Genomic DNA, 57671 nt, shown 5'->3' on the forward strand with positions numbered 1-57671 from the left:
CATCGCTAGATGGGACAACTGGTTTTTTCGCTGTCAGTGATAAAGCGAATATTGCCACCTAAAGAAACTTTTACACCTTCAATATAGTGATTGTTATCAGAGCAAAAATAGAGGCTTGCTGAGCTACCATGGCCGAGGACTAAACCGTCACTACCAAAATGTATAGCATTTACAGAACCATAAAAGTTTATTTTGCCAGCTTGGTTATAGGGGGCCGCTGCTTGTAGTATTTGTTCGTTAGCATCGAGTTTTCCATTGTTGTTATTGTCAGCAAAAATCGTTAAACCGTTATTGACGGTGCCTCCGCAGTCACTGTCGTTGGACTGTAATGCACAAATTACCACCCGTTGATTTAAGTTGATTGCCTGCGCTCTGGCAAAGCGGACTTCGCGCATTAAGCGATTAATCGTGGCATCAGCAGACATCGATTGGAATAAATTCGATAAGTTAGGGACTCCGACCCCCAAAAGAATGACCGCAATAGCGACAGTGACCATTAGTTCTAAGAGAGTAAAACCTAGCTGTTTCATTGTGATACTCAATATTGGACTCTATTTAAGCTTATACCTTTTTCTTGAACTTACCGTTTTAATCATTCAATCAAGTGCTGATATGCTTGACACAATGATAAGCAGCAAGTCATTTTGTTAAACTTTTCAAGGTGAAGGTGGTGATAGAAACATTGTTAGTTGCTTAAGCTTGGCTTAAAGTAAAGAGCATAGTTAATAAAATGATGAACATAAGGAAGTACAAATGAAGCAAGTAACAGCCATTATCAAACCATTTAAGATGGATGATGTACGCGAAGCCTTAGCTGAAATTGGTATTACTGGTATGACGGTGACAGAAGTGAAGGGCTTTGGTCGTCAAAAAGGTCACACTGAACTATACCGTGGTGCAGAATACAAAGTGGACTTTTTACCCAAAATGAAGCTAGAGCTAGTGGTGCAAAAAGATGATTTAGAGCGTTGTATTGAAGCGATTGTTCAGACTGCTCAAACGGGAAAAATTGGCGACGGCAAAATTTTTGTGCGTGATGTAGACCGTGTGATCCGTATTCGTACTGGTGAAGAAAACGAAGACGCTATTTGATTTCATAAAAAAGCGAGCTCCATGAGCTCGCTTTTTTAAATGTGTTATTGATTAGTTCGCTTGAATTATTTTTTGAGTCTGCTCGGCCATTTCTTCTACGCCCAAAGCTTTGTAACCTTTTTCCATGACGACCAAAGCTTCTCTAGCGGAGGGGGTATCTGGAAAGTTTTCTACAACATAGCGAGCGCGATTTATCGCCCCAATATAGGCTTCTCGTTTAATATAGTAATTTGCCACAGAAATCTCATTCCGAGCGAGGTTATCTTTTAGGTAAACCATTCGCTGCTGAGCATCTGTGGCATAACCGCTGTGAGGATAACGAGTGATTAGAGTATTAAAATCACTGAAGGCTTGACGAGAAAAACTTGGATCGCGGTCGTAGCGATCAATTCCGACCAAACTTTGAAATAAATTATGGTCAGCCGCCATATTAATTAAGCCACGCATATAGTAGACGTAATCTAGAGAGCTATGAGTGGGGTGATTGCGAATGAAGCGATCAGTGCTTGCTAAGGCCATGGCCGTATCGTTGCGTTTATAATATACATAGATTAAATCGAGTTGAACCTGACTAGAATATGGCCCAAATGGATAACGGGTATCTAGTGCTTCAAGGCTATCCGTGGCATCACTAAAAGAACCATTATTAATCGCAGTCTGCGCATCGGCATACAGCTCTGATGCTGGCTTATCAGGGATTTTAGGTTTCTCTTTGGTGTTCGAAGAGCAAGCGCCTAATATAAGGCCAAGTAGTATGATTGAAATTGTTTGCTGATAAATGCGCATAATTTGGCTAAAAGTCATCTTGGTAATAAATGTGATAGTAGAAAAGTAACACGGGCCACAATGGACACGGTAAGTGTTAAACCAATCACCTCAAATAATGGGCAAACAGTATCCTCTATGCTACTTAAACCGTCAATCATCGAGTGAGATATATGATAGGAAGATGATCCGGTAAACAATTTTCTTCTATGCTTTAGCCTGAGAATGATTACAATAGCCGGTTTTGGCCTTCCTGTCAGAGGTAATACCTAAGATGAGTCAACAATTAGAGTTGCGTGCAATCGTCGACCAAGAACTTGCTGGGGCCCGCCTAGACCAAGCTTTAGCGGCCTTATTTCCCGATTATTCTCGTTCTCGGATAAAAGAATGGATATTGGGGGAGTGTGTTCGTTTGGATGGCGAACTTAAGGTGAAACCGAGGGAAAAGGTTGTTGGTGGAGAAGAGATTATCTTAAACACCGTATTAGAAGATGTAGTTGAAGCGCAAGCAGAAGACATCGAACTGGACATCGTTTACGAAGATGATGACATCTTGGTAATCAATAAACCTATTAATATGGTGGTTCATCCAGGTGCTGGTAATCCTAGTGGCACGATCCTGAATGCCTTATTATATCGCTATCCAGCGATTGCCGAAGTGGCTCGAGCAGGGATTGTTCACCGTCTTGATAAGGATACTTCCGGCTTAATGGTGGTGGCTAAGACGGTTCCCGCTCAAACGCATTTGGTGGAAGCTTTACAAGAGCGCCGTGTGACCCGTGAATATGAAGCGATTGTTACCGGCACCATGACTGCTGGTGGTCTAGTGGATGAACCTATTGGTCGCCATCCAAATAAGCGAACTCATATGGCAGTGGTTCAATCGGGAAAGCCCGCGGTGACTCATTATCGTGTTGCCGAAAAGTTTCGTCAGCATACCCGTATTCGTTTGCGTTTAGAAACTGGGAGAACCCACCAAATTCGGGTTCACATGGCGCATATTGGTCACGCCTTGTTGGGCGATCAAACCTATGGCCGTTTACGTTTACCAAAAGGGGCGAGTGAGGAATTAGTCACCGTAATGCGTGCATTTAAACGCCAAGCTCTACACGCAGTGATGTTACGTCTAGAACATCCCATCACCGGTGAAATGATGGAATGGCATGCACCGGTCCCTCAGGATATTTTAGATATCGCAGAGGCTTTACGTGACGACCACAAACTTAATCCAGATTTAGGTTAGGTTTTGCCAAGTCACCTTGTTGAATGGCCTTGTCCGCCAAATGTTCGAGCCATATTTAGTGACCGTCTTGGTGGCGTGAGTCAAGCGCCCTTTGACTCCTTTAATTTAGGGGATCATGTTGGCGATGCTCGGAGAGCGGTTCAGCAAAATCGTGTCGCTTTTCAGGCTGAGATGCCAGACCAGGTCTGCTGGCTAAAGCAGATCCATAGTACTCAAGTGGTTGATGCGAGTTTGAGTGGCAGTCAAATGGCAGAGGCTGACGCCAGTGTTAGCGACCAACCGGGGGCAGTTTGTGTGGTGATGACCGCAGATTGCTTGCCGATCCTATTATGTGACAAACAAGGTCGAGTGGTGGCTGCGGTTCATGCTGGTTGGCGTGGTTTAGCCAATGGGATCATTGAAAATACCATCGCTAAGATGAAAGTTGCCCCGAAGCAAGTGATGGCATGGATGGGCCCAGCGATTGGCCCAAGTGCCTTTGAAGTGGGTGAAGAGGTCAAACAAGCGTTTGTCGATAGTCACTCAGAGGCATATTTAGCTTTTACTCCAAGCAATAAAGCCAATAAGTATTTTGCTGATATCTTTATGTTGGCCGAGCAACGTCTTACCCAAGCGGGGCTTACCGCAGTCTATTCTGAGCGGTGCTGCACTTATCGTTCAGCACAGCAGTTTTACTCATATCGTCGTGAGGGATTAACTGGCAGAATGGCCGCTGCGATCTGGTTGGAAGAATAACTGGAAACAGTTCACAAAGTTTACCTTTAGCTTGAAAATTAAACATTATTGAGCTTGAAAATTGGCCGTTCAACACCAACATAATAGGTAATAAACTATTTCATGTGGAGGTGTTAGATGCGCCTAGATCGATTCACAAGTAAGTTTCAATTAGCCATCTCTGATGCGCAGTCACTGGCATTGGGTAGAGATCATCAATTCATTGAACCTGTGCATTTAATGTCTGCGATGTTAAATCAAGATGCAGCTTCATTACGTCCATTGTTGGCGGAAGCTGGTATTGAAGGCAGCGCATTACGCTCTCAATTATCGCAGGCCTTAGAGCAACTCCCTCGAGTAGAAGGTACTGGCGGAGATGTTCAACTTTCTAACCAACTGGTGGTTTTGCTTAATCTTTGTGACAAGTTAGCGCAAAAGCGCAAAGATAAGTTTATTTCTTCAGAAATCTTCTTCCTAGCCGTCACCGAGGATAAAGGCAAACTCGGCGATATTATGCGTGGCTTAGGTGCTAATAAAGACAATATTAATAAAGCAATCGAAAAGCTACGTGGGGGTCAGAAAGTCGATGATCCGAATGCTGAAGATCAGCGTCAAGCATTAGAGAAATATACGATTGATCTAACCGAGCGCGCCGAGCAAGGTAAGCTTGATCCAGTGATTGGTCGTGATGATGAAATTCGTCGAACGATTCAAGTGCTGCAACGCCGGACTAAAAATAACCCGGTGTTAATTGGCGAACCTGGTGTTGGTAAAACAGCTATCGCAGAAGGTCTCGCGCAACGCATTATTAACCATGAAGTGCCTGAGGGCTTAAAAAATAAGCGGGTTTTATCCTTAGATATGGGCTCATTGGTGGCGGGGGCCAAATATCGAGGCGAGTTTGAAGAGCGCTTAAAAGCGGTACTCAATGAGTTGTCGCAAGAAGAAGGTCAGGTGATCTTATTTATCGACGAGCTACACACCATGGTCGGAGCGGGTAAAGGCGATGGCGCAATGGATGCAGGCAATATGCTTAAACCAGCTCTTGCTCGGGGAGAGTTACACTGTGTTGGCGCCACAACTTTAAATGAATACCGACAATATATTGAAAAAGATGCTGCTTTAGAACGGCGTTTTCAAAAAGTATTGGTGGAAGAACCTAGCGTAGAAGACACCATTGCGATACTACGCGGGCTAAAAGAGCGTTATGAATTGCACCACTCTGTAGAAATTACCGATCCGGCGATTGTGGCGGCGGCAAATTTGTCAAATCGCTATATTTCCGATCGACAATTACCGGATAAGGCTATTGATCTGATCGATGAGGCAGCATCAAGTATCCGTTTGCAAATTGACTCCAAGCCTGAAGCGCTCGATAAATTGGAACGAAAAATTATTCAGCTGAAACTAGAAAGCCAGGCTTTGCAGAAAGAATCAGATAGCGCCAGTCAAAAACGCTTAATGTTGTTAGATGAAGAGCTGACCGATAAAGAACTGCAATTTAAAGAGCTTGATGAAGTATGGAAAGCCGAAAAAGCCGCGTTATCTGGCACTCAACACATTAAGTCTGATTTGGAGCAAGCTCGTTTAGATATGGACGTAGCACGCCGAGCTGGTGATCTGAATCGGATGTCTGAATTGCAATATGGACGAATTCCTGAGTTGGAGCGACAGCTAGATTTGGCGTCTCAGGCGGAAATGCAAGACATGAGTTTACTGCGCAATAAAGTAACCGATGCCGAAATTGCCGATGTGCTCTCGCGTTGGACGGGAATACCAGTAAACCGGATGCTCGAAGGCGAGCGTGAGAAACTGTTGCGCATGGAGCAAGGGTTACATACCCGAGTGATCGGCCAAAGCGAAGCTGTGGTGGCAGTATCAAACGCTATTCGGCGCAGCCGAGCAGGTTTGTCTGATCCAAACCGCCCCATTGGATCGTTTCTATTTTTAGGGCCCACAGGGGTTGGTAAAACTGAGTTATGTAAAGCGCTTGCTGAATTTATGTTTAATACCGAAGACTCAATGGTCCGCATAGACATGTCTGAGTTTATGGAAAAACATTCGGTTGCGCGTTTAGTCGGTGCACCTCCCGGTTATGTGGGTTATGAAGAAGGTGGTTATTTAACCGAGGCGGTGAGGCGACGTCCGTACTCGGTGATATTACTAGATGAAGTTGAAAAGGCCCATCCAGATGTATTCAATATCTTACTGCAAGTGCTTGATGATGGGCGGCTAACCGATGGACAAGGGCGTACCGTCGATTTTCGTAATTCAGTCATCATCATGACCTCTAATCTTGGTTCCGATATTATTCAAGAGCGTCATGGCCAAATGACTCATGAGGAAATTAAAGTGGCACTCATGGAGGTTTTATCGCAGCAATTTAGACCTGAATTTATTAACCGTATTGATGAAACCGTCGTGTTTCATCCTTTAGAAGCTGCTCAGATCCGGGAAATCGCGCGAATTCAAGTCCAGCGGCTGGTGCCTCGTTTGGAAGAGCAGGGCTATAAGTTTGAGTTTAGTGATGCGGTGTTGGATAATCTTTGTCAAGCTGGCTTTGATCCGGTTTATGGTGCTCGCCCGCTAAAACGAGCGATTCAACAACGCTTAGAGAACCCGTTAGCCCAAGCGCTTCTCGCAGGTCAGCTTGAACCGGGGAAAACCATTGTGATTGAGTTTGTCGATGGACAACTTCGTTTTGGCTAACCGAAGTTCGCAATCAGCAAGCATCTAACTTTTTGGGTGAAGTGCTTGCTTTAATTGCTGCTTCTCTTTTTGTTTAAGTGTGAAATAGTTTTGAGTTTGTTTGGCATCGAGTAACTTTTGAATCTCGATGTCTTTTTGTTTTACTAAGTTTCGCATGGCTTTCCACATTTGTTTACGGTCACCGTCGAAACTAAAAAGTTCTTCCATTAAACGGTCATAAAGTTGTTCTAAGTGAGCAAACTGTTCAACCTGTTCATTATCCAATTGTAATTGCTCGGTCAATCTACCTATATTCATTGCGATACTACCAAGTTTATGCGCTCGCGATATTTAACGAAACGTAATACAGCGGTCAGAGTGTATTAGTCTTAATATATAGCTCATCGCTGCTTATTTGTCAGTGCAACGCTATTAACAACTAGGGTGATATGCTATTTTTAGCCCACGTTTTTTAGGCAGTTTTATAGAGTAACTAAATGACAGAGCATAAAGTGGGAGAGGGAGCGAGACAAAAAGGTATCTTTTTACTCCCGAATTTATTTACTACCGCGGGTCTTTTTTCTGGATTTTATGCGGTTGTTGCGTCCATGAATGGTCAATTTGAAGCCGCTGCGATTGCTATTTTTGTGGCGATGATCTTTGACGGTGTTGATGGTCGTGTCGCTCGGTTAACCAATACCGAAAGTGCTTTTGGTGCCGAATATGATTCCATGGCGGATATGGTGTCTTTTGGTATCGCACCTGCGTTGGTTGCCTACAATTGGGCATTACATGACTTAGGTAAAATTGGCTGGTTAGCTGCATTCGTTTACACCGTTGGTGCAGCTTTACGTTTGGCGCGCTTTAATACTCAGGTTGGAATTGCCGATAAACGGTTTTTTCAAGGTTTAGCTAGTCCCGCTGCTGCGGCGGTTGTAGCCGGAATGGTGTGGTTTGCCCAAGATATAGATCTCTCCAGAAATAGTGCCGATATTGTGGCTTGTGTTGTGACGGTTATCAGCGGTTTGTTGATGGTCACTAATTTTAAATATCATAGTTTTAAGGGGATTGACCTTAAGGGGCGTGTGCCATTTTTTGCTGTGTTACTGGTGGTATTAGTATTTATTATTGTCGCGGTTAAACCTGCACTCGTATTGTTTACCTTGTTTGCGGCTTATGCCATTTCGGGCCCGATTTACACGATTCGTACAGTGAATAAGCTTAAGATTGAACATGTCGTCGGTGATGAGGAAGATCTTGACTCTAATCATAGCCACACAGAATCAGATTTGAACTCCGTTGAAAAAACATCTACTGAGACTAAAGATGTAAAGTGAGTAATCGTAAGGTATATTCATCAAAAGGCGCTTAATTAAGCGCCTTTTTGTGTGTTTGTTGTACGTTTTTAGATGTATCTACGGAAAAGTCGATAAAGTTTGAAATAATGGTTGCTTTCCTACATTGCTTCCCTATAATGCGACTCCACTGACACGGCGGGCAGCACGCAATAGCGCAGCAGCAAGCGGTCAGGGTTGGTAAGGCCTGAGGCTTTATCAGCGACGGTTAAACGCTTCAAACTTTCCTTAGAAAAGTTCTTCGGAAAAGATTGAAAAAAGCGGTTGACAGTCACCGAGGATGGCGTAGAATGCGCACCTCGCTTCGCAAGAAGCAACGCTCTTTAACAATTTATCAAGCAATCTGTGTGAGCACTCACAGAGCACTAAGCGAAAAAAATTAGCTTAAGTGGACTGGAGTGACACACTGTTTTAACAGTAATAATTTCAGTATTTACTTTGAGCGAAAAAACTTTGATTGAAGAGTTTGATCATGGCTCAGATTGAACGCTGGCGGCAGGCTTAACACATGCAAGTCGAGCGGTAACATTTCTAGCTTGCTAGAAGATGACGAGCGGCGGACGGGTGAGTAATGCTTGGGAATATGCCTTTACGTGGGGGACAACAGTTGGAAACGACTGCTAATACCGCATAATGTCTTCGGACCAAAGGAGGGGACTCTTCGGAGCCTTTCGCGTAGAGATTAGCCCAAGTGGGATTAGCTAGTTGGTGGGGTAATGGCTCACCAAGGCGACGATCCCTAGCTGGTTTGAGAGGATGATCAGCCACACTGGGACTGAGACACGGCCCAGACTCCTACGGGAGGCAGCAGTGGGGAATATTGCACAATGGGCGAAAGCCTGATGCAGCCATGCCGCGTGTGTGAAGAAGGCCTTCGGGTTGTAAAGCACTTTCAGTTGTGAGGAAGGCAATATGCTTAATACGTATATTGTTTGACGTTAGCGACAGAAGAAGGACCGGCTAACTCCGTGCCAGCAGCCGCGGTAATACGGAGGGTCCGAGCGTTAATCGGAATTACTGGGCGTAAAGCGTACGCAGGCGGCTTTTTAAGCCAGATGTGAAATCCCCGGGCTCAACCTGGGAATGGCATTTGGAACTGGGAAGCTAGAGTTTTGTAGAGGGTGGTAGAATTTCAGGTGTAGCGGTGAAATGCGTAGAGATCTGAAGGAATACCAGTGGCGAAGGCGGCCACCTGGACAAAAACTGACGCTCATGTACGAAAGCGTGGGGAGCAAACAGGATTAGATACCCTGGTAGTCCACGCCGTAAACGATGTCTACTAGTTGTCTGTGGGTTTAACCCGTGGGTAACGCAGCTAACGCATTAAGTAGACCGCCTGGGGAGTACGGCCGCAAGGTTAAAACTCAAATGAATTGACGGGGGCCCGCACAAGCGGTGGAGCATGTGGTTTAATTCGATGCAACGCGAAGAACCTTACCTGCCCTTGACATACTAAGAACTTTCCAGAGATGGATTGGTGCCTTCGGGAGCTTAGATACAGGTGCTGCATGGCTGTCGTCAGCTCGTGTCGTGAGATGTTGGGTTAAGTCCCGCAACGAGCGCAACCCTTATCCTTATTTGCCAGCACGTGATGGTGGGAACTCTAGGGAGACTGCCGGTGATAAACCGGAGGAAGGTGGGGACGACGTCAAGTCATCATGGCCCTTACGGGCAGGGCTACACACGTGCTACAATGGCATGTACAGAGGGATGCGAACTCGCGAGAGCAAGCGGACCCCAGAAAGCATGTCGTAGTCCGGATCGGAGTCTGCAACTCGACTCCGTGAAGTCGGAATCGCTAGTAATCGTGGATCAGAATGCCACGGTGAATACGTTCCCGGGCCTTGTACACACCGCCCGTCACACCATGGGAGTGGGCTGCAAAAGAAGTGGGTAGTTTAACCTTCGGGAGGACGCTCACCACTTTGTGGTTCATGACTGGGGTGAAGTCGTAACAAGGTAGCCCTAGGGGAACCTGGGGCTGGATCACCTCCTTATTATGAACGTTTATGTTTTGTGACGTGTTCACACAGATTGCTTGATAGAAGATAAAGAGAGAAGTTCTAGTGTGGTTTAGAACCAACGAGAACAGCTAACGCAGTGTCCCGTTCGTCTAGAGGCCTAGGACACCGCCCTTTCACGGCGGTAACACGAGTTCAAATCTCGTACGGGATACCATTTCTCTCTTGGTTTAAGAAAATAAAGCTAAGCATTATGTTGATACAGTGCTTAGCTTTGGTTTCTAAGAAGCCGAATGCTCTTTAACAATTTGGAAAAGCTGATAAAAAATATCTCAAAAATACGAGTTAAATAACAAGTGTTTTTGGTATTCAAAAAAATAAGGTGATCGTACTCGAGTGGCAGGATTTATACAGCCTGACCATTCAAGTGATTTAAGCGACAACATTTAGGTGTTGTATGGTTAAGTGACTAAGCGTATACGGTGGATGCCTTGGCAGTCAGAGGCGATGAAGGACGTGTTAATCTGCGATAAGCCATGTTGAGTCGATAAAAGACGCAATAGACATGGATTTCCGAATGGGGAAACCCACTGCATTTTATGCAGTATCGTAACGTGAATACATAGCGTTACGAGGCGAACCCGGGGAACTGAAACATCTAAGTACCCGGAGGAAAAGAAATCAACCGAGATTCTGGTAGTAGCGGCGAGCGAACCCGGATTAGCCCTTAAGCTTCTTATAATTTAGTGGAACAAGCTGGAAAGTTTGGCCGTAGCGGGTGATAGCCCCGTACACGAAAGGTGATTTGAAGTGAAAACGAGTAGGACGGCACACGTGATATGTTGTCTGAATATGGGGGGACCATCCTCCAAGGCTAAATACTCCTGACTGACCGATAGTGAACCAGTACCGTGAGGGAAAGGCGAAAAGAACCCCTGTGAGGGGAGTGAAATAGAACCTGAAACCGTATACGTACAAGCAGTGGGAGCCTCTTTGTGGGGTGACTGCGTACCTTTTGTATAATGGGTCAACGACTTAATTTCAGTAGCAAGGTTAAGCGAATAGCGGAGCCGTAGGGAAACCGAGTGTTAACTGCGCGCATAGTTGCTGGGATTAGACCCGAAACCCGGTGATCTAGCCATGGGCAGGTTGAAGATTGGGTAACACCAATTGGAGGACCGAACCGACTAATGTTGAAAAATTAGCGGATGACTTGTGGCTGGGGGTGAAAGGCCAATCAAACCGGGAGATAGCTGGTTCTCCTCGAAAGCTATTTAGGTAGCGCCTCGGACGAATACTAGTGGGGGTAGAGCACTGTTAAGGCTAGGGGGTCATCCCGACTTACCAACCCTTTGCAAACTCCGAATACCACTAAGTACTATCCGGGAGACACACGGCGGGTGCTAACGTCCGTCGTGAAAAGGGAAACAACCCAGACCGTCAGCTAAGGTCCCAAAGTCATAGCTAAGTGGGAAACGATGTGGGAAGGCTTAGACAGCCAGGATGTTGGCTTAGAAGCAGCCATCATTTAAAGAAAGCGTAATAGCTCACTGGTCGAGTCGGCCTGCGCGGAAGATGTAACGGGGCTAAGCTATGCACCGAAGCTACGGGTACTTGCTTTGCAAGTGCGGTAGAGGAGCGTTCTGTAAGCCGTTGAAGGTGATTCGTAAGGATTGCTGGAGGTATCAGAAGTGCGAATGTTGACATGAGTAACGATAAAGGGGGTGAAAAGCCCCCTCGCCGAAAGACCAAGGTTTCCTGTTCAATGTTAATCAGAGCAGGGTGAGTCGGCCCCTAAGGCGAGACTGAAAAGTGTAGTCGATGGGAAACAGGTTAATATTCCTGTACTTCGTATAATTGCGATGGGAGGACGGAGAAGGCTAGGCCAGCGCGGCGTTTGGTTGTCCGCGTTTAAGGTTGTAGGCTGGACACTTAGGAAAATCCGGGTGTCTAAGGCTGAGGATTGATGACGAGTCACTAAGGTGATGAAGTGGTTGATGCCCTGCTTCCAGGAAAAGTCTCTAAGCTTCAGATTATACGAAACCGTACCCCAAACCGACACAGGTGGTTGGGTAGAGAATACCAAGGCGCTTGAGAGAACTCGGGTGAAGGAACTAGGCAAAATGGTACCGTAACTTCGGGAGAAGGTACGCTGCTGTTGGTGATGGGACTTGCTCCCTGAGCTGACGGCAGTCGCAGATACCAGTTGGCTGCAACTGTTTATTAAAAACACAGCACTGTGCTAAATCGAAAGATGACGTATACGGTGTGACGCCTGCCCGGTGCCGGAAGGTTAATTGATGTGGTTAGCGCAAGCGAAGCTATTGATCGAAGCCCCGGTAAACGGCGGCCGTAACTATAACGGTCCTAAGGTAGCGAAATTCCTTGTCGGGTAAGTTCCGACCTGCACGAATGGCGTAATGATGGCCAAGCTGTCTCCACCCGAGACTCAGTGAAATTGAAATTGCCGTGAAGATGCGGTGTACCCGCGGCTAGACGGAAAGACCCCGTGAACCTTTACTACAGCTTGACACTGAACATTGACCCTACATGTGTAGGATAGGTGGGAGGCTTTGAAGCGTTGTCGCTAGATGATGTGGAGCCGACCTTGAAATACCACCCTTGTAGTGTTGATGTTCTAACGTTGTCCCGTTATCCGGGATGCGGACAGTGTCTGGTGGGTAGTTTGACTGGGGCGGTCTCCTCCCAAAGAGTAACGGAGGAGCACGAAGGTTGGCTAAGTACGGTCGGACATCGTACGGTTAGTGCAATGGCATAAGCCAGCTTAACTGCGAGACAGACACGTCGAGCAGGTACGAAAGTAGGTCATAGTGATCCGGTGGTTCTGTATGGAAGGGCCATCGCTCAACGGATAAAAGGTACTCCGGGGATAACAGGCTGATACCGCCCAAGAGTTCATATCGACGGCGGTGTTTGGCACCTCGATGTCGGCTCATCACATCCTGGGGCTGAAGTCGGTCCCAAGGGTATGGCTGTTCGCCATTTAAAGTGGTACGCGAGCTGGGTTTAGAACGTCGTGAGACAGTTCGGTCCCTATCTGCCGTGGGCGTTTGAGAATTGAAGGGAGCTGCTCCTAGTACGAGAGGACCGGAGTGGACGAACCGCTGGTGTTTGGGTTGTTATGCCAATAGCATTGCCCAGTAGCTACGTTCGGAACTGATAACCGCTGAAAGCATCTAAGCGGGAAGCAGGCCTTGAGATTAATTCTCACTAGGACTTTAAGTCCTCTGAAGGGCCGTTGGAGACTACAACGTTGATAGGCAAGGTGTGTAAGTGCTGTGAGGCATTGAGCTAACTTGTACTAATTACCCGTGAGGCTTAACCATACAACACCTAAAGGGTGTTGCTTATAGATACTTTATTTTAGAACCAAGAGTGCTTGTTATGCTCGTGGGATATATCAGTTTTTTCGAATGTTAAAGACAACAAGTTTTTGCCTGGTGGCAATAGCGTTGTGGAACCACCTGAACCCATGCCGAACTCAGAAGTGAAACGCAACTGCGCCGATGATAGTGTGGGGTCTCCCCATGTGAAAGTAGGTCACTGCCAGGCACCTATTTTAAAAACCCAGCTATGTGCTGGGTTTTTTACTCTGAATTAACGCTATTTGGCTTAGACCTTTTTGTTCAGAGTTAAGTTTTGCCTAGTGGCAATAGCGTTGTGGCACCACCTGAACCCATGCCGAACTCAGAAGTGAAACGCAACTGCGCCGATGATAGTGTGGGGTCTCCCCATGTGAAAGTAGGTCACTGCTAGGCACCAAATAACCAAGCCCTGCTCTTAAGAGTAGGGCTTTTTTATTGCCTATAATAAGGTTGTTAGTTTTCTGCTTAACCGCGTATAGTTTGCTCTAGAATGCCTTTAGGCTTTAGCCGTAATTACTTGTTAAACTTACCGCTTGATCGATATATAGGCTGGACCTGTTATTTTGTTTGGCCGCTTTTTTCGCGCGACTCGCGGCTTCGCTGAGTGCTTCTATGCTTAGTTTATATTCAGCTAACCAACTTGTCACTCCAACGGCTAAGCCGATTAACGGAAAGAAACATTCATGGCCTTCACGGTTTTTTGAAATGATCCCTTGTGCGTCAAGATCTTTTTGGCGATAGAGTGTTTTGCTGCGTTGTTCGAAAGTTGCCAAGAGTTGCCTTACTGCTGTCTGCCAGTTATTTTCTATGAAAATGACAATGAAATCATCTCCGCCTAGGTGGCCAATAAAATGAGCTTTGCTACTTAGATGAGTCCTTAGCAATTCAGCGACTAGTTTTATCATTTGGTCGCCACGTTCATAACCACAACAGTCATTGAAAGGCTTAAAATTATTCAGATCAAAGTAGGCTAAATCGAAGGGCTTGCCGATCTGAATTAAGTTTTTTAGGCTGCGCTGTAAGGGCACATTCCCAGGTAGCAAGGTGAGTGGATTTGCATATCTGGCAAGTTGCAATTTGTATTCAGATAATTTGCGCATCACATCAACCGCGAGACCAAGTCCAAGGTACTTATCTTGTTGAGTAATAATAAAAGCGGCATCTAAGCCATTTGCAGTATGTTGGGTTAATCTTCTACCGATTTCGCTAAGGCTGGTATCGCTCTCAATGATAAGGGGTTTGGCATCCATTAAGTCGGCTACTGATTTACGGTAATTCAGCGAATGTCCATAGGGGCTGGAATAACGGGATAAAAGCTCTTCTTTTTTGATTAAGCCTAATACCCGTAACTGCTGATCGACCACCGGTAAGCTGGTCATTTGTTTATCCTCGAGCATGGTGTTGAGTAGCTCTTTTGCCGACATATCTGGAGAGACAACGGTGACCGTTTTTGCCAATGAGAAGGCTGTTAAGAGTTCATTGTGGTTGGGTCGCTCTGGGGCGGTTTGTTGCTCCTTAGGGCGACCACTTGGTCGCGAAATATGGAAGCCCTGCATATAACCGAGTCCCAAGTTGCTTAGTTGTTGGTATTGTTCTGCATTTTCGATATTCTCGGCAATGACCTCGCTACCTATTTGTTTGGCTATTTCTAATATGCTGGATATAGCGAGTGGGATATTATTGTCATGTAATAATTCATTACAGAAAAATTGGTCGAGTTTTAAGTACTCAGGTGCTATTTGTAGCCAAGTTTTGAGGCCAGCGTAACCCGCTCCAAAGTCATCAAGGGCAAACTTGATACCGAGGTTCCTTAATTCGGTGATGCAGGCTAATAAGGTTTGGTCTACATTAATGGGGTGATGTTCGGTTAATTCGATAACTAGCTTTAAGTCGTCACTGCGCAGGGCTTCAAATGCTGAAGTTCCCTGTCGATGGTAGATAGCCAATAAGGTATCAGGAGAAAAGTTAATGAATAAGGCGCCTTTTAACCGCATCCTACTGAATTGTTGTTTGGCTAAAATTGCACAATCTAGCTCCAGTTCTTGTAAGCGATCAAATTGTCGAGCATATTCAAAAAGAATCACTGGATGTCGGAAATAGCTATGTTTTGGACCGCGAGTGAGTGCTTCATAACCTAGGATTCGATTATTATTCTGGTCCCAAATCACTTGGAAAACGGTTGTTATTTCTCCTTCATCAACAATCCGATTAAATTCTAGCTGTAAGTCCTGTTGCATAAGCTGATTTACTCCCATTTCCTTATCCGCTAAGCAGCTATAACATGGTTTTTTTACTAAAAGATGACAGCCCTTAGTTTTTCTTGTCTCAAGTGTCAAGATTAGTGGTAAGAAAATTTTTTCTTTTTTCAGGAGCCTGTATCTAAATGTAGTCACTGAACAGACTGTTATAGAGCGAGTGATCGGGCTTGTTTATAAGGTCCTCATGTTTGATTAGGCTAGTTGCCTGATGATTGGCTGTGATAAAAAGATTTACAGACTTACTGTTGCTTGAGCGTAAAAAGTATTACAGCTGAGCCTCGCGGTGAATTAGTCACTGCGAAGCTGATTTGCTTGTGCGCTACTTTGCGGAGTCTGTTTCGGTTAACGGTTTCCGCGTACCCAAGGACTCACTTCAGTCTTATAGAATGTTGCGAGATCTTGGTGTAACTCGTTTGGCAATGGTGCCCGATTTGCATAACTTACATTTTGCGCGATTTGCTGTGGTTTACTTGCACCGGTAATCACGCTGGTGATTTGGGGCTGATCGAGCAGCCAGCGGATTGCGGCTTCGGCTAAGCTAATATTGATCGGTAGCAACTGTTGTAGTTGGGCGACCAGCGTTAAGGCTTTATCCAGTGGTAAGCCTGCAAAGGTTTCTCCTACATGAAAAGCCTCTCCATTTCGGTTGTAATTTCGATGGTCACTCTCGGCAAATTGTCGTTGCGCAGTGACGGCTCCGCTGAGCAGCCCGCTGGCATAGGGGAGTCGAGCGATAATACCGACTTGTTGCTGTTCTGCTTGCTCAAGTAGCTCATCTAGCGCCTCTTGGCGAAACAGGTTAATAATCACCTGAAGGCTGGTAAGCTGAGGATCGGCAAGACATAGTTTAGCTTCAGTCATAGACTCGATACTGGCTCCATAATGGCGAATTAAACCTTGCTGTTTAAAGTCTTGTAACCAACTAAAGACTTCACCATCTTGTAGTACTGGCAGCGGAATACAGTGTAGTTGGACCAGATCAAGCTGGTCGACTGTCAAACGCTTGAGGCTTGCTTCAATGCCTTTTTGTAGGCCTTGCTTATGATATTTATCGGGAAATAGAGCGGCGTCCCTGCCAATTTTAGTGGCGATGATGACGTCTTGGTGTTGCTTTGCAAACTGGCCGAGTAATCGCTCACTTCGCCCCGAGCCATAAACGTCGGCGGTGTCATAAAAGCGCACCCCACTGGCGTATGCTTGATCCAGAATTTGCTGGGCCTGCGATTCACTCACTGGGCCAAAATCGCCACCTAATTGCCAACATCCCAAGCCTAACTCAGTTAATGTTAAGCTACTTTTTCCAAGAATTCTGCTATGCATGTCGTTGCTCTCATAATGGGGTTGCGTGGCTTGAGTTTACCGTGCTTTTGTTATTATATATTTTACTAATATTCAGAAACATTGTTCATTAAATGGGGGTAATATGTTTGCTGGCGTGCTTGATTTTGTGGCCGTAGTGGACGCGGGCAGTTTTACCGCCGCGGCTGAAAAGCTAAGTCGCTCTAAAGCGAGTGTAAGCCAGCGAATCAGTGATCTCGAAGCGCGTTTAGGCGTGCAATTACTGTTTCGTTCAACCCGTAAACTGCGTCTTACAGAAGCCGGACAAAGCTATTATCATAGTTGTCGGCTAGCCCTTGAACAGCTGGAACAAGGGGCGTTGGTCGCGCAGCAATCTCAGGAGCAGTTGCAGGGAAAGGTGGTGATTAACTCCGTCGGTGGCATTTTTGCCGAACAGTGGTTAGCGGGCGCTTTGTTAGCTTTTGGTCAGCGATATCCCAATATTGAGCTGGAGTTGGATTTATCTTCGCAACGCGAAGATTTGCTGGCCGCGCCTTTTGATATTGTTATTCGGATGGGGGCATTGCCAGACTCGGGGTTACCGGTTCGAGTGTTAGCGCATTTAGCGAGCCATGTTGTGGCGAGTCCAGCCTATTTGCGTCGACATGGACGCCCTCAGCATCCTGAGCAGTTAAAGTCGCATCAATGCTTGTGTGGAAGTCTCACGCATTGGCCTTTTGTTCAGGGCCAACAGCGGATCTCGGTGAGTGTAAATGGGGCCTTTGCGTGTGCCAATGGGCATGTATTAAAGCAAGCTGCTTTACAGGGCTTCGGTTTAATCCGCAGCCATGAGATGTACTTGCGTGATGCGATACAGAGCGGACGTTTAGAAGCGGTATTAGAAGATTGGCAAGCCGATAGTCAGCCTCTTTGGATGGTCTTTCCCCCGGCCCGTTTTCGAGCTAAACGAGTACTCATGTTGGCCGACTGGTTAGTTGACTACGCCAAATCTCACCCTATTTAATTTTTTAATTTAGCTGTATTTGGCTTTTTTAGAGTTGTAACAAGGGTGATTTAGATATAACTTCATGCGTGCTTATTTGCCAAGATTAAGGAAACGGCATGTCAGGTTCTACGATTAGCGGCGGTTCGCAACTCGTGTCAGCGATACAGCAGCAGACGCATCAATGGTTGCAATCTTTTGTGGTGAAATACAATATTTGCCCCTTTGCGAAGCGTGAAGTTGAACGTGGTTCTATTCGTTACAAAATTGTCGATAGCGACGATATTGAGGCGCAATTAGCGACATTGTTGGAGGAGTGTCAAATCCTGGATACTCAGCCTGAAATAGAGACCACTTTATTTATTATCCCTCAGTTAAGTGATTTTTATGATTATTTGGACTTCGTTGATTGGTCCGAAGGTTTGTTGGGTGAGCAAGGTTATAACGGTGTATACCAGGTGGCGAGCTTTCACCCTGATTATTGTTTTGCGAATGCGTCCAAAGACGATCCCAGTAACTATACTAATCGTTCTCCTTATCCGATGCTGCATTTAATCCGAGAGCAAACCATTACCCGTTTAAGCCGTTTACATCCTGATCCTGAAGGGATCCCCGAGACCAATATTAAATTGACTCAGCAACTTGGTCTTGAAGCGCTGAAGCAGATTTTATATAACTGTAAATGAACTAAGTTTGTTTAGATCTTTTATAGAAAACCCACAGCAACGAGACCCATCGTATAAGTCCGGAGACGGTATGTCATTAACCATTACAGCCGCTGAGAAAGCGATTTTAGCCGATTTAACTATTCCGCCTCGCCCCCAGGTATTGTTAACGATTACTCAAGAAACAAAAAAATCAGAACCTCATGTTGCAACTATCGCCGACGCCATTGCGAGTGATGTTGCGATCTCGGGGGCGGTACTACAAATTGTTAATTCAGCTGCATTTCGTCGTAGCCACGAAATTAAGTCGATCCATCAAGCCGTGATGACCTTGGGAATTAATCGGGTTTTTCCTATTGTGAAAGCGGTGGCGCTTAAGGGGGCGATGCCACAGTCTAAAGCTTTAGATGCATTTTGGCTTGAGGCTAATTTATTAGCGACTAGCGCTGCGGCCGCTGCTGAAGAGTTAGGGTTCGAAAGTGCGAAAGACAATGCTTATATGTTGGGATTATTTCATCAAGCGGGCGTACCTGCCTTATTGCATTCTTTTGCGGACTACGAAGCTTTGTTGGTTCAGGCGAATGATATGGGCTGGGCTAATTTTGCGAATGCCGAGCGTCAGCAATATGGAACATCCCACGCCACGGTAGCGGCTCTGATCGCGCAGCAATGGAATTTACCAAAGGTTATGGTGGAAGCCATTTATTACCAACATGATAGTGATGGTCTGTTTAGTTCACAGGAGTTGGGTAAATCCTCACTGGTGATGTTAGCCATTTTGAAAATAGCTCGTATCTGCGCTTATCGAAAGTTGGGCGTTAGTAGTGAAGAAGCCGTATGGCAAGACATTTATGATGCTTTGTTAGTCTTCTTGAATATTGAAGAGCAACAGTTGGAAGATGTATTGAACGCGGTAACAGAGACTCTGAATGCCTAATGGATACAGGCTATGTTCATATTGGAACACAGCCTGTAATCATTAGCTAGGCGTTTTAAAATTGATAAGCGACATCAACTCCCCAATTTCGGCCTGCCTGGCTATAACGATCCAGTCCTTGGGCGTCGTTATCTTGGCCGTCGAGGTCAGAATAATGCCAATATTTTTGATCAAAGGCATTAAATAAGCCCGCACGTAACGTGAGCTTTTCGAGAGGTTGGTAGTAAGCGGTTAAATCAACTAAGGCATAACCTGGCGCGTTGGCATTATCTTCATTTGACCAATCATCCCCTTGCTTCGCGGCGACCATGGTTAGGTTCAGTTCGCTGCCCCAAAGGTCTTGTGGTTGATCGTAGCCTAAACCCCAAACGATAGTCAGCGGTGCAACCGTGTCCAGTGCGCTGCCATCTTGCTTATTCTTCCCTTGTGCATAGGCAACACTAATTCGACTATAACTGCCTTCTGGAGCACCCCAAGCTTCATCTAACCAATAGTTACCCTTGAATTCTACGCCGTATATTTCAGCTTCATCAATATTTTCGTTCGTTGTGATCCCTGCAGGATAGCTTGGGTTGCTATAGTCTACCGAAGCATTAATGAAGTCGGTGTAGTCGTTGTAGAAGCCAACTAGTTCGATGGTTGAGACGGAATTATTCGCTCGCAAACCTAGTTCATAACTTTGGCTTTGTTCAGGTTTTAGTTCCGGATTAGAAACCATGGCGTAGCCGTAGCTTGCATTGTCAAAATCGTAATATAGTTCCTTGATAGAGGGCGCTCTAAAGCCTTCACTATATTGAACAAAGGAACTGAAGTTCTGGTTCCAATGATAAACCGCGCCTAATCGAGCGGTCAGTGCATCGCTGTTATGCTCTAACAAACCGCTCGTCTCATTGGGTTTTGCAGTGTAGTCGTCGTAACGCAGGCCAGCACTAATGATCAGAGATTCATTGAGTAAATAAATATTATCCTGAACAAATACGCCGTATTTTTCTGACTCGGCATTTGGCACTTCTGGTTCTCCCGGGCTAACGGTGCCGGAATCGAATAAGTGAGTGCGATAGTCGAGCTCAAAATCACTATTGATAGCACTTAAGCCATAGCTGAGTTGGTGGCTTCCATACTCAAATACTAATTCTTTATCGAACTGAGCATCAAACTGAAGGCTACTGTCTTCGCCATTCCGTTCGCGGTTACGATTGCCGTAGATCCCCGTCGTATCAAAAGTATTGTGTTCGGTTTTACTTTGCTGATGACTGAGTTGCCAAAATAGTTTATCGAAGGCGACGTTTTCACTTAACCAGGTATGGTTTATGCCCAGACGCAGCCGAGTATCTTGGTCATCAGATCTCACATTGGTATAGGTAAAGCTTGGCGACATGCCATAGCCTTCATTGCTGAGGATCCTGCCCTCAGCTTGACGTTGATATAGTTCTGCAACTAAGCCAAATTTATGCGCTTGATTTGCCTGAAAATTTATTTTTGCCAATAAGTTATGTGAATCAAAGCTGTAGGGATCCGCCTGACCGCGGTCACGACCATTTATATCAGCACCAGATGAATGGCTTTGGTACTCACTGCCATCGCGATAGGTGTAAATAGCTAAACCTTCCCATTTATCGTATCGTTTGGCGATTTCTATGGTGGTTTTGTAGGCTTCGTCGGCGCTGCTATAAGCACCTTTCAGTGCTACATGATTGGTATTGCCAGGCTCAAGGACATCCTCAGGGTTTTTGGTCCTTAGTAGCACAACACCACCCAGTGCATCACTCCCATAAAGGCTTGAGGCTGGCCCTTTGTTAATTTCTAGAGAGGTGAGGGTGTCAATTTCGTAGCTATTAGGACCCTTGTTCATAACTTCCCCACCAGGATTATAGGGAGTTGGTTGTTCAATGCCGTCTACCATGAGTTTTACACGGCTTCCTTCCATCCCTCGAATGTTAAATCCGGTCGTACCATAGCGTCCTTGGCCTGTGGTGCTCACCCCAGGCTCGTAACGCACGCTATCTTTTAGGTTGTTCGCCATTTGTTGCTCTAGTTGCTCAGAGCCAACCGCGCTCACACTAGAAGAAATATCTTTAATGCTCTGTTCGGTTCGAGTGGCCGATACCACGACTTCATCGAAAACAGTACTGGCGGTTTCAGCATAAGCAGCGGGGCTTAAGCTGAGTAATACGGCGTTGGCAATAAGAGTGCGATTGAGTATTTTCATAGTGTCAGGCTCTATCCATATCCTGTGGAACAAATTAAGAAGGCTTACTATACACAATACGAATGCGAATTAAAATCATTTGCGTTTAATAATTATTCTTTGTAATCAAGCTGAAGCTTTGGCTTTGCTGGAGACAACATGAGAATAAGAGCGCAGACAAACGATCTGGGAGCGAGATAGAATCACCAGTTTTATGTCTGCGCTGAGGCAAGGGGGGATTGGGGGCTCACATTTTGCTTGAATTATTGTGAGTCGTAATCCAAGGCCACCAATTTAAATCGCTGTAAAAAGTCAAGCTTGTAGAAGGATCTGCTGGAGGAATTTGTTGAGCTTGAGGCTTATTTGGGGCTAAGTCGTCGTACCCCTTTAATGTAGCCGCCAAATATGTTTAGCAGCAAGCCGAAGATAATGATGAGCGCGCCTAAGAGTTGCCCGGTGCTGAGTGTTTCTCCTAATAATAATGCTGCACTTAGAATGCCTACAACTGGAACCAATAAGCTTAAAGGGGCGATCCGCCAGGTTTCATATTGACTCAGTAGTCTTCCCCAAATGGCGTAGCCGACGATCGTGGCAATGAAAGCAAGATAGATCAAAGCAAAGATGGTTTTGCTACTAATTTTCGATAGTTGAATAGCGTTGATCTGTGGCGCTTCAAATATAAAAGAACAAAGGAAAAAAGGCACAATAGGGACTAAGGCACTCCAAATCACCAACGATAACATCGACACATTTGCATCGCGCATGATCAGCTTATTGCTAATATTTCCCAAAGCCCAAGACAGTGCGGCTCCGAGCGTAAGTACGATAGCAATTAGAGGGATCCCGCTTGAGTTTGCAGTGCCTAAACTTGCATCAGCAAGTAAGGCCATCCCAAGGCTTGCGGTGATGATGCCAACAATATGATTCCATCTTAATTTTTCCGATAATAGCCACACACCGAGCATAATAGTAAAGAAGGCCTGCATTTGTAGAACCAACGAAGCAAGGCCTGCAGGCATTCCCAAGTTAATGGCTAAAAATAATAGTAAAAACTGTCCAAAACAAATCGCCATTCCATACATCAATAAATATTTGAACGGCGTTTTAGGTGGTTTCACTAGAAAGACTGCGGGAAATGCGACCAAGCTAAAGCGCAGGCCTGCCAATAGCATCGGTGGCAGTTCATACAATGCGACTTTGATTACCACAAAGTTTAAGCCCCAGACTAAAACAACGGTCAGTGCTAACAACAAATCTTTGAATGGCATTACCTTGTTTCCTTGTTCTGCTATGAGGTCATTTTTAAGTTTAAGCACTGCTATCTTTCGCGGCTCATTTTGACCTGCAATACACCCTTTTGGTTGCAGTGATTGGGGCCGAACAAACATCAAATTCTGGGTACTCGCGGCGAAGCTCTTTCTTCGGTGGCAATGAATCGCTTCACTTCATTTCAGTGATGATTTGATACTGGACCGATATATTCATAAAAATAAGCTAAACAGAACATCACGCCTAGATTCATGAGTCAAGTGCAGCGTGGCGCTAGTGAGTATAAATGAGGGGGATAGCGGGGTTAGGATAGCGAACGTTAGCGCATCACACTGCTATTGAGCAACGTTCATTCATAGCAAACTCACTCATTATCTGTTGATTGTTGTCGGCTTAAATCACCGCTAACTGCGCTATGTATCTTTTAATTGGAGCCACGAGTTACTGCGCTTCATGCCTGACGATCGGCAGATTTATTCTGCGCAATTAGTTACTCATATCATTCATCAGATTGGGGGAGGGGGAACACGCCCTATGGTCTTATTCCATGCCCCCACCCAATATCGCCCTATAGCCAGAGAAACGCATTGGCGAAGCATTACAAGCTTGCCATGCACACCATGCCAAATACCGCTTATACAAGCGCCTTGAGCGATAGGGTTAATGAAAACTGTGCCACAACCTCATCCCCGCTAATAGAAGGGCAGGTGGCGATGATTGTGACCGCTTGATTGACTCTCTCTCCGCTGTTCATGGTGTGTTGAAGCATCTGGTCGATCAGTGCACCATCTCGACAGGTGAAAATAACGTCTGCCTCTGGCCGTTTAAGAAATTGCGCCTCAACGGCCTTAAATGCCAAGGAAACCCGTTTGCCATACTGCTCTGCTTTGGCAATAGCCAAGAAGCCTCCCGCAACATCGGCACCGACCGCTAAACTACCAAAATACATGCTATTGAGATGATTTTTAGTGCGCCGTTTTAAGGGGATTTTAACAACGACTTGCTGTTCATCTATCGCTAGAATTTTAGGGCGGCAGTACCAGATGAGTGGCACTTTAAAGATCCCAAATAAGCGAAGGGTTGTGTTGGCTTTGCGGACACTGGGAAGCATAATGACTCCTAACTAAAGAGGTCTTACCAGTAGAGCTTTTTGTTAACAAAAAGTCAACATCTTCTTTCGGCTGTGGAATGAGCAGCAGCTTATCGGGGGGAGTCTATGAAGCACTTTTCAAGTAAACCGCTGGGCTAATTCCAGCCAATGCTGAGCTAAAGTCAATGTGAGGGAGACTGGCAGCAATCAGCTTGTTTAGAAACGAAAAAGGCCTGCATTAATGCAGGCCTTTTAAAGGTGGTGCCCGGAGGCGGAATCGAACCACCGACACGAGGATTTTCAATCCTCTGCTCTACCGACTGAGCTATCCGGGCGACGGGCGCTATTAAACGAATTTTACCGGTTTAAGTCAACCGAATTTGGTAAAAAAAATGAAATAAATGGCGATCGACTAAATGCCATACAACAACTGCTAAAAGAATAAACAAAAAGGTGGCCAAGGCCACCTTTAGTCAGTTTCGATACTTTTGCAAAGGGTATTTGCTTTGGCTCTTAGTGGGCACTTGATTGATGCCTTAAGAGGGGGGTCGTTGCACTGGATAAATGCTATGACGACAATCAGTGGGTAAACTAATTGCTGTTACCTTGTATTTTTCACTGTAAATAGTGTATTTAAAATTTACGGGAGAGTGCTTGCTAATATTGTTTTAATTGAGTGTTTTTTTGCAATGACTGTTGATGGTTTAGTGTAATTAGGGTGAAATGTGCTAAGGATGAATTAACATACAATAATGGGTGGCGTATGCGCTTAGATCGGACAGATAAAAAGATTTTGGACTTAATGCAAAAAAATGGGCGTATCAGCAATTTGGAACTTGCTGAGCTCATTGGTTTATCGCCTTCTCCATGCTCTCGCAGAGTTAAAGCTTTGGAAGATGCAGGTTTAATCGCCAAGCACGTGACCCTACTGAATAAGAAAAAACTCAATTTGAATTTAACGGCATATATTCATATTTCTATGGACCGACACACCCCCGAGCGCTTTGAGAATTTTCAGAACATTATTAGTGCTTATGAAGAAGTGATGGAGTGTGTGCTGGTGACAGGCACAGACGCTGATTATCAGTTAAAAGTAGTGGTGCCTGATATGGAACACTATCAGGCACTTTTACTGGGGAAGTTAACCCGTATCGAAGGAGTTACAGGGGTACGTTCAAGCTTCGTATTGCAGCAAGTGTTTAGCCATACAGCCTTGCCCCTGTCCCACATTAAGTAATTGAGTTGTTACTTGATTGCTGTCGCTCAAGAAAGGCCTGACGACAGCCTTCATAGTTGGCGATTAAAAGATCACTTTCAGATTGCTGGTAAGGTAATAAGCTTCCCAAAACCATCCGCTTCTGACCAGTCCCTATTGCTTGGCCATTTTCTGAAATGGTAAATTTCAATAGCGCTACACCACGCTTGCCATTCGGAATATATTCGCCACCGGCAAATTCTAAATGCGGAGAAGCACTAGGGAGGCGGTCTAAGTGCAAACTCATGTTTTCGTATATGACTAAGGGACGTTTGCGGTTGAGCATCAGTCCTTGTTCTTTTAACAGAGGTACTAAAATATGTGGGAAGTTACGACCCGAGAAACGAACGTAGTCTTGAATGATGTCGCCGATGATCTGATCATCTTTAATTTTTTCACCACTGCGCTCTACTGTTAAATATTCCTTACCGCTTTGATCCACTAACTGACAGTGTTGCTCGGTTTGCAGAATGCTTAAAGGAACACCGTCGGTGACCATGCCTGCGAAAGTAAATTGCATATTTTGGCTTAGCCCAAGTTGGCTGAGCATGACCGAGAAAAGTAAGTCACCGGGAACACAAAATCGAGAAGAATCAGCGTCGTGGATTGCGTTAAAGTCATTTGCAACACCTTTTGCAAAGTTGCAAGCTTGTTGGCGACTAAACACAAATTGTTGATTATTCTGACTAAAATATTGGCTTACATTCATTTCTATAAGTTCACTTAGCTAGGCTGTTGGCGACCGGCGATTCTAACAAAAATTAAGGCCGAGGTGGTAATATCAGTATAAAATTTCTTTATAAATTTATTTTACGGGGATTATTCTAGGCCTAAATTGGGCCAATTAACTAAGTAATTCATTTCATTTGAGTATTCCCTTTTCTTCAAATCACTAACTTTCCCTCTAATGTCTTTATTGTCATTAGCAAGCTTTGCAAGTGCGACTTTCTCCCCTACCTTTAAATGATGTAACAAGTTACTTGCCATTCGTCATGTGCAGGGAAACAAATAATTGTTAACCAGCTTGAATACAATAGAACCCAAGGTGAACCATGATATGCCAAATCTGAGCAATAATAGAAACTGGATCATGCTGGCGATGATGATGCTGATCGCGGGTATCGTTAGCGCAGGGGTCATTTTATTTAACAAGGCGGTACCACAGTTTCAGTTAAGCTTTATTGCCCAAAGTTCGTTTGGAGAAACTCGTTTAACGCTTGATTGTGAGCATTATCATTATTCAGTACATGAAAATTTTGTTGACCAACGCAGTAGTCGTGAATCGGTACAGCATTTGTCCTCAAGCATTTGTGTTGAGGTTTATCGTTTATTACAGCAGGTGCCAAAACAATTAGCCTCGGTGTATAACGAGCAGCATCGCCCACAGAAAATGATGTTATGGACCGAAGGGAACAAGCGTTTTCAGTGGCGTTGGCAAAACAAATATGAGCCTTCACTTAAACCCATATTTGCCCACTTAGATGATTTGGTTCAGCAGATACCTGCTTCAGCCCTAGCCGGAGGCTCCCACCTTGATCTGCGGATCTACTAGTACCTCAAGGGCGTCTTGCTGCAGATGTAAATCGCTTAAGTAAGGACTAAGAGCGTTCGCGAGTTTTTCAGAGTCATGGCGGACAATAGTACTATCGTCATCAATTAAATCTGTGTAAATCACTTGGTAGCGTTGCTGAAGTGCTTCAAGGTTATCAACCGCTACCACTTGAGCGCGCTCTAGATTGTAGCTGGCGATCATGTTTGGATTTGGGATGTGCTGGTTTACCACCACCACGTCGAGAGATCGCCCTAGGTAGTGCTCTAGTTCGTCGATAAACTGTTCCAGATTGTAGCCGTCGGTCTCGCCAAATTTAGTCATAATATTACTGACGTAAATCAGTTTTGCCTGACTACTCATCATCGCTTGCTTCACTCCTGGGACTAATAAATTAGGAATGATACTGGTATAAAGATCACCAGGGCCGAGGATAATCGCCTTCACGCTATTGATCCGCTCAATTACGGGTGGGTAAACGCGTACTTGCTCGGCGTGGTGCGGAACCAAGAAAACATTGGCGATTTTTTCTCGCTGGTCTCCGCGTGGTAAATCGATGGCGCTTTCACCGAAGACGCGCTCACCACTGGTCAATTCGGCCACTAAAGTTGATTTGTCTACCGTCACCGGCAGTATCTCTCCTTCAACATCAAGCATTTGTGCCAAGCCTTGGATCCCTTCAGAAAACGAGCCGCTATATTGTGACAGCATGGTGAGCAACATATTCCCTGCGCTATGGCCTGTCAGTCGTTTCCCCTTGGTAAAGCGTTTTAGCAATAGTTTTCGAGCCAGCTCTCGATAGGGTGAGAGCGCTAACACGCATTTGAGAATATCGCCAGGAGGGAGTATACCGAGTTCATCACGTAATCGGCCCGTGCTACCACCACTATCGGTCATTGATACGATGGCGCTAATTGCGAGTTGTTGGTTATCTCTTAAGGCTGACAATAAAACAAAGTGGCCACTGCCGCCGCCAATAGTAGCGATAGAAAGTAGCTTTTTAGGTGGAGGGGATGTCACGAGTTATGGTACTCCGAGAAGATTTATCACGCGCATTGCTAAACAATAGACTAATTGAGTTTAGTTCACCAAGCAATGCAACCAGAGCCGTGCTTTGTTAGCGTTGTCATACTCTGGTAATAAAATTGTCACTTTTTGATCAAGACGGTCTCTTAAATTAGCCTTAACAGGGAAAGTTTGGGCTAATGTATGGCGAATACACAACTTTATCAAAGCTTATGGCTATCAGATATTCATTTAGGGTGTAAAGATTGCAAGGCAGAGATGCTGTTGCAATTGCTACAGCAAACCAAGGCCAAGCGGGTATTTTTGGTTGGCGATATCGTTGATATTTGGGCTTTAAAACGCCGGGTATATTGGCCTGAATCGCATAATCAAGTGTTATTACATCTCATGAACTTGAATAAGAATGGCTGTGAGGTGGTCTATATTCCTGGTAATCACGACCAACTATTCAAGGCCTATCAAGGCATGCATATAGGGAGTATCGTGGTTGCTAAGCAGTATCTATATACCAGCCTTAGCGGTCATCGAATACTGATGTTGCATGGTGATCAGTTTGATGAAGAAGTTTGTTTTGGTCGTTTTTATGCCAAATTGGGTGATCACCTCTATGATTTGTTGTTGTTTTTAAATCGTAGTGTTGGAAAAGTTCGGCATCTATTGGGTTATCCCTATTGGTCTTTGGCGGGATACATCAAGTTGAAAATAGCGAAAGCGACTCAGGCGATTGCTAGCTATCGTAGAGCAGTCGTGAATGAAGGGCTTCGTCAGCAGGTTGATGTTGTTGTTTGTGGCCATATCCATCACCCAGAGTTGAGTCAGCAGCAAGGATTGATTTATGCCAACGATGGCGATTGGATTGAAAACTGCACCCTATTGTGTGAAACCATGGATGGACAATTAGAATTACATCGCTGGGACGATCGCTTGGAGACCACCGTGCTGGTTGATTCGGTGGCATTATTGGAGCCCGAGTTGTTAAAGCACGAGGATAAAGTAGCTTGATTGGCGAATAAATTAGCACTTGAATCATTGATGCTCTTTTTTTTGCTTTTCAGCGTTGACAAACTCACCGAAAATCCGTTTAATAGCGCCCCGTTGATAGCAGATATCAACGTGTACCAACAGTGTGCCGATTTAGCTCAGTTGGTAGAGCAACTGACTTGTAATCAGTAGGTCGCCAGTTCGACTCCGGCAATCGGCACCATTCTTTTTAAAGCCCCGTCATACGACGGGGCTTTTTCATTTTTAATGTTGATTCGGCTGGTAGATTTGGTTTTTAAAATCAGCTGGTTTATCCTGCTCAATCCTCCCTTGCTTGTTTTTAGGATATGCGATGCTCAAGGCGCTTAAAGAACTATTTCAGGCCACAACTGGCTCAACAGAACAGCAACATCTTAGTGTCGAACTAGCGGCCGCTACTTTGCTAGTGCAACTGAGTCAGAGTGATAACCAACAAACAAATAGTGAAAACGCGATAATTTTGACCAAGATGAAGCGTTTATTCGAGTTGACCGAGGTTGAGGCGGAGAATTTGTTGTTGCAAGCGCAAACTCAGGCCCAACAAGCGATTTCGGTTTTCGATTTTACTCGCCATGTGAAGCAGCTCGATTACCAATTACGTTATCAATTTACCGAAGCCTTATGGAAGGTTGCTTATGTGGATGGAACCTTAGATCCATTTGAAGAAGCACTGATCCGTCAAATCTCCGACTTGATCTATCTAAGTCATAGTGATTTTTTAAAGGCAAAGATTAGCGCGCAAAACGTTTAGCCTCGTTTGTTGATGCTAATTAATGCTGCTTAAGCAAAGTGCTTCGCAGACCTTATCTTATATTGGCGCAATCAGCTGAATTGATGTGGCTAGAATGTTGATTTTTTAGCTGTATTGCTGGTTCTTTGTTCGCTTAAACAAAGCCGAGAGATAAACGCTTTACCTTTAAACTGGCTTATGTATAATTCGTTTCCGTTGCAGGGGCGTAGTTCCAATGGCAGAACGTCGGATTCCAAATCCGAATGTTGGGAGTTCGAATCTCTCCGCCCCTGCCAATTTCCTTTCTTGTAACATCCATTAATGCTTTTACTTTCTGTTCCCTTCCGCTATATAATATCCAGTAAAACTCCACTCCAAGAGTCGTCCTAGTAAGTCTAGCTCTCCAGCTCGACACTCTCAAAGTATTCATAGAAGACCACGCTATCAAGAAGGATGGTGGGCGACTCATCGTTGAAGATATTCGGCTATACATTAGCTACGAGTTTGGCATTCATTACCAATATAGAATTGAAGCACCATTTTTTAAGTGCGTCGTTGGATGTGGATCATGGCGTAAAGAGCAAATCTCCTCTGGATTAACTCGAGCAAATTATAGTGAACATCAGCCCTAATAATCAAAAGATGAGATCCATTGAAAAACAAATTTATCCGTTGGTTCTTGTAAGAACGATTGTAAAGAAAACAAATGGTGTTCCATCCAAGGATACTGAAGCGGAGTGGTTAAATGGAGTGTATTTTTAGTGCATGACTTCTCTCGTAAGGTACTAACGGATCCCCTCATAAATCCCCCAAACCAGAGTGGTGAGTGAGGCATTGGTATTCCAACATCACCCGCTTAAGCGAATAGAAGCTCGGGGTCAATTAGGCTAATTCAAGTGTTTATGCGGTTACTTAAAAGAGCTATTCGAATTTTTGATAACTACTGAAAAGCTTGAGCATCATGTTGTTTCAGGAGTTACCGCTGCTTTCCCTCGCCCTACAAATAGAAATTCTCCAAACTTAAAGCTGAATGACTTACTTGCAGTTTGTTGCTTAGCTGGATAAAGTCTAAACAACTGGTAAGAGTAGTTACAGAGTCAAAGGGGTAATAGTGAAACAAGAATTAGTTGAGCATAAAGGTAAGCCCAAAGAGGCTACCTTGTTAATTATGGTTGGGCTCAGCCCACAAATTGTCACTGAAACCATTTATGCGCACTATCAACAAAAAAAAATTCAGTTTACTAAAGTTATTATTATAACAACTCCGGCAGGCAAACAAGCGGTAGTTGACCACCTGCTAGATCATCAAGGTGGAAGAGGCAAGCTGAGTCAGTTAGTCACAGACTATTCATTAAAACCTATAGAGCTGTTAGATAAAGATATACTACTGATTGAAGATCAATATGAGCAAGTGATTGACGATGCACAAACAAGTCAGCAGCTTACCAGTGTTGCTGATTATTTGCTGGAGTTGGTGAGAGGTTTAACTGAAGATGAACAGCCAACACTCTGTGTCTCTTTGGCTGGAGGCAGAAAAACCATGACTTTCTATTTAGGTTATGCGGTTTCATTGTTTGCCCGCCAACAAGATAGCCTATGTCATGTATTTGTTGATAGTGAATACGAAAGTAGTGAGTTTTTCTACCCGACACCTTACTCAAATCCCATATTTACTGCAAACGGAAGTATAGATGCAGCAAAAGCATCAGTACGTCTTACCAACGTTCCTTTTATTCGCCAACGAGATGGAATGCCTAAGCTTTTGCTTCAAGGCGAGTCATCTTTTTCTGATTGTATTGAGCTTGCTAACACGATAAACCAACCTGTGATGCTGGAAGTTGATATAGCCAAGCTAACGTTGGTTTGCTCAGGAGTTGATATTTCTTTATCTAAAGCTAATTTTGTATTTTATCTTATGATGCTAGAAGACATGTTAGATATCAATGAAGGCTTTGAATGTCCAGCAAGAGAGAAACCCTGCCAAATACTTGCTATTAGTTATTTACAAGTAATGTTAAAGGTTAATGGTTTGCAAGACAATCAAGGGGATTTGCATAGTTTAATCGCATCGGCGTCGAGAATCGAGGGTTTAAGTTCTGCTCAATTAAATGGCTTAGAAAATGGAATGAAAGCAACTTTTTTCCATGATAGGAAGAACCAAATAAGTTCCTACTTATTTAATTTTTTACCTAAAACGGTAGCAGAGCACTACGATTTTGATATCTTGTCTTGCAGAGAAAAGGATGGTTCAAACAAAAAAGTTTCGAAGTATGGAATCAAACTGCCTCGAGAAAGTGTTAGATTTATTATCTGAATGTTATTAAAAGAGATTTGATATAGGGTGGCTTCTTTTTTATTGCTTGTATTTTGTAGTGCAAATAACTAAAGCCAAGTGTTTGCTTGGCTTTTCATTCGTGCCTTTTTAGCTTATTTAAATATGCTAAAAAGAATGTTGTCGTCATCGTCAATAACAAAGAACTTATTGCTAGTGGTACGATAACTATATTTAGGATTAGCTAAAAATTTAACGATAATGCCTACTTCGCTGGGGTATTGAATGTCTATTGGATTTACACTTAGTTTATTGATATTGAAATCCATAGATGCCTTACCGTTATGTAACACATAAGCACCATGTGCTGCTTTAGTTATTACTAGGTTGCTAACACCGAAATACTTTTCGTGACTTTGGCTAATGGTGGTGAGTTTATTGGTTTTACCATCGATAAACGCGTATACAACAAATGCAGTATCATAGCGTTCATACTGGTCACTGGTACCTTGATAGTGAGACACGATAACCAACCCATCGAGCTCTTCATGGTAAAAGCACTTTGCATCGTTAGCTAATTCTCTTACCGGCATACCATCTACATCTTGTAGAACTATGCTTAGCTGCGTTTCCACAAGCTCGTCATTTATATTTTCACTCACGGTAAAGGTGTTTGATTTATTTGTTGAATCATAGATCGTTTCTCCAACACGGCTATAGGTTTTATTATTATGCACAATGTTTAGACATTGGTAATCACCCACTATATCGATACTATCTACAGCTGCCATTAGGTAAGCATCAGCCAATTCGTCAGTGTCTGAATCGTAGTTAAATTCACGTACATTGAGCTGTGGAACACCTGTATCAGAAAATCCAACAGTGAGAATTTTTGCTTCATAACTATCATCTACAGACTTAACATAGTAGCTGAAATAGTAGTCATCATTTAGCTTAAATGGTGCGGGCAGAGGACGTTCAGTTATACTTGTGGGATTGTTGATATCACCGAAGTACATAGTGATAGAGCTGCCAAGGCTCCCATCAAACTCAATACTATAGCTGGTACGAGTGCCGTCGCTGTCAAAACGTACAAAGTCTAAAAAACCGTCGTTACTGTCTGCAAAGTAGATGGAATCAGCATGAGTAAATACCCAGCTATGCTCCGGAGTTGTTCCTATTACCTTAAAACCAGTAAAAGAAGGTACCTCCGGTTCAGCTTGTACTTCGTCGGTAACAACTAAATTAAAGCTTAATGCCTCAGAGCGGCTATAAGAGTCACTGGCATAAATGCTTATAGTATAGCTGCCTGCGGTTTGGGGGGTACCTAGTAAGTAGTCGTTTTCGATACTTAAACCGGCGATAGCGGGGCTATAGCTGTAGCTTAGTGTATCCCCATCGGCATCGTCAAAATAAGCACTTAAGTTGACGCTACTTATCTCATCACCTAAGTATTCAAGTTGCTGATCAGCAATGCTACCTTGTGTTGTAGGGGCGTGGTTATATGAAAAGCTAAACTGGCCGTCGTTTAATTCAATAATAGGAGATAAATTAGCTAATTCGCTGGCGTCAAAAGCACTAATAAATGTTGATAATTGCTCTGTAAATAGGCGTAAAGTAGCCACGTTGTCGTTGTTAGTTGCGTAGCGGTCGGTAAGCATTTCACCAATTAACAATACCTGCTGGGCTAACAAGTCGGACTGTAGTAGGTAATTGCTGGTAATCATTGAGTGTATATCTTGTCCAGAGGCCTCGCTACTTAAACTGGTTAACAATGAAGCAATCTCTAGTTTAGCGGTTACGCTATCTTCTCCCTCAATAATGAGTTGCTGAATTAAATGGGTGTAAGGGTTTACTATCTTATAACCAGCAGGGGTCGAGAGTTGATAACTTTGAGTCACTAATCCACGGTCTAGGTCGGTGGTTTCATTGGCTATGGCCGTCACTAATAATGGGCTAGTGTCGTCGTAGTTATCATTGGGGATCTTAGCTAAGCCTTGGTCATTAGTGCGTAAACTATATTCGTTGCTGTCACACTGCATATTACTATTGCTATCTATACAAAGTAGTGCATTAGATAGTAAGCCATCAAATACCGTAATGTTGGTAGTCGCTGGTACTTGGTTGCTACCTTCACTACCTCCTCCGCAGGCTGTTAGTGTTAGGCTAATTACTAATAGGCTAAGGGATCCTAACTTACTGTTAATGTTTTTATAGTCTTTACCTTTTGTATTCCATTTCATTGAAGAGTCCTTCATGTGATTTGTAGGTTTCTATTAGGTGCTAAATAATAACCTGGCTATTTAGTGATGGAATGGCTTACAAGTTTGTCTTCAAGTTTTAAATATTTATTGTTGTGTTATTTCTTAAAAAATCTATTGTATTGTTTGTGATCAATATTTACGTATTGATTTGTGGGATAGGAAGCTGCATATTAATAGGGTTTAATCTTACGCAAGTTTTCGCTGTGGGTTGCATGAAACAGGATATTGAGTCGTGTTTTTATTTTAAATAAGGATTGTTATCATGTATGTTGTTAAGCTTGAATTTAAGCGAATACAAACATTTTTGTTTTCGTCATTTCGTTTTAAACATATGGTGGGAGCAAATGCATTACTTGGTAATGTATTGAGGGCAGAGCTTGTTACTCTGGTTAATAACCAAAATGATAGTTTTTATCAACCCATATCCCCTCCTTCACTGAATAAACTCGACGAGGACCCTCTCGATAAGGCCACAGCCGAATTCTATGCTGATAAACCTGATGAATTATGGAAAATAGGCGTGTTAAGCCGAGATGGCGGGCACTTTTATGCCGTTTTCTCTGGTCAAAAATTGGCAGAACAGTTTCTGTTTGACGCTGAGCAGTTAATTCAACAGAAATTACCTGGTGTACAGGTTAGTTTTACCTTAAGTACTATCGAACAGCTTGATAGCGGCAAGGATGAACACCTAAAGCAAGGTGATTTTTCAGCAGATGAGTTTCCCAATTTACCTATTTTTCAACCTTGTCAGTTTAGTGAGCAAGGCATTGCCGAAGCTCAGTTAAAGCATCTAGACAAAGGTAAACAATTTCAATCTAATGCTAGCTCACTTAAAAGCAGCTTTATATGGGAGCAATTTAAAGATTCCAAGGGGAAGCTTGTATCTAAAGAACCCACTGAACAATCCGCAGATGTTGCCAGCATACTCATGCGGCAATGGACTGGCAATGAACCGCAGCGCCAAGCTAAAGATTTAGACGAACTTGTCGGCAAAGACTATCTCGCGTTAATTGTCGCCGACGGTAACAGCATGGGCAATCGCTTTTCTACTTGGTTAAAAGATCAAAATGCTAATACATGGCTAGATAAACAAGCTAAGGCAGAAGAGTTCTTTTACTCTGCACGCAAAGCTATGCGCACTGCTACCCATGAGGCCGTCAAAAATCAATTTGATTGGGATTTAAACAGTAATGCTAAGGCAACCTTACCATTTCAACTGTTAATGCTGGGGGGAGACGATCTTCTATTTGCCTGTCGTGCCAAAGATGCGCTGCCATTCATAACAAAGCTTGATTACGAACTAAGTCAGATAAAACTGGATGATGGGAAGCCTATGCAGCTTGGCGTGGGTGTGGTAATTGCCTCACATAACCTGCCGTTTTACCGACTGCACCATGTAGCAGAAGAATTAGCGAGTAGCGCTAAGGTGCTAGCAAGAGCCTATGAAGATAGCACGCCATGTTCAGTGCTCGATTGGCAGGTGGTGACTCAAAGCTGGGCGGGCGACCCAATAGAAGAGCGGCAAAAAAATGCCATTGTAAAATACCAAGCCGAAAAGCCAGAAACACTCTACCTCACTCAAAAGCCCTATACCTTAAGTCGTTTTAACACTCTATTAGGTCACAGCGAAGGCTTAGTAAAAGAAATAAAAAGATCAGCAAACAATAAAGCCGATGCCGAACAAAAAGGTCAAGTGGCGCGCAGCCAACTGCGTTACTTGCAGCAAGAGCTTGGCAAAGGCCGCTTGCATGCCGAACGAATTTGGCAAGGTTTACCTACAACATTAAGAAATCATCTAAAAAATGAATGCGAAATAACTCAACTATGGCAGCAACTCGAAGAAGAACACTACATAAGCGGCATCAGTGATTTAGTCGAGTTATTCGAAATTAGTAATTTGTCGCGAGCCGATGAAGCGGTAAAGGAGAGCGCTAAATGATCACCACACTGCACTTAAACTTAACTCTGCTCGACGATATGCATACTGGTAATGGCTTAGGGCATCAGCTTATCGATAGCCTGCAAGCCAAAGATGCGAAGGGAAACCCCGTTATATCTCGGCAACACATTAAAGGTTTATTTAAAGAAGCTGCCGATAAATACAATCTATGTATTAATGAGAACAGCTCAGACAAAGCCATATTTGACAAGCTACTTAACAGTAAGTTGGGGGAACAAGAAGGCACAAATCTTGTATTTGGCAGTTTTTATTACAATGACCTAAGCAATACTGAAACCGATGAGCCCTATATTGTTTGGAGCAGTTCAGCCCGTGGGAAAAATGGCGATGACCTAAACCGAGCGCCAAAAGATGACACCTTAAGAGCAGTAGAGTACGTAAAAGCCGGAAGTACATTTACTGCTAAAGTAACTCTTTTTAGCCCCGATCATCTTCATCAAGAATATCTAGACAAAATAAAACTAATTTTTAAGCGCATTGACCGAATCGGAGCCAGCCGAAATCGAGGGGCTGGAGGTTTACTTCTCAAAGCCACCGAGAGTGAGTCTAAAAATCAAGCTAATAAGAACGCCCCTCTAAATATTGCTGCGCAAGGTTCATGTTACTTGCGGTTTAACTTTACTAACCTCGAGCCGTTGCGTTTGCCGGCCAGCCAGGTTCCTGGCAATGTGATAAAAACCGACAACTATGTGAGCAGTGGTAAGCTAAGAGGGGCTTTAGCCAATTTAGCCCGCTTGTGTCAGCGAGAGGACATATTTAAAGCGCTAATTGAACATCAAGGCATCGACTACCAAGTTGGTTTAACTAATGCCTATCCCGGGCCAGACAAAACCCGTTCACTGCCTTGGCCACACAGTGTGCAACTAAGTAAAGCTTGTGCTCTAGCAAACAGCAAACTGCCTTGGTGGGCACAGGGCTCAAGCAAGCAGCTAAAAGACACCCTAAACGCCAAAGCAACTGAGCCAAATGAAGCAGTACCTAGCTTTAAGCGTAATAAATCCCCAAGCTACCTTTACTTTAAAGATGCTTCCGATGCCAATACCTGTTTTGTGCATAAGCAAAGTAAGGGCATTCACATGCGTAATGCGGTGCGTACCCAGTATGAGCAAAAGCTTGACGACGATTCCGCATTATTTAGTGAAGAAGTGTTAGTAGAAAATAGCCACTTTAATGCCAGCCTTAGTTTTAATTGCCCCGAACTGGCCAATAAGGTAGCCAACTGGTTTAGCCAGCTAAAGCAGCAAAATACCCCCTTTTTACTGGGGCGAGGCATGGCCCCCTGCGAGATCACTGAAACACAAGTTTGTGAAGGCAAAGAGCCAGTCTATCGCTTACTCGAACCCCAAGCCAACAGCATAACCCTTGTGCTAGCCAGTGAGTGGCTGATTTATAACCAACAAAATCTGCAAACAGAACAAGAGCTCTCAATAGAATTAGTACTTCAAGTGTTTGGCTTAGAAGACCAATTTAAATCTGAAAGTTTTGCTGGTAAATGGGAGAGTCGCTCAGAAACCTGTACGTTGTCGGGTTTTAATTTTGCCACCGGCCTACCTAAAAAGGCGCTTACGGTATTGGCTCCTGGCAGTGTTATTAGAGTTGAGCATCCTGAACTGGTGAGCGCACTCATAGCCTGTTCAAAAGAAGTGCATGCAGTAGGCGAGCGAACTCAACAAGGTTTGGGGCGATATTGGTTGTACCAAGGCGGACTTAAGCCACAATTAAAAACTAAGAATAGTCAAAGTAAATCAGAAAATATTCGAGAGCAGCATCATGCAATTGTAAACCGCTTACTTACAGAGAATATTAGCGGTTCTAAAAGCCAATGGCTAAACCTAGGCTCAGCCCTTAAGCGATTAGAGCGACAACAAACGCCTAAGGTTACAAAGCAAGATATCAACGAGTTGTTAGCCAAGTACGAAAGCCAATCTTCCGCGGGCTTAAAGGCGTTTATGGAAGGCAATCGAACATTACTAAAGCAATGGAAAAAAGAACTCAGCAACATATCAACATTAACCGATGCCTTTTCTCTTTCTAACCTTTTGGTTGATTTGGCTGCCGAACGGGTAAAAGCTAACAAGGAAGCAAAATGACTCAAGATAAAGCTTACCGAATAATTTACAGCGGGATCTTAAAGCAAGTTTCCGACATGAGTACCGGCGGCACCGACATTAGCAGCTCAGTAGATATGCCATGTGCTAGAGATGGCCAAGGACGGTTTATCATTCGCGGCACAGCCCTTGCGGGTATTATGGTGGCCACCGCTAAGGCCTTAGGTTACAAAGTGCCTAAAAGTATCAGCAATGATGACTTTGGCGATAAAAGTAAACAGCCATCCAATTGGAAACCCTTTAATAGTTACATTGTGGGTAGTCAAAATGGGCAAGTTGAGCAGCCGCAAACCTTGCTTCGCCAATACGTAAAAATAGACGATGCAACAGGGGCAGCCGAAAACAGCGCACTGTTCGACATGGAAGTTATCCCAAGAGGGACAAGCTGGCAGTTTATGCTAGAGCTTGATACCCAGTTCGCCGATAGTAATAGTGAGGCCGAGAACTTAGCCAATGCAGTGTTATTGCATTGGCAACAACATGGCCTGTTTATTGGTCGCAGGGCCGTCGCCGGAACAGGTTGGTTCAAGCTCGAAAAACTACATGCGCTGCGTTTACGTACTAAAGATGTATGCCTCTGGCCTGATAATAGCGACATCCCTGCGAATGTTTTTAAGCAGTTATATAAAGACGCAAGCAAACATTATATTCCTAAAATAAGCCAAAGCGGCCGCCCCTCGCCAAGCCTGCATCGAGTGAGTTACCAAGTCACCTTAAGTGCTGGGCCAAATAAAGATTTAGAAACCGGAGAAGAGTGGGGACTAGATGGCTTTTTTATTGGTGGCCATGGTGCCGAGCAACCACTTTCACTTGAGGAGCCTCGATTGGGCGCTGCCGAGGCTAAATGGCAAGATTTCTTCCAAGTACCCCCTGGCTATACTCTCGACCCTCAAGATACCCCTGACAACTTTTTTGTATACAACGAACAAGGCCAGCCCTTTATTCCTGGCAGCAGCATTCGTGGTGTATTACGCCACCAGATCCAACGAAACCTTAATAGTGAGTATCGCGAACCAAGCGAGAACAGCGAGATACAAAAACAGCTCGAAGCGCTATTTGGCTCTACCGAACAAAGCAGCGGCCTGTATATAGGCGACGCCCAGTTAAGTAGCGATAAAGCCAGTGGCATTGTCATGCATAACCATGCCGAAGACGAATTTACCGCTGGTGTATTCGAGAGTGCAAAATTTGTTCGCTGTAGCGTGGTAGAGGGTGAGTTTACTTGCCACATTCACCTTGAAAATCAAAGCAAAGCTAAATTGATGGAACAGCAAGCATTGTTAGAGGGGGCGTTTGCTTACGCCAAACAAGGTTTTCTTCCTATAGGTGGAAAACAATGGGTAGATAGTGGGTGGTTACGTTTGCAGGTAGAGCAAACAGTGAGCCTTCAGGATGAACAAGGGGTTGGGCATGACTAATCAGTTAACGCAGTGTGAAACAACTGATGTACAGCTAGAAGGGGCAATAAGTAAACAGCTTCAACTGCTATGCAGCTCAGGTGTAAGTGGATTTACTGAAGCTTTAAATAAACTAGAAAAAAGCTGGTTGTTATGGGTAGAGCCTATTGCTAAGCCCAATTCAAGTAAATGTCCTGCTATGTTTGACAACAAGACTAAGGGGCAATTGCTCGAAAAGTTAAACCAAGATTGGCAGTTTAGTGAAGCTTACTGGTTTAGCGAGAACAAAACGCTGCATCTACTACAAACTGGCAAAGGATTACTAATGAAGCAAGTCGTCGCTGATGTTGTTTCTAGCAAAGTTAGTAAAACACCTTACTTATGGCAAAAAAGCGTTAGGTTTGATCATTTAATCAAATTAAAAGAACAATCCCCAACCAGCCTATGGTTCAGCAATAGTGCTTTGCAGTTTGTTGAGTGCGTAAATCAACGCGCAGAAATCGAGTTTGTATTGAAGGAACACAAATAATGAGTAAAACCATAAAACCCCCTTATCATTTTGTTCCTGTTTTATCGCCTTTACTCAACGCGAATATTAGTCGTAGTCCACGCATTGATCACAGTAAGCCAGGTAATGATAGTTTATCTGGCCAGCTCTATTGTGAAATAGAGACCCTAACGCCAGCTATTTTTGGTGCTTTCCAAGCCGAAGTAAGTGAACCGTTATCTTCAATAATTAATAAAAAATTTGGTCGAAGTGCCCCTCCAGGGAAAAAGGTAATAAGTCCTCAAACAGTAGAGTTACATCACAAGAAACTTACGCTTATTCAGGGCTCATCGATAAAAGGGATGGTGGCATCTAATTTAGCTGCGATTGGTTTGACGCCCATGGCTAGAGTTCAAGAGCGTACGTTTTCTTATAGACCAAATTTAAAGCCAGCTAAGTCAAATAGTGATACTCGTTGCCAAGTTTATGCGGCTGTCGTAGAAGAAAATACTTTAAATCAACCAGAAGGGAGGCTCAAAGTAAGAGTCCTTACGGATCTGTTAGATACTAGAAACAACATAAAATCCTCTAGACAACCTGGTATGGAAGAGTTTTCTCACTATAGCAATACCGATAAAAACGGTTACTTTGCTCGACTGTTTTCAAGTAAATCTTATTCTACAAATAACTCATCTAAAGCTTATGTGCTTAATCGATACTGTGAGAATTACAAAGAATTAGTTATTAAACCTGAAATTATTCAACAGTTTAATGCAACCACAGAGCACTTGTGCGATAAAGAGAACGGGCATTTAAGTAGTGCTAATCCAAACATTAGCAAAGCTGTATTTGAAAAAGCAGGGCTAGATATAGAGAAAGACTTAGACAAAGTTGTTCAATCAATACAATCCGCTCGAGACTTAAGTCATTGGCAGCCTGGCTTTCTGTTTTATGTTGATATAAACATAGAAGAAGCTTGGACAATACTGTCGTTCGGAAATAACTATTACTACCATTGGCTTTACTTAAGCAGTACTACGAACTTGCATCAGTTTTCTGAAAAAGGCTGCAATTTCGTAAGGAGAAAGCAGTTAAAGCCCCTCGAGTTTGAGTTAGACGCTAAGCCAACTGAGCTTAACCTTTCGAGGGCAATATTCGGTTTTAGTGGTGATAATGATGAAGATGATAAGCAAGCAGGAAAAGTAAGTTTTAATCATGCAATAGAGCAATTAGATAATAGTGCTACCGTAGCAGAGCAAGATCATTGGTTTGCTCTTGATATAAGTGGCCAACCCAAACCCAGCGCTTACGAATTCTATATCACTCAATCTTATAAGCGGCCTATTTATAGTTATGGTACATTGCAGTTTTCAGGAGAGGTAAGAGATAAAGCATATACCTTGGCAGGTCGAAAATTCTATTGGCATCAAGACGGCTTTAATAAGCTTTGGCAAAGTAAAAAAGAAAAATCGAATCAATCATTCGGTGAGCAAAATGCTTTATTAAGTCGTGGAGTAACGCCTAAAGGTAAGCGTTATCGTTTTAATGTAAAGTTTCGTGCTATGACAGAGTTTGAACTAGGTGGTCTGTTATTAGCTCTTTCTCCTCAGCTCATTCATGATGCTGTTCCATATATAGAAAATCCACGCATTAAGAAGTTAATAATCAATACACATCATCATTTGGCCTTGAAGTTGGGAAATGCACGTCCTCAAGGCTTTGGTAGTATTAAGCTCACAATTTGCAAAGCCAATACTATCGCCAAAGTGGCAAAACCAGATACTAAGCGAGAGCAAGGTTTAGTTTTTAATGAGGTGAATTTCTCGCAACTTGTCGGAAAATATATTAATGAAATTGTACAGAGGGTAGAGGAGAAGGACAACGAAAGAGGGGATCTGATAAAGCAGCTCGAACGAGTATATCGTCATTGGCTTAAATTACACGAATACCTACCTGACCAACTGGCAGAATATCCGCAATTAGATGGAAAAACTTTTAAATTTCACCAAAAAGTGAGGCAAAGTCATTGTGAGGCGCGCAGAGCGCCGGCGCCAGAGTCAAAGTTACAGCCAGCGCCTGAAAATATAGCGCTCGATAGCGCTAAATTACCACCTTTATAGTGAGGGTTTATGGCGAAGCTAAGTAACCAAAAAACACTGCTCATAGTTACCGTTGGCACTTCAGATCTGAAAGTGGTTTATGGTGGTGAAGGAAATGAACAGTTGCTAAGAATTGGCCCCTCTTTTCAGCGACAGTTTTACGATTTTCTGCTGGAAGACAGCGCTATGGGTAAAGCATTCCAGCTGTTAAGCTGTGACGATGTGCAGCAGTTCCCCTCATTGTTAAAAGCTATAGATAATGCCAACCTTAACGAGCGAAATGTTCAGTCTTTAAGCTTTAATGGTAATGCATTAAGCAACCGTGACAAGATTATCTGGAGCAAAGCAGAGGAGGACGCACTACCTTTAGTTGCAGCCAAATTAGTTCCTTTTGTTCATATGCTACAGCAGCAAGCAATTCGTATAGACGGAGCGCTGATACTAAATACTGACAGGGGGGAAGCCAGCTCTTTTAGTAAGTCAGAGCCCTACGGCGCAGGAGCAGTTGTTGCACAATGGTTCGCCCAAGAGCTAGGGTTAGAATATGGTGGGCAGTGGCAGCATTTAAGTTCACAGCCCATATGTGGCTACAGTCGTTTTTACAACTATATTAATGATGAAATTAACGACTACAAAGGTCATGGTCTAGATAACCCCGTTTCCCGTTTGGCGATGCAGCGGGTAGACGATGCTCTAGGGCAACTTGCCAAAGAGTTTGGAACTGATGCCCAACTAATGTATTTATCCAGTGGCGGATTTCCAGAATTTAAACCGCAAATACAAGCAGCTGCAAGCCTCTACTTTAAGCAAGTAAGCACCTTAGTTGAGCCTGGGCAGGGATCTGCTCAAGCCAATCTTTCAGCCAGCCAGGCTAGTTGGTTTGATCATAGTGAAGTTGCTCCCGCCGAATCTTACCGCGCTCGGCGTCAAGTAATCGACTTAATTGAACACGGTAACTTTGAAGGCGCAGCCACTACCGCGCGTTTGTTATATCCACAACAAACCAGTGCGGCTAACCCTTTAGATTGGAAAACCCCTAGCCAAAGCTTTGCTATTGATTGCAGTTGGATAAAAGCCGTATGTACGCTAGCAGGCTGGCTGCAAGGTAAATTGCCACTACAAGATGTAATGGCAATTTTTAAAGGTGTGTTGCCTTATCAAAACCAACCTAACAGTATGCCACGTAGTGTATGGATGGCCTTTAAAGTAGAGGCCGCACTGCAACAAGAAAACGTGCAAGATGCGGTGCGTTACACCTGTGATCTCTTAGATATTGCCAAATATGATTTACTGGCCATGGTGACAGTGGGTAACAATTTTGATTATTACCATCAAGATAATCCTTTCCCTGATACCAGCAAATTTGATCACGCTTGTGAATTTTTTAAAAACACCTATTACTGCGTTAAAAAAACTAAAAACCAAGACGATGTAGAAGAGGGTAAAGCCTACTCATTTAGTAACTTCGTCATAAAACAAGCTGGTAGATTTTCCTTAAAAAGCGATGCTTATCAGCCAAAAAGCGTGGCAAATAAAAGGCCCCAAAAGCAACATGAATCTATATACAAGCAATTGTTTGCGTCCGAGTTAGCTACAGGTAAAACCCTAGATACACTGCTAGGTGGGGTATTAACAGACCGTAATTTACTTAATGACATACTGTGCTACCTCGACACCCAAGGCTACAAGCAAGCTTTGGTTCACCCGCTAAACCGCTATGAAGCAGCTTTAAAACACAAGCTTGAAGCAAGCAATAGTAAAGCGCGAGATTATCGTAACGCCATCACTCACGGTTATTTACCCGACAGCATGGCGCATCAAGTATATGCGCATTTTAGAGCTCCTATTATTGGCCTATGGGAAAATAAAGGTGAAGCGCAAGGGCAGCTACAGTTTCTAAATCAATCATTAGTAAAAGACCTATTTAGTGTGTTTGCTAAGGAGCCAACACAGCAACCCGCATATTTATATAACGCCTTAATTGGCGAGCTTAAATCGCTGCTAACTAGTAGCCCTATTTCCTTAACTCAAGCAAACATAAAAGCCGATGTTAACGCCTTGGGCAGCAACGCGGAGGAAGGCCTTGCAACAAACTGATGCTATAAACCCGTATACCCCTGGTAGCGAAGCAGAGCCTAGTTTTAGTGCTTTACTGCCTATTCGTATCTATCAAGTAAATTGGCGATTTACTTGTGATACAAGCCTGCCGTTTTTTCACCAAGCGGTGGTAACCAGTTTTATTCGCACCATGCTAAAAAGCAGCCATCAAGCCTTTTTCTCATTAGCTATTCATACTCCAGAGTCGGGTAGGCAGCATTATCAAACGGGTGATGCTTACAGTTTTTACCTTTGCCAGTTTGGTGAAGATTTAAACCTAATAGAACAACTATTTGAACGCTTAGATAATTTGCCATATTCCGCCCAGCAAGCGGGTTGTAGTGGGCATATTGGTACTAATGTAGAGCTTCGCTCGATAAAAGATGGTTTAAGCGGTGGTTTATTGGCCGAACCCAGTGCAGCTGCGGTTATCGATCAAGATTCGATAGATCAGCAAATAGGCTTATGGCAAGAGTATGCTCCTAGCCAATTAAGCTTGCAGTTTGTTAGCCCGCTGCGGCTAAAGCCGCGTAATAGCCAACCACAACTAAAGAAAAAAAACCGCGGCGCCCCATTGTGCCAATGCGAAGCAGATCTTAGTGCCGAGTTAGTGTTTGAGCGTATTTTTGATGCGCTGGCTTCGCTGCAACAACAGCTTAAGCCCCAACTAGAACGCGCCCGAAGGCCAGCGCCGCCTGCGGCTGAGTGGTTAGATAGTGATTTGTTTTGGGTAGACGCCTACTATGGCCGAGTTGAAGGGAGTAGCCAAGATAAGCCTGCTCGTTTAAAGCCCATTAATGGTTTGCTCGGCAGTATTGATCTTAATTTACCAGCCTTAACACAAGCTCAGTGGCAATGGTTAGTGATGGGGCAATATATTGGCATTGGTGAAAATCGACGCTTTGGTTGCGGCCGTTATCGCCTGCTCACCCAAGATGGTCAAAGCATAGGTCCGCAGCTAGAACGCGCTACCAGCTTATTAAATGAAGCATTAAATATACAAGATATTGAAAGTGCATTTCACTACGAACTAGAGAAACTGAGCGGTCAGCCCAAAGCCTATGCTGCCAGAGCCGACATTCACCTCCTGTATCAGCAATTACAGCAAGGCCATTATTGGCCAGAACCCCTATACCCCAGTTTATTGCAAGAGCCAGGAAAAAAAGAGCGTTTGCTGCTTATTCCCGATTTTACCGATAAGGTAGTATTAAAAACCTTAAGTCGCTGGTTTAGCCAAAGCCTAGACTGTTTATACAGCGAGCGCAGCTATGGCTATAGGCGTGGTTTTTCTCGCCTAGCAGCTAAAGACAAAATATTAGCCCTAGTTCGCCAAGGTTATGCCTACGCGCTAGATGCCGATATTCGCAGTTTTTTCCCTTCGGTAGATGTTGAGCGCGTGTTAAACCGTTTAGCTTGCCTGTATGGAAACGACCCGCTTTGGCCACTAATAGACCGCTACTTGCACGCCAATATTCAACGTGAAGCATTGCCCGAACACTATCAAGACCATCAAAGCAGTGGTTTGCATCTGGGCAGTTCACTAAGCCCAGTGCTCGCCAATTTAATGTTAGATCACCTCGATTCGGTGTTAATCAAGCTAGATTATCAATTAGTGCGCTACGCTGACGACTTTATCATACTGTGCAAAAAGAAGAATCAAGCAGAGCAGGCCAAAGAGCTAGTGCAAAGCTTGCTGGCCGAACATGATCTAGAGCTTAATGAGCAAAAAACGCGAGTGCGCCGCTTTGCCAGTGGCGTACACTTTTTAGGTTACTTGTTTATTAATGATATGGTGATAGAGAGCAAGCAAAACACCTACTCAGATGCCTTGCCTAACAAGCCGATTTTAGCACCAGAAAATAGCAATAAAAGCCAACTATTTTTTAGTGCTACCGCCAAGCAAACCCTTTGCATAAGCGGTGACCCTTGCCTGCTTAATTTACAGCACTCGCGCATAAGGGTAGAGCGCGAGGGCGAAGCCATTGCAGAGCTGCCCCTGCACCATTTAGAGTGTATTGTACTGCTGGGGCATCATCAAATTACTACTCAAGCCTTAACTAAGGCAATGCAGCTGCAAGTGCCAGTTCACTTTGCTAGCCATTTTGGTAAATACCAAGGCTGTGCCGCCTTACTTAGCCACAACCCAGCCTTGCACTTAAAGCAAGCAGCCCATTTTAGCGAAGAGAAAAACCAAATGGCCTTTTCCCAAAGTTTAGTCGAAGCCAAAATTCGCAGCTTAAAAGAGCTACTAAGGCAGCGTAAAACCCAGTGCGAGAGTTTAAATAGTGGTTTAAAAATGTTGCCCAAAATACACAGCTTAGAGCAGTGTTTAGGGGTAGAGGGGCAAGCGGCAAAAGGCTATTGGCATAGTTTTTCAAGCCTTATCGATAAACAATGGCAATTTACCCATAGACAAAAACGCTACCCCAAAGATCCCATAAACAGTTTATTATCTTTTGGCTATAGTTTGCTATACAGCCACACCGACAGTTTACTGCGTAGCGCAGGTTTGTGCCCCACGATTGGTGGTTATCATCATTCTCGAGGTACTCATTCGGCACTAGCTTCAGATTTAATGGAGCCTTTTAGATATCTAGTGGATCGCAGTGTATTAAGTGTGATTAACCGCGGCCAAATTAAGCTTGAACACTTTACCGATTACCAAGGCCAATCGTGGCTCAATAAAGAGACCAAACAGTTTTGGTGTAAATATCTTATAGAGCAGTTACAAACGCCTCAGTTTGCCAATGATAAAGGCGATCAGGTATCGGCCTTAGATTTACTCGCGCAACAAAACTACAACTTAATTGCGTGGATAAACCAAGAACAAAGCCATTTTAGCCCGTGGTTAGCTAGGTAAGGTATAACCATGAAGCTTACCTATCTAGTGTGTTTTGACATAGAAGATAATCGAACCCGCCGTAGGTTAGGTAACGAATTATTAGTATATGGGCAGCGGGTACAGCGTTCGGTATTTGAAGTGGCCTTTAGTGGCGAAGCGCAACTAAAACAATTAAAAACGCAACTGCAAAAAATTTTAGCAGACAGTGAAGGTGAAGAAGACGACCTGCGCTTTTACTGTATTAATGCTACCACCTTGGCACGCTCGGCCACTATTACCGGCCAAGCGGTAGGGGTATTTCCTTCGGCCACGGTGTTGTAGTTAAACCTAAGTAAAAAAATGGCCTAATTAGGCAAGTTATGTAAAATCAAGCACTTACTCGTAAATGCTGAGAATGTTTCACCAGCTCTTTAAAAACAAGAACTTAAGTGCATAAAGCCTTATGCTTTTAGCTATATCGTGCTAGTATAGAGCTTGTTGATGCAGTGCGTGAAAAGGTTCACCATTGTGCTGCTTGCAGAGCGCGCCCGTTAAGGGCTAAAACAAACGCTGTTGCATCAGCACATGCCGTAGAGGCAGTCGAAACCTTCTAGAGGGTTTGAAAAATAACTTTCTAATGGTTGCATCAGCACATGCCGTAGAGGCAGTCGAAACCTTACTGGTGGTTTGCCCGTCCAGGTGACTGGAGTTGCATCAGCACATGCCGTAGAGGCAGTCGAAACATTTTATGAACCAGTACCCCACAGTTGAAAAAACGTTGCATCAGCACATGCCGTAGAGGCAGTCGAAACAAACAACTTCAATTTGGTAGCCCATTTCGTTGAGTTGCATCAGCACATGCCGTAGAGGCAGTCGAAACTACTCGTTTTCTTAACATCGACTCAAGCTTTTGAGTTGCATCAGCACATGCCGTAGAGGCAGTCGAAACAAAACTCTATCTAATTCTAGACAGATTTTTTCAGTTGCATCAGCACATGCCGTAGAGGCAGTCGAAACTTTTAATGACGCTATGTCTGCCATGTTGATGTGTTGCATCAGCACATGCCGTAGAGGCAGTCGAAACACATATTTATGTTGATGTTGTGAGATTTAAGCAAGTTGCATCAGCACATGCCGTAGAGGCAGTCGAAACCCTCCTGCATACTCATCCATTCAGGAGCCTCCTGTTGCATCAGCACATGCCGTAGAGGCAGTCGAAACCAATTTCAGAGTCAGTTAGTAATCCATCACTATCGTTGCATCAGCACATGCCGTAGAGGCAGTCGAAACTTAGTCTCTTTTTCGAAGCTGCTTATAGCAGCGTTGCATCAGCACATGCCGTAGAGGCAGTCGAAACTTAATTAGATTAGAGCTTTTATACACCATTGCGTTGCATCAGCACATGCCGTAAAGGCAGTCGAAACTATACTCATTGGTTTTTATGGCGGACTTAATGTGTTGCATCAGCACATGCCGTAAAGGCAGTCGAAACAGAGGCAACTTCATCATCTGCGATAGATTCATGTGTTGCATCAGCACATGCCGTAAAGGCAGTCGAAACAGATAGTACCAGTCAAAAGATGCCCAGTTTGAAGGTTGCATCAGCACATGCCGTAAAGGCAGTCGAAACTTAATCATATTCCCATTAGAATCATGTTCATATTGTTGCATCAGCACATGCCGTAGAGGCAGTCGAAACAAACAACTTAAAGCAATAGATCTGTTTAATTCATGTTGCATCAGCACATGCCGTAGAGGCAGTCGAAACTACTTCTCCATCACATGAAGGTTTCGTCGGCCATGTTGCATCAGCACATGCCGTAAAGGCAGTCGAAACTTTCTTCTACCGTAGTGCCAATATCTTCATAAGAGTTGCATCAGCACATGCCGTAAGGTAGCTGAAGCATGATGATTAAGGCTTTTTCCCTAAACGAAGATAGATAAGCCACTAAACTAATATTGCAGTGGGGAGTTGTTGTTTTACATCATTGACTTAGGCCTAATGCTTTAGTCATTATTGGTTTACTTATTCGCGAGAGGATGACAGGGATGTCGGTAAATACCGCTAGGCTCAATAATGGTCACTACCCAGAGCCAGTTAATTTTACAGAGCAAAGCACAGTAATGATTGTGGCCTTTGAGCACCAGCTTAATGCTAAGGGTTTACGCTATGGTAAACACTTACAGGCCTACGTGGCTGAGCTGTTTTCACGCCACTGGCGAGTTCATCCTTATATGGCCATGTTAAGCGATGAGCATAGCGACCCTAAAGAGTTAAGCGATTTTAATGGGAAGCCTAGGTGTTTTTTCCCTAAGGCTATTATGACTCCACAAAGTCACCAAATTATGTTTGGTGAAACGCCCTTCGAAGGCGATTTTTACAGCGAAGCTGATACGGCTAAGTTTATCTCGGAACGGGTAGCAACCGATGTTGGGTCTGCGCAAATGGCAGAGTCTTTGCTGTTTTCTTTAGATTCTTCGCAATGGATACAGCAAACCTTAACACTAAAGGTTAAGCAGCATAATAAAGCGCCTCTTCTACTGCCGTTTAAAATAGACTGGATAGATATACTGCTATTTGGCGACGGTGTTGGCCAGCTAGTGTTTAAGGTGAGCAGCCTGGTTAAGCCCGCGTCAATAAGCTCGGTGAGCCTATTAAATCGTACCTTACGAGATTTTAATGATGGCGATATTCAAGTTGAGGCTGAGGGCGCTAAAGCCATTAGCTTTTGGGACACCTTTATTCTAGAGCAATGCTTGGGGTTTGTTAAAGCGCCTAAGGCTAAGCTGGGTTACTACTCACCATTATTGGCTGTCGTCACGCCCAGCCTAGATGCTGAGAAGGTATTTGATTGTTTTCAGCGTTATTGCAAATTGTTTGTAGTGGCGTATACCCAACACTTGGATAAAAATCACGAGTTAGCTTGGAGTGCACCAATCAGTGATCCTAAGGTAAATTATCACGAAAATAGCCAAGTGTTATTAAATACTGGGCAATGGGATCAAGGCTTAGCGGCATCACAACGGGCCATTATTGCTGGCTATGCCACTTGGCGTGATTTAATTCCTTTTGAGCTAGCTTGTGTGTCTAACGAAGCGGCAAGTGTGGGCGGTGATGGACCTGGTTGGCAGTATTCGGCGGAATACATACGCGCCCAAGTTGAAGATAACTTTATAGAAGTATGGGAGCATTGGGCGGGCTTGGTTCTAAGAGATAGTGCCGTGTTTGTGGCTTACCACGATAGCATGCCAATTAGGTATAGTGCTGAGCAACTGTACCTGCCTTTGTACCTATTGTCTTATCGTAATCGCTTTAGGTTGGACTGTTTGTCGCGCACGATTATTGACCACGATATGGCGAATGTATTTTACAGTAAGCAAAATATGGAACAGTTTCAGCGCTTTAGAAATCACTACTGGTTTAGGGAGGTGACCACCGATTTTTTAGGTGCCGAGGTTTTTAACAAATTCAACCAAGCCTTTAAACTGCAGCAGCAGTATGAAGTAGTGTCTAGCGAGGTAGCTGAACTCGGTGACTACTTAGAAGCCAAGTGGCAACGCAGAACCAAATTTATGTTTGCTGCAATTTTGTTTTTCTTTAGCCCTATTATGAGCTTAAACGAGAAGTGGTTAATGCCGCCAGAAGAGGGGATTGATTTACCTTGGGTGGCTATGGTGCTTACCATACTGTTGCTCTTGTATGTTGTGAGCCGCTATTTTTATCAGTGGATTGGTAAATATTCATTGTGGTTTACCAAGTTGCAGCATCAATGTGCTGGAGTTACGAGGAAGTGGCTCTTGCCCCGTTTAAAAGGCTTATTATTGGCTGGTGGTGTGTTGATCGCTGGTTTATACACAGGATTAAAGTTATGGCCATTTTAACTTTAATTAGAGGTTTACCCGGTAGCGGTAAAAGTACCTTAGCAAAAAAACTAGTTGCAAAGCATTACGAGGCCGATCAGTTCTTTATTAATTCTCTAGGTGAATACCACTTTGACCCAAGTAAACTTAAGGCTGCACATCGCTGGTGTGAGCTACAGGCAGAGCGTTGCTTGTTTCATGGTGAGGATGTGGTTGTGGCTAATACTTTTGTAAAGCGTTGGGAAATAGAGCCTTATGTCTTACTTGCAAAAACTTATGATGCAGAGTTAGTGGTAAAAGAATGCCAGGGTAAGTTTCCTAATATTCACGGGGTGCCGCAAAGTAGTATTGAGCGCATGGCCAAAGAGTGGGAAAACTGGCCATGTTAGTGTGCCATAAGGTACACCACTATTGGGTTTACGAACTAGAATTGGCAGTTTAAATAATAAGGATGTTAACAATTGATGTTAGAGCAAGCAGATACTCATATCGCTTTATTAGACAACGACCCTATCTCTGTGGTTACGCCATTTTTAAACCCCAAAGTGAAAGCCCAGCGATTGATATTGTTGGCTATTCAGCCTCTCAATTTTAAACTAAAACACTTGGTTGATTTATTAAGGCCAAAGGGCATAGCAGTCCACTGCATCGAGCTGCTTAAACTACAGCAACCCTTGTTGGAGTGTTTGTCCGAGTACGTAACACAAAACATGGTGTTAAATGTTACTCAAGGTAATATTGACCTCCAAACGCGTTTAATTGAATGGGGCAAACAGCAGCACGCTGCGATTGTTTGGCTAGATAAAAAGAATGACTACTTGCGGTATATTTATCCCGCGGAGCAAGCCGATTTAGAGGTGCCTGATAAAATCAAGATCCCTGATTTTATGGCTTTATTGGGTATTACTGTTAAATCTAGTAAAACAAGCTTGCAAACGGTACAGGCTTATATTCCTATTGCTCGAGATTGGGCGGCAAAAAATGAGTGTTTAATTAAGGGGATAGGTCAGCTTAATTATCATGCTATGAAGTCAAACGCAGCGTTTATCGCTCACCGAGAACTAAGTTACCAAGAGAAAAACAACCCTCAGCTGCAACAAATGTTGGCACAAATGAGCGAACGGGGCTTGTTGCAGCTCAAAGAAAATCGTATTCATTTTCGCTCTGCGCAGGCTAAAGAATTTTGTAATGGTTTTTGGTTGGAGTATTTTTGTTTTGACCAAATGCATCAGCTTCGCCGCAAGGGGTTGGAGCTACAAGATATCGCCATGAGCGTAGAGGTTGAATATGGCGATCCTCAATCCCCTCTTCGCAATGAACTCGATGTTGTTGCGCTAATTAATAATCGTTTGTATATCGTAGAGTGTAAAACCAGTAATTCTGATTCAAAAGAAGGTCAACGGATTATTTTTCGCTTGGATATGTTGCGCGATAGCTTTGGTGAAACAACGCAAGCTTTTTGGGTCAATAGTCTGCCAGTGGCCAGCGTACTTAAAAAGCGGGCAAAACATAGCGGTGTGTATATTGTTGAGGCCGAAGACGTGAGTGACTTTGCAGATTTGATCGCCAGAACCGCAAAGCGATTTGCTTAATGTTAAAGGAAAGCTGTATGTCAAAAATTAGTCTACTTATTGCTGTGTTGTTTTTGTCTGCTCCTCCGGCTATTGCGTATAACAGCGGTAGTTATAGCAAGTTTGCTTATGCGTCATGGGGGAAGTATCAAGTACGGCAGATTTCACAGTTTGTAAAAGCGATTGAAGACGGTCAGTTACAGAGTATTGCTTACAATAGGCAGTTTTCGAGCGTTATGAAACGAGTAATCCCTGAGGTGAAAGACTTAGGACCTTATTATGAAAATAGCCTGTTTGGTAAAGATTTTAACCTCGCATTATCTCGTTTAGTGTTGGAATTTGGCTGCTTAGAGTATCGCTATCGTCATTCTATGCCACATGCTAGAGAGTGTGGCGCTTATGTAGAGGATGAGCGACTCAAAGAGCACTTCCCATTTTCTGGCGGATATTTTCATAAAAATATCTTAGCCGTTTACCAGAATAGTAAATCGAGTAACAATAATGTGGCTTACTCGCTTTATTTAAAAGAAGGGCAACGATTCCCAGCCGGTAGCATATGGTATCCAGTGCATCAACTCGGTCCTTTTTTTGGACGTGCGACATCGTCTAAGCAATTAGTGCTTACGGTTTCAGTTGTCTTTGAAAAGTTAGATGTCTCAGGTGCACCAGAAAAGTATTTGTTTGAAAAAGCCAGGGTATTTTGGTTAATACTTCCAGAAGCGAAAGATATTGCTGCTCAGGCTAACGAGTTAGCTGCTGGGCGTTATGCAGCAAAACATGCGCAAGTACTCATCGCCGAGTTTTGAGTATAGCGATGGAGTAACTTTTTGTTTAAGGCCATTTGGAAGTAAGCCTTGTACTGCTTAATATTTATTTTGTTATTATTTATTGGTTGTTGATGGTTTTAGTGTGGAAGCCTACGCCCCTGCCAATATTTTAAAGGCCAGCTGATAAGCTGGCTTTTTTCATTTCTGAATTTTTCTTCTAGTTTTCTTCATATTACGATCGATCTATCTGTCAGTTGCGTATTTCATTGCACTATTGAGGCGGTTAGAATGATGAGCCTAGTGAATATTTTCAGCAGTGGATGACAGTGTAGTGACAAATACTCCCCCAGTGAGGACAGATTCAGACTTTTCTCCGCAGATTGCCATCGTGGGTGGCGGTATTGCCGGTTCCGCAGTTGCTTTAAAACTTGCCGAGCTGGGCGCGAAGGTTAGTTTATTTGAACAAGGTCCAAGTTTGGTGAACGGCCCGCCAGCCTGCCATTTGCATGCGGGAGGGAACCTATATCGAGAAATATCCGATGCACAGTGCCTTAAGCTGTTAGAGCAGTCGATTAATACCTTGCGGGTCTTTCCGCATGCGGTCAATCTTCGTCCTACGGTGATTAGCGTCCCCATGAATGATCCCGGTGAACCTGAAGCGCTGCTGCCTCGGTTGCGAAAGTTGCAGGCGCACTATGCAGATTTAATTCAACAAGATCCGCAAAATCAAAAACTTGGTGCCGCAGAAGATTACTATCGTTTATATAGTCGAGAACAACTGGAAGCTCTGGCTAAACGTGAGCCGCTACAGCAACCTCGTAGCATGGATGATTGGATGATCCCGGTGGCTAAATACTTGGATTTATCGGCTTTCAAATACCCTTTTGTGCAGGTGCAAGAATATGGCTTAAGTTTGTTGCGGGTTGCCGCTACGGTGGCCTTGGCGACGCAGCGTTTAGCCGATTGTTCAGTGCTTACCTCAACCAAGGTGCAGCATATCGAACTGTTGCAAGGCGGTTCACCGCGTTGGCGCGTTGATTATCAAGATCAGCAGGGTCGCCAAACTATCGAAGTAGACTATCTGATTAACGCCTGTGGTTATCGTAGCGGCGAGTTGGATGATATGGCTAAGTTAAGCCGCAGTCGTATGGTCGAGTTTAAAGCCGCTTACTTAGCCAATTGGCCGAGTCAAAATGGCCGTTGGCCTGAGTTGATCGTGCATGGTGAGCGCGGCACCCCTAATGGTATGGCGCAATTAACCCCTTATCCCGATGGCTTATTTCAACTGCACGGGATGACCGATACCATTACCTTGTTTAAAGGCGGTTTGGTTAAATCTAGCGAGCATAGCGCTCAGCCCGAGTTGAGTCCTTTACTGACTCGTAAGCTCACTCAAGGCTGGCAAAGCGAAGAGGTTGAGCTGCGCACCGCAGAGGCAGTAAAACATATGTCCCGTTACCTACCTAGTTTTAAAGATGCTGCTGTGGCGGGTCGGCCACTGTTTGGGGCGCAGCAAATTCCGGGGAGTGATCCAAGCCTACGTGCAGCCAGTGTATCTTTTGACAAGACACATTACGCACGAACCGAAATTGTTAAGTTTTCTTCTGCCTTAAGTGCCGCGGAGCAAATCATTAAGAATATTTGTGAGTTAGGTTTACTCAATGCCGAAGCCTCCAATGCGGCGATGAATGAATTACAAAGCACTCAAGGTATCGCCTATCAGCAGGTGCTGGAATTGGCTGAGCAATTGGCTGGGCAACGTCATTACCCGCTATCGTTAGCGCGTTAACATCATCTATTGTTTGCTTACTCGCACTGCGAGTCTATTTATTAAGGCCCTAACATGTCTATTCAACACTTTGAAAGTAAAGCCTGAATGAGCCGAGCTGTGGTTCACAATAATACCGTATACTTATGTGGCCAAGTGGCTAAAGACACAGCCCATGGTATTGCCGAGCAAACGCGTACCACGATTGAAAAAGTGGAACAACTGCTGGCAAGCGTTGGTTCCGATAAGTCGAAGCTATTAAGCGTGACTATTTATTTGCGCAGCATGGATGATTTTGTAGAAATGAACAAAGTGTGGGATGCATGGGTTAGTGATGTGACGCCGCCCGCTCGGGCTTGCGTGCAAGCACATATGGCTCGACAAGAAATTTTAGTTGAGATGTCGGTCACGGCAGCTGTCTAAGGCAGTAAATGCTTGATGAACGAATAAGGCGGCTGGTTGTTGCACCTTTCCAAGGCTGATATTGCTTACTGAATACTGTCTAATACTTGCGCAAATTTAACGGGTATATAGCTACGTTCTTTTAAGTTATATACACTATTTAATGAACAATTGGCCTTCATTGCGAATACCGATGGCGGTATTCCCTTTTTGCGTAAAGCCTTCCAAAACTGTTTCCCATTCACGGTGCTAAGCATGATTTAATCCTCAAGTGAGTTGTAAAACAAACTGACGGCGAGCATTTAACAAAAATTATGTGACAGGCAAATGACATTTTGTAAGTTATTAAATGTCAGTGTATTAGGTTTCCTGTTGTGTCCTTGTTACAAAAGGTCAAATTTTTGTTTACTTAAAAGCATGCCTCAAAGATAATGATAACAATTATCATATAGATTATCGAAAGGGATGACGATGCACGTATTTAAAATTGCCTTAGGGTCAGCGGCCTTGCTGACCACTAGTGTGTATGCTCAAGTAACACAAACAGAGGTTGTCGCAGATTATGCGGCATTGGCGCATGCTGTATATAGTGATGCACATAGCAGTGCTTTAAGGCTGCAAGAGACGACTCAGGCACTTATCCAAGCGCCTTCAGCTCAGCATTTACTGGCCGCAAAGCAAGCTTGGAAAGTCGCCCGTCGTTTTTATCAGCAAAGTGAAGTGTTTCGTTTTGGTAATCCAATCGTTGATGATTGGGAAGGTCAATTAAATGCTTGGCCCTTGGATGAAGGCCTGATCGATTATGTGGCGAGTGATTACCAATATGAACTTGGTAACCCTGGTGCGACTGCAAATATTATTGCCAGTACCACTCTTCAGGTAGGCGAGCAAGCAATTGATTTAACGAATATTACCCCAGAATTATTGGCTTCACTGAATGAGCTTGCTGGCTCCGAAGCGAATGTCGCAACTGGTTATCATGCGATTGAATTCTTATTATGGGGGCAAGATTTGCATGGTACAGAGCCCGGCGCAGGAGAGCGATCTTATACTGATTATGCCAAGGGTGAAGCTTGTACTCATGGTCACTGTGAACGCAGGGGCGATTACCTAGCGGCGGTGAGTGAGTTACTGGTGAGTGATTTAGCTTGGATGAGTCAGCAGTGGGCTAAAGGCGGTGATTACCAAACGCAACTCATGGCCGAACCGAGTGAACAGGCCTTGCGCCGAATGATGTTTGGCATGGGTAGCTTATCTTTGGGCGAACTTGCTGGCGAACGGATGAAAGTCGCTTTAGAAGCCAATTCCACCGAAGATGAGCACGATTGCTTTAGTGACAATACCCATAACTCTCATTACTACAATAACCGTGGCATCAGCAATGTCTATTTCGCTGAGTTTCAGCGTTTAGATGGGTCGCGCTTTAGCGGTGCCAGCTTGGCGCAATTGGTGGCGCAACAAGCCCCGAAAGTTGCCGAGCATAACCGTTACTCATTTGCTCAATCAATGGCACAAACGGCTAAGTTAGTAGAAAGTGCCGAAACTAATGGGGTTCATTTTGACCAACTCATTGCGGCTGACAACCTGCAAGGTCATGCTCTGATTAATGGTGCCATTATGGCTTTAGTCGAGCAAACCCGAGCCATTGAAGCCAGTGCCAAAGTGCTCGGTATCGAAAACTTAAATCCTGATACCGCTGATCACGAATTCTAAAAATAACAGGTAAACCATATGAGGGAGCTATAGCTCCCTTTTGTGCTTTCAAAAATAATTATTCATCTTGGGAGAGAGTCAGCGTGAAAGTCACGATGATAAAGTTGATGGCTGTAGCGTTGCTGTTAAGCAACGCGAGTTGGGCCAATGATAAAAAACCGGGTGGGGGGACCACCGTGGGGCGAGTGGACGAGAATGCTTTTTCCTTGCCAGCAGCCAATTTAGATTTTGAAGGTCGCTTAAATTTCAGTACCGGGAATAGTTTCTTTCGTAATCCGTGGGTAGTTGCACCAGCAACCACGATTGCCAGAGATGGCCTCGGCCCCTTGTTTAATACCAATGCTTGCCAAAACTGTCACCTAAAAGATGGTCGTGGACATCCCGCTGAAGTTGGCGACGACAATGCGGTATCGATGCTGGTGCGGATCAGTATTCCGGCGGTGAGCGAGCAACAAAAGGCCCAACAACAGCATGACGGTGTGGTACCGGAACCGACTTATGGGGGGCAAATTCAAGATCAAGCGATTGCGGGTGTCGCGCCCGAAGCCCGGGTGCGTTTTCGTTATACCGATAAACCGTTTCAGTTTGCCGATGGGAGCCAGTTGACGCTGC

The 57671-nt window shown here is 44.1% G+C and carries 41 protein-coding genes, 4 tRNA genes, 4 rRNA genes and 1 CRISPR repeat array (1 of these 50 running past the window's edge); of the genes, 36 read left to right on the forward strand and 13 right to left on the reverse strand.

The annotated features are described in order from the left end of the window. Nucleotides 1-5: 5 nt before the first annotated feature. Nucleotides 6-530: a GspH/FimT family pseudopilin gene (locus tag ACRRS1_RS04650; protein WP_432468291.1), complete on the reverse strand. Its 525-nt coding sequence runs from the start codon at nucleotides 528-530 to the stop codon at nucleotides 6-8. A 223-nt stretch (nucleotides 531-753) separates the two neighbouring features. Between ACRRS1_RS04650 and ACRRS1_RS04655 the strand changes: the two genes are divergently transcribed. Continuing rightward, nucleotides 754-1092, forward strand: coding sequence for a P-II family nitrogen regulator (locus ACRRS1_RS04655; RefSeq protein WP_220718788.1), 339 nt, complete (start codon nucleotides 754-756; stop codon nucleotides 1090-1092). 51 nt (nucleotides 1093-1143) lie between these two features. Here the strand turns inward: ACRRS1_RS04655 and ACRRS1_RS04660 are convergent, their stop codons facing one another. Further along, entirely contained in the window at nucleotides 1144-1878 is a 735-nt protein-coding gene (locus ACRRS1_RS04660; RefSeq protein WP_432454288.1) for an outer membrane protein assembly factor BamD, read from the reverse strand. 253 nt (nucleotides 1879-2131) lie between these two features. Here ACRRS1_RS04660 and rluD point away from each other — a divergent pair, with 253 nt between their 5' ends. From rluD to clpB, 3 genes are all read left to right on the forward strand, one after another. Next, on the forward strand, nucleotides 2132-3100 hold the full coding sequence (gene rluD, locus ACRRS1_RS04665; RefSeq protein ID WP_432454286.1) for a 23S rRNA pseudouridine(1911/1915/1917) synthase RluD: 969 nt from the start codon (nucleotides 2132-2134) through the stop codon (nucleotides 3098-3100). Nucleotides 3101-3103: 3 nt separating this feature from the next. Continuing rightward, a complete protein-coding gene (gene pgeF / locus ACRRS1_RS04670; protein ID WP_432454284.1) occupies nucleotides 3104-3835 on the forward strand; it encodes a peptidoglycan editing factor PgeF in 732 nt (243 codons plus the stop codon). Between the two features lie 117 nt (nucleotides 3836-3952). After that, complete coding sequence (gene clpB / locus ACRRS1_RS04675; protein WP_432454283.1) at nucleotides 3953-6523, forward strand: ATP-dependent chaperone ClpB; 2571 nt, start codon at nucleotides 3953-3955, stop codon at nucleotides 6521-6523. 24 nt (nucleotides 6524-6547) lie between these two features. Here clpB and ACRRS1_RS04680 read toward each other — a convergent pair whose 3' ends face one another. After that, nucleotides 6548-6820 (reverse strand): hypothetical protein, encoded by a 273-nt coding sequence (locus ACRRS1_RS04680; protein WP_432454282.1) that lies wholly within the window; start codon nucleotides 6818-6820, stop codon nucleotides 6548-6550. 179 nt (nucleotides 6821-6999) lie between these two features. Here ACRRS1_RS04680 and pssA point away from each other — a divergent pair, with 179 nt between their 5' ends. The 6 genes from pssA (at nucleotide 7000) to rrf (ACRRS1_RS04710) (ending at nucleotide 13597) form a co-directional block, all read left to right on the forward strand. Further along, nucleotides 7000-7839 carry a CDP-diacylglycerol--serine O-phosphatidyltransferase gene (gene pssA, locus ACRRS1_RS04685; protein WP_432454281.1) on the forward strand — a complete coding sequence of 280 codons (840 nt, stop codon included), beginning with the start codon at nucleotides 7000-7002 and terminating at the stop codon, nucleotides 7837-7839. Nucleotides 7840-8311: 472 nt separating this feature from the next. Next, nucleotides 8312-9854 (forward strand): 16S ribosomal RNA (locus tag ACRRS1_RS04690). A 105-nt stretch (nucleotides 9855-9959) separates the two neighbouring features. Then, nucleotides 9960-10035 (forward strand) — tRNA-Glu (locus tag ACRRS1_RS04695). A gap of 242 nt (nucleotides 10036-10277) precedes the next feature. Continuing rightward, a 23S ribosomal RNA gene (locus ACRRS1_RS04700) occupies nucleotides 10278-13165 on the forward strand. Nucleotides 13166-13275: 110 nt separating this feature from the next. Continuing rightward, nucleotides 13276-13391: ribosomal RNA gene (gene rrf / locus ACRRS1_RS04705) — 5S ribosomal RNA — on the forward strand. A 90-nt stretch (nucleotides 13392-13481) separates the two neighbouring features. Next, nucleotides 13482-13597: ribosomal RNA gene (gene rrf, locus ACRRS1_RS04710) — 5S ribosomal RNA — on the forward strand. The 16S, 23S and 5S rRNA genes sit together here with 1 tRNA gene alongside, the layout of an rRNA operon. A gap of 110 nt (nucleotides 13598-13707) precedes the next feature. Here the strand turns inward: rrf (ACRRS1_RS04710) and ACRRS1_RS04715 are convergent. Both ACRRS1_RS04715 and ACRRS1_RS04720 read right to left on the reverse strand, forming a co-directional pair. Further along, nucleotides 13708-15441 carry an EAL domain-containing protein gene (locus tag ACRRS1_RS04715; RefSeq protein ID WP_432461051.1) on the reverse strand — a complete coding sequence of 578 codons (1734 nt, stop codon included), beginning with the start codon at nucleotides 15439-15441 and terminating at the stop codon, nucleotides 13708-13710. Between the two features lie 363 nt (nucleotides 15442-15804). Continuing rightward, a complete protein-coding gene (locus tag ACRRS1_RS04720; RefSeq protein ID WP_432464439.1) occupies nucleotides 15805-16782 on the reverse strand; it encodes an aldo/keto reductase in 978 nt (325 codons plus the stop codon). Between the two features lie 103 nt (nucleotides 16783-16885). On the opposite strand from ACRRS1_RS04720, the gene ACRRS1_RS04725 reads away from it, so the two are divergent. The 3 genes from ACRRS1_RS04725 to ACRRS1_RS04735 all read left to right on the forward strand — a co-directional run bounded on the left by ACRRS1_RS04725 (nucleotide 16886) and on the right by ACRRS1_RS04735 (nucleotide 19345). Beyond that, nucleotides 16886-17764, forward strand: coding sequence for a LysR substrate-binding domain-containing protein (locus tag ACRRS1_RS04725; protein ID WP_432454278.1), 879 nt, complete (start codon nucleotides 16886-16888; stop codon nucleotides 17762-17764). 98 nt (nucleotides 17765-17862) lie between these two features. Beyond that, nucleotides 17863-18429: a DUF1415 domain-containing protein gene (locus ACRRS1_RS04730; protein ID WP_432454277.1), complete on the forward strand. Its 567-nt coding sequence runs from the start codon at nucleotides 17863-17865 to the stop codon at nucleotides 18427-18429. A 70-nt stretch (nucleotides 18430-18499) separates the two neighbouring features. Next, complete coding sequence (locus tag ACRRS1_RS04735) at nucleotides 18500-19345, forward strand: HDOD domain-containing protein (RefSeq protein ID WP_432454276.1); 846 nt, start codon at nucleotides 18500-18502, stop codon at nucleotides 19343-19345. 55 nt (nucleotides 19346-19400) lie between these two features. On the opposite strand, the gene ACRRS1_RS04740 is transcribed toward ACRRS1_RS04735, so the two are convergent. The 4 genes from ACRRS1_RS04740 to ACRRS1_RS04755 form a co-directional block, all read right to left on the reverse strand. Further along, on the reverse strand, nucleotides 19401-21554 hold the full coding sequence (locus ACRRS1_RS04740) for a TonB-dependent hemoglobin/transferrin/lactoferrin family receptor (RefSeq protein WP_432464440.1): 2154 nt from the start codon (nucleotides 21552-21554) through the stop codon (nucleotides 19401-19403). Nucleotides 21555-21892: 338 nt separating this feature from the next. Continuing rightward, nucleotides 21893-22801 carry an EamA family transporter gene (locus tag ACRRS1_RS04745; protein WP_432468290.1) on the reverse strand — a complete coding sequence of 303 codons (909 nt, stop codon included), beginning with the start codon at nucleotides 22799-22801 and terminating at the stop codon, nucleotides 21893-21895. 635 nt (nucleotides 22802-23436) lie between these two features. Next, nucleotides 23437-23913 carry a PaaI family thioesterase gene (locus tag ACRRS1_RS04750; RefSeq protein ID WP_432454273.1) on the reverse strand — a complete coding sequence of 159 codons (477 nt, stop codon included), beginning with the start codon at nucleotides 23911-23913 and terminating at the stop codon, nucleotides 23437-23439. 238 nt (nucleotides 23914-24151) lie between these two features. Further along, nucleotides 24152-24227, reverse strand: a tRNA-Phe gene (locus ACRRS1_RS04755). Nucleotides 24228-24655: 428 nt separating this feature from the next. On the opposite strand from ACRRS1_RS04755, the gene ACRRS1_RS04760 reads away from it, so the two are divergent. After that, complete coding sequence (locus ACRRS1_RS04760) at nucleotides 24656-25129, forward strand: Lrp/AsnC family transcriptional regulator (RefSeq protein WP_432454272.1); 474 nt, start codon at nucleotides 24656-24658, stop codon at nucleotides 25127-25129. On the opposite strand, the gene ACRRS1_RS04765 is transcribed toward ACRRS1_RS04760, so the two are convergent. Beyond that, nucleotides 25122-25856, reverse strand: coding sequence for a DUF3581 family protein (locus ACRRS1_RS04765; RefSeq protein WP_432454271.1), 735 nt, complete (start codon nucleotides 25854-25856; stop codon nucleotides 25122-25124). The two genes, ACRRS1_RS04760 and ACRRS1_RS04765, sit on opposite strands and share 8 nt — an antisense overlap. 348 nt (nucleotides 25857-26204) lie before the next feature. Between ACRRS1_RS04765 and ACRRS1_RS04770 the strand changes: the two genes are divergently transcribed. Next, nucleotides 26205-26699, forward strand: a complete 495-nt coding sequence (locus tag ACRRS1_RS04770; RefSeq protein WP_432468289.1) for a hypothetical protein — start codon at nucleotides 26205-26207, stop codon at nucleotides 26697-26699. Here the strand turns inward: ACRRS1_RS04770 and ACRRS1_RS04775 are convergent. Then, complete coding sequence (locus ACRRS1_RS04775) at nucleotides 26661-27716, reverse strand: gluconeogenesis factor YvcK family protein (RefSeq protein WP_432461057.1); 1056 nt, start codon at nucleotides 27714-27716, stop codon at nucleotides 26661-26663. The genes ACRRS1_RS04770 and ACRRS1_RS04775 overlap by 39 nt on opposite strands. Nucleotides 27717-27905: 189 nt before the next feature. Between ACRRS1_RS04775 and ACRRS1_RS04780 the strand changes: the two genes are divergently transcribed. From ACRRS1_RS04780 to csm6, 5 genes are all read left to right on the forward strand, one after another. Next, nucleotides 27906-28724, forward strand: a complete 819-nt coding sequence (locus tag ACRRS1_RS04780) for a UDP-2,3-diacylglucosamine diphosphatase (RefSeq protein ID WP_432461058.1) — start codon at nucleotides 27906-27908, stop codon at nucleotides 28722-28724. 126 nt (nucleotides 28725-28850) lie between these two features. After that, nucleotides 28851-28926: transfer RNA gene (locus ACRRS1_RS04785), tRNA-Thr, on the forward strand. A 129-nt stretch (nucleotides 28927-29055) separates the two neighbouring features. After that, entirely contained in the window at nucleotides 29056-29493 is a 438-nt protein-coding gene (locus tag ACRRS1_RS04790; protein ID WP_432454267.1) for a TerB family tellurite resistance protein, read from the forward strand. A 199-nt stretch (nucleotides 29494-29692) separates the two neighbouring features. Next, nucleotides 29693-29768: transfer RNA gene (locus ACRRS1_RS04795), tRNA-Trp, on the forward strand. Between the two features lie 815 nt (nucleotides 29769-30583). Next, nucleotides 30584-31786 (forward strand): CRISPR-associated ring nuclease Csm6, encoded by a 1203-nt coding sequence (gene csm6 / locus ACRRS1_RS04800; RefSeq protein WP_432464442.1) that lies wholly within the window; start codon nucleotides 30584-30586, stop codon nucleotides 31784-31786. Nucleotides 31787-31899: 113 nt separating this feature from the next. On the opposite strand, the gene ACRRS1_RS04805 is transcribed toward csm6, so the two are convergent. Then, the gene (locus ACRRS1_RS04805; RefSeq protein WP_432464443.1) at nucleotides 31900-33987 is read right to left on the reverse strand and encodes a putative Ig domain-containing protein; all 2088 of its coding nucleotides are present in this window, start codon (nucleotides 33985-33987) and stop codon (nucleotides 31900-31902) included. A 283-nt stretch (nucleotides 33988-34270) separates the two neighbouring features. Here ACRRS1_RS04805 and ACRRS1_RS04810 point away from each other — a divergent pair, with 283 nt between their 5' ends. From ACRRS1_RS04810 to ACRRS1_RS04875, 14 genes are all read left to right on the forward strand, one after another. After that, the gene (locus tag ACRRS1_RS04810) at nucleotides 34271-35947 is read left to right on the forward strand and encodes a Cas10/Cmr2 second palm domain-containing protein (RefSeq protein WP_432464444.1); all 1677 of its coding nucleotides are present in this window, start codon (nucleotides 34271-34273) and stop codon (nucleotides 35945-35947) included. Next, nucleotides 35944-38058: an RAMP superfamily CRISPR-associated protein gene (locus ACRRS1_RS04815; protein ID WP_432464445.1), complete on the forward strand. Its 2115-nt coding sequence runs from the start codon at nucleotides 35944-35946 to the stop codon at nucleotides 38056-38058. Before ACRRS1_RS04810 ends, ACRRS1_RS04815 begins: the two co-directional genes overlap by 4 nt. Next, entirely contained in the window at nucleotides 38055-39494 is a 1440-nt protein-coding gene (locus tag ACRRS1_RS04820; protein ID WP_432468288.1) for an RAMP superfamily CRISPR-associated protein, read from the forward strand. Before ACRRS1_RS04815 ends, ACRRS1_RS04820 begins: the two co-directional genes overlap by 4 nt. Next, nucleotides 39487-40002 carry a hypothetical protein gene (locus tag ACRRS1_RS04825; RefSeq protein ID WP_432468287.1) on the forward strand — a complete coding sequence of 172 codons (516 nt, stop codon included), beginning with the start codon at nucleotides 39487-39489 and terminating at the stop codon, nucleotides 40000-40002. Before ACRRS1_RS04820 ends, ACRRS1_RS04825 begins: the two co-directional genes overlap by 8 nt. Then, entirely contained in the window at nucleotides 40002-42080 is a 2079-nt protein-coding gene (locus ACRRS1_RS04830) for a TIGR03986 family type III CRISPR-associated RAMP protein (protein ID WP_432468286.1), read from the forward strand. The genes ACRRS1_RS04825 and ACRRS1_RS04830 overlap by 1 nt, the downstream gene beginning before the upstream one ends. Before the next feature lie 9 nt (nucleotides 42081-42089). Then, nucleotides 42090-44156 carry a hypothetical protein gene (locus tag ACRRS1_RS04835; RefSeq protein WP_432468285.1) on the forward strand — a complete coding sequence of 689 codons (2067 nt, stop codon included), beginning with the start codon at nucleotides 42090-42092 and terminating at the stop codon, nucleotides 44154-44156. Continuing rightward, complete coding sequence (gene cas1, locus ACRRS1_RS04840; RefSeq protein WP_432468284.1) at nucleotides 44143-47016, forward strand: CRISPR-associated endonuclease Cas1; 2874 nt, start codon at nucleotides 44143-44145, stop codon at nucleotides 47014-47016. Before ACRRS1_RS04835 ends, cas1 begins: the two co-directional genes overlap by 14 nt. 9 nt (nucleotides 47017-47025) lie before the next feature. Beyond that, nucleotides 47026-47319 carry a CRISPR-associated endonuclease Cas2 gene (cas2, locus tag ACRRS1_RS04845; RefSeq protein ID WP_432468283.1) on the forward strand — a complete coding sequence of 98 codons (294 nt, stop codon included), beginning with the start codon at nucleotides 47026-47028 and terminating at the stop codon, nucleotides 47317-47319. Nucleotides 47320-47549: 230 nt separating this feature from the next. Continuing rightward, a CRISPR array of direct repeats spans nucleotides 47550-48814; the repeat unit is 35 nt; unit sequence GTTGCATCAGCACATGCCGTAGAGGCAGTCGAAAC. A 212-nt stretch (nucleotides 48815-49026) separates the two neighbouring features. Then, entirely contained in the window at nucleotides 49027-50859 is a 1833-nt protein-coding gene (locus ACRRS1_RS04850) for a hypothetical protein (RefSeq protein ID WP_432464452.1), read from the forward strand. Then, nucleotides 50847-51227, forward strand: coding sequence for an AAA family ATPase (locus ACRRS1_RS04855; protein WP_432464453.1), 381 nt, complete (start codon nucleotides 50847-50849; stop codon nucleotides 51225-51227). Before ACRRS1_RS04850 ends, ACRRS1_RS04855 begins: the two co-directional genes overlap by 13 nt. 75 nt (nucleotides 51228-51302) lie before the next feature. Then, nucleotides 51303-52430: a Card1-like endonuclease domain-containing protein gene (locus tag ACRRS1_RS04860; RefSeq protein ID WP_432464454.1), complete on the forward strand. Its 1128-nt coding sequence runs from the start codon at nucleotides 51303-51305 to the stop codon at nucleotides 52428-52430. Nucleotides 52431-52447: 17 nt separating this feature from the next. Further along, on the forward strand, nucleotides 52448-53215 hold the full coding sequence (locus tag ACRRS1_RS04865) for a hypothetical protein (RefSeq protein ID WP_432464455.1): 768 nt from the start codon (nucleotides 52448-52450) through the stop codon (nucleotides 53213-53215). A gap of 292 nt (nucleotides 53216-53507) precedes the next feature. Further along, entirely contained in the window at nucleotides 53508-54965 is a 1458-nt protein-coding gene (locus ACRRS1_RS04870; RefSeq protein ID WP_432464456.1) for an FAD-dependent oxidoreductase, read from the forward strand. 87 nt (nucleotides 54966-55052) lie between these two features. Beyond that, nucleotides 55053-55367 carry a RidA family protein gene (locus ACRRS1_RS04875; protein ID WP_432468282.1) on the forward strand — a complete coding sequence of 105 codons (315 nt, stop codon included), beginning with the start codon at nucleotides 55053-55055 and terminating at the stop codon, nucleotides 55365-55367. Between the two features lie 65 nt (nucleotides 55368-55432). Here ACRRS1_RS04875 and ACRRS1_RS04880 read toward each other — a convergent pair whose 3' ends face one another. Beyond that, nucleotides 55433-55603, reverse strand: a complete 171-nt coding sequence (locus ACRRS1_RS04880; RefSeq protein WP_432454264.1) for a hypothetical protein — start codon at nucleotides 55601-55603, stop codon at nucleotides 55433-55435. A 214-nt stretch (nucleotides 55604-55817) separates the two neighbouring features. On the opposite strand from ACRRS1_RS04880, the gene ACRRS1_RS04885 reads away from it, so the two are divergent. Then, nucleotides 55818-57059: an imelysin family protein gene (locus ACRRS1_RS04885; RefSeq protein WP_432464458.1), complete on the forward strand. Its 1242-nt coding sequence runs from the start codon at nucleotides 55818-55820 to the stop codon at nucleotides 57057-57059. Between the two features lie 83 nt (nucleotides 57060-57142). Then, nucleotides 57143-57671, forward strand: partial view of a di-heme oxidoredictase family protein gene (locus ACRRS1_RS04890; protein WP_432454262.1) — the start only. The gene runs 869 nt beyond the window's last position; the window shows 529 of its 1398 coding nt (coding positions 1-529); it begins with the start codon at nucleotides 57143-57145; the stop codon falls past the right edge of the window.

It is taken from the genome of Agarivorans sp. Z349TD_8 (assembly GCF_050870825.2).
Taxonomy (GTDB): domain Bacteria; phylum Pseudomonadota; class Gammaproteobacteria; order Enterobacterales; family Celerinatantimonadaceae; genus Agarivorans.

Coding starts and splice junctions, on each gene's coding strand:
- ACRRS1_RS04810 (WP_432464444.1), top strand. CDS start 34,271: ATGTATGTTGTTAAGCTTGAATTTAAGCGAATACAAACATTTTTGTTT.
- ACRRS1_RS04715 (WP_432461051.1), bottom strand. CDS start 15,441: ATGCAACAGGACTTACAGCTAGAATTTAATCGGATTGTTGATGAAGGA.
- cas2 (WP_432468283.1), top strand. CDS start 47,026: ATGAAGCTTACCTATCTAGTGTGTTTTGACATAGAAGATAATCGAACC.
- ACRRS1_RS04790 (WP_432454267.1), top strand. CDS start 29,056: ATGCTCAAGGCGCTTAAAGAACTATTTCAGGCCACAACTGGCTCAACA.
- ACRRS1_RS04780 (WP_432461058.1), top strand. CDS start 27,906: ATGGCGAATACACAACTTTATCAAAGCTTATGGCTATCAGATATTCAT.
- ACRRS1_RS04680 (WP_432454282.1), bottom strand. CDS start 6,820: ATGAATATAGGTAGATTGACCGAGCAATTACAATTGGATAATGAACAG.
- ACRRS1_RS04660 (WP_432454288.1), bottom strand. CDS start 1,878: ATGCGCATTTATCAGCAAACAATTTCAATCATACTACTTGGCCTTATA.
- ACRRS1_RS04770 (WP_432468289.1), top strand. CDS start 26,205: ATGCCAAATCTGAGCAATAATAGAAACTGGATCATGCTGGCGATGATG.
- ACRRS1_RS04855 (WP_432464453.1), top strand. CDS start 50,847: ATGGCCATTTTAACTTTAATTAGAGGTTTACCCGGTAGCGGTAAAAGT.
- ACRRS1_RS04655 (WP_220718788.1), top strand. CDS start 754: ATGAAGCAAGTAACAGCCATTATCAAACCATTTAAGATGGATGATGTA.
- ACRRS1_RS04765 (WP_432454271.1), bottom strand. CDS start 25,856: ATGAATGTAAGCCAATATTTTAGTCAGAATAATCAACAATTTGTGTTT.
- clpB (WP_432454283.1), top strand. CDS start 3,953: ATGCGCCTAGATCGATTCACAAGTAAGTTTCAATTAGCCATCTCTGAT.
- ACRRS1_RS04830 (WP_432468286.1), top strand. CDS start 40,002: ATGAGTAAAACCATAAAACCCCCTTATCATTTTGTTCCTGTTTTATCG.
- ACRRS1_RS04805 (WP_432464443.1), bottom strand. CDS start 33,987: ATGAAATGGAATACAAAAGGTAAAGACTATAAAAACATTAACAGTAAG.
- ACRRS1_RS04745 (WP_432468290.1), bottom strand. CDS start 22,801: ATGCCATTCAAAGATTTGTTGTTAGCACTGACCGTTGTTTTAGTCTGG.
- ACRRS1_RS04865 (WP_432464455.1), top strand. CDS start 52,448: ATGTCAAAAATTAGTCTACTTATTGCTGTGTTGTTTTTGTCTGCTCCT.
- ACRRS1_RS04860 (WP_432464454.1), top strand. CDS start 51,303: ATGTTAGAGCAAGCAGATACTCATATCGCTTTATTAGACAACGACCCT.
- ACRRS1_RS04815 (WP_432464445.1), top strand. CDS start 35,944: ATGATCACCACACTGCACTTAAACTTAACTCTGCTCGACGATATGCAT.
- ACRRS1_RS04650 (WP_432468291.1), bottom strand. CDS start 530: ATGAAACAGCTAGGTTTTACTCTCTTAGAACTAATGGTCACTGTCGCT.
- rluD (WP_432454286.1), top strand. CDS start 2,132: ATGAGTCAACAATTAGAGTTGCGTGCAATCGTCGACCAAGAACTTGCT.
- ACRRS1_RS04835 (WP_432468285.1), top strand. CDS start 42,090: ATGGCGAAGCTAAGTAACCAAAAAACACTGCTCATAGTTACCGTTGGC.
- ACRRS1_RS04760 (WP_432454272.1), top strand. CDS start 24,656: ATGCGCTTAGATCGGACAGATAAAAAGATTTTGGACTTAATGCAAAAA.
- ACRRS1_RS04820 (WP_432468288.1), top strand. CDS start 38,055: ATGACTCAAGATAAAGCTTACCGAATAATTTACAGCGGGATCTTAAAG.
- ACRRS1_RS04730 (WP_432454277.1), top strand. CDS start 17,863: ATGTCAGGTTCTACGATTAGCGGCGGTTCGCAACTCGTGTCAGCGATA.
- ACRRS1_RS04880 (WP_432454264.1), bottom strand. CDS start 55,603: ATGCTTAGCACCGTGAATGGGAAACAGTTTTGGAAGGCTTTACGCAAA.
- ACRRS1_RS04825 (WP_432468287.1), top strand. CDS start 39,487: ATGACTAATCAGTTAACGCAGTGTGAAACAACTGATGTACAGCTAGAA.
- ACRRS1_RS04850 (WP_432464452.1), top strand. CDS start 49,027: ATGTCGGTAAATACCGCTAGGCTCAATAATGGTCACTACCCAGAGCCA.
- ACRRS1_RS04885 (WP_432464458.1), top strand. CDS start 55,818: ATGCACGTATTTAAAATTGCCTTAGGGTCAGCGGCCTTGCTGACCACT.
- ACRRS1_RS04750 (WP_432454273.1), bottom strand. CDS start 23,913: ATGCTTCCCAGTGTCCGCAAAGCCAACACAACCCTTCGCTTATTTGGG.
- ACRRS1_RS04725 (WP_432454278.1), top strand. CDS start 16,886: ATGTTTGCTGGCGTGCTTGATTTTGTGGCCGTAGTGGACGCGGGCAGT.
- ACRRS1_RS04735 (WP_432454276.1), top strand. CDS start 18,500: ATGTCATTAACCATTACAGCCGCTGAGAAAGCGATTTTAGCCGATTTA.
- ACRRS1_RS04720 (WP_432464439.1), bottom strand. CDS start 16,782: ATGCATAGCAGAATTCTTGGAAAAAGTAGCTTAACATTAACTGAGTTA.
- ACRRS1_RS04740 (WP_432464440.1), bottom strand. CDS start 21,554: ATGAAAATACTCAATCGCACTCTTATTGCCAACGCCGTATTACTCAGC.
- pssA (WP_432454281.1), top strand. CDS start 7,000: ATGACAGAGCATAAAGTGGGAGAGGGAGCGAGACAAAAAGGTATCTTT.
- ACRRS1_RS04875 (WP_432468282.1), top strand. CDS start 55,053: ATGAGCCGAGCTGTGGTTCACAATAATACCGTATACTTATGTGGCCAA.